The 56740-nt window shown below is 32.6% G+C and carries 65 protein-coding genes and 1 pseudogene (2 of these 66 cut by a window edge); 55 read left to right on the top strand and 11 right to left on the bottom strand.

Going from position 1 to position 56740, the window contains the following annotated elements:
* Together OJ995_RS06825 and OJ995_RS06820 are read right to left on the bottom strand one after the other, a co-directional pair.
* Nucleotides 1-1007 carry the 5' portion of a carboxypeptidase-like regulatory domain-containing protein gene (locus OJ995_RS06825; RefSeq protein WP_264368735.1) on the bottom strand. 160 nt of this gene lie to the left of the window's left edge, so only the first 1007 of its 1167 coding nucleotides appear in the window; the start codon lies at nt 1005-1007; its stop codon lies beyond the left edge, outside the window.
* 3 nt (nt 1008-1010) lie between these two features.
* Nucleotides 1011-7520 carry an alpha-2-macroglobulin family protein gene (locus OJ995_RS06820; protein ID WP_264368734.1) on the bottom strand — a complete coding sequence of 2170 codons (6510 nt, stop codon included), beginning with the start codon at nt 7518-7520 and terminating at the stop codon, nt 1011-1013.
* Between the two features lie 122 nt (nt 7521-7642).
* On the opposite strand from OJ995_RS06820, the gene OJ995_RS06815 reads away from it, so the two are divergent.
* From OJ995_RS06815 to OJ995_RS06805, 3 genes are all read left to right on the top strand, one after another.
* Nucleotides 7643-8332, top strand: coding sequence for a tetratricopeptide repeat protein (locus tag OJ995_RS06815; RefSeq protein ID WP_264368733.1), 690 nt, complete (start codon nt 7643-7645; stop codon nt 8330-8332).
* A 70-nt stretch (nt 8333-8402) separates the two neighbouring features.
* Nucleotides 8403-9758, top strand: coding sequence for a UDP-N-acetylmuramate--L-alanine ligase (locus tag OJ995_RS06810; RefSeq protein ID WP_264368732.1), 1356 nt, complete (start codon nt 8403-8405; stop codon nt 9756-9758).
* A gap of 14 nt (nt 9759-9772) precedes the next feature.
* Nucleotides 9773-10201: a hypothetical protein gene (locus OJ995_RS06805; RefSeq protein ID WP_264368731.1), complete on the top strand. Its 429-nt coding sequence runs from the start codon at nt 9773-9775 to the stop codon at nt 10199-10201.
* A 7-nt stretch (nt 10202-10208) separates the two neighbouring features.
* Here OJ995_RS06805 and OJ995_RS06800 read toward each other — a convergent pair whose 3' ends face one another.
* Nucleotides 10209-10850, bottom strand: coding sequence for a DUF1287 domain-containing protein (locus tag OJ995_RS06800; protein ID WP_264368730.1), 642 nt, complete (start codon nt 10848-10850; stop codon nt 10209-10211).
* Nucleotides 10851-10955: 105 nt separating this feature from the next.
* Here OJ995_RS06800 and radC point away from each other — a divergent pair, with 105 nt between their 5' ends.
* From radC to OJ995_RS06765, 7 genes and pseudogenes are all read left to right on the top strand, one after another.
* Nucleotides 10956-11639, top strand: a complete 684-nt coding sequence (gene radC / locus OJ995_RS06795) for a RadC family protein (RefSeq protein WP_264368729.1) — start codon at nt 10956-10958, stop codon at nt 11637-11639.
* Nucleotides 11640-11728: 89 nt separating this feature from the next.
* A pseudogene (locus OJ995_RS06790) lies at nt 11729-12388 on the top strand (superoxide dismutase); the annotation flags it as partial.
* A gap of 467 nt (nt 12389-12855) precedes the next feature.
* Nucleotides 12856-13485: an ABC transporter ATP-binding protein gene (locus tag OJ995_RS06785; RefSeq protein WP_264368728.1), complete on the top strand. Its 630-nt coding sequence runs from the start codon at nt 12856-12858 to the stop codon at nt 13483-13485.
* The gene (locus tag OJ995_RS06780; protein ID WP_264368727.1) at nt 13482-14741 is read left to right on the top strand and encodes an ABC transporter permease; all 1260 of its coding nucleotides are present in this window, start codon (nt 13482-13484) and stop codon (nt 14739-14741) included. Before OJ995_RS06785 ends, OJ995_RS06780 begins: the two co-directional genes overlap by 4 nt.
* Nucleotides 14734-15225, top strand: coding sequence for a hypothetical protein (locus OJ995_RS06775; protein WP_264368726.1), 492 nt, complete (start codon nt 14734-14736; stop codon nt 15223-15225). Before OJ995_RS06780 ends, OJ995_RS06775 begins: the two co-directional genes overlap by 8 nt.
* Nucleotides 15226-15275: 50 nt before the next feature.
* Nucleotides 15276-15968, top strand: a complete 693-nt coding sequence (locus OJ995_RS06770; RefSeq protein ID WP_264368725.1) for a YjjG family noncanonical pyrimidine nucleotidase — start codon at nt 15276-15278, stop codon at nt 15966-15968.
* Between the two features lie 134 nt (nt 15969-16102).
* Complete coding sequence (locus tag OJ995_RS06765; RefSeq protein WP_264368724.1) at nt 16103-16684, top strand: hypothetical protein; 582 nt, start codon at nt 16103-16105, stop codon at nt 16682-16684.
* Nucleotides 16685-16687: 3 nt separating this feature from the next.
* On the opposite strand, the gene OJ995_RS06760 is transcribed toward OJ995_RS06765, so the two are convergent.
* Entirely contained in the window at nt 16688-17965 is a 1278-nt protein-coding gene (locus OJ995_RS06760) for a replication-associated recombination protein A (RefSeq protein ID WP_264368723.1), read from the bottom strand.
* Between the two features lie 72 nt (nt 17966-18037).
* On the opposite strand from OJ995_RS06760, the gene OJ995_RS06755 reads away from it, so the two are divergent.
* Entirely contained in the window at nt 18038-18790 is a 753-nt protein-coding gene (locus tag OJ995_RS06755) for a rhomboid family intramembrane serine protease (RefSeq protein WP_264368722.1), read from the top strand.
* Between the two features lie 52 nt (nt 18791-18842).
* On the opposite strand, the gene rlmB is transcribed toward OJ995_RS06755, so the two are convergent.
* Nucleotides 18843-19577 carry a 23S rRNA (guanosine(2251)-2'-O)-methyltransferase RlmB gene (rlmB, locus tag OJ995_RS06750; protein WP_153200730.1) on the bottom strand — a complete coding sequence of 245 codons (735 nt, stop codon included), beginning with the start codon at nt 19575-19577 and terminating at the stop codon, nt 18843-18845.
* A 53-nt stretch (nt 19578-19630) separates the two neighbouring features.
* Nucleotides 19631-21292: a BamA/TamA family outer membrane protein gene (locus OJ995_RS06745; protein ID WP_264368721.1), complete on the bottom strand. Its 1662-nt coding sequence runs from the start codon at nt 21290-21292 to the stop codon at nt 19631-19633.
* Between the two features lie 214 nt (nt 21293-21506).
* On the opposite strand from OJ995_RS06745, the gene rpsL reads away from it, so the two are divergent.
* The 35 genes from rpsL to OJ995_RS06570 all read left to right on the top strand — a co-directional run bounded on the left by rpsL (nt 21507) and on the right by OJ995_RS06570 (nt 42834).
* Nucleotides 21507-21914 (top strand): 30S ribosomal protein S12, encoded by a 408-nt coding sequence (rpsL, locus tag OJ995_RS06740; RefSeq protein WP_026725646.1) that lies wholly within the window; start codon nt 21507-21509, stop codon nt 21912-21914.
* Between the two features lie 24 nt (nt 21915-21938).
* Nucleotides 21939-22415, top strand: coding sequence for a 30S ribosomal protein S7 (rpsG, locus tag OJ995_RS06735; protein WP_008254499.1), 477 nt, complete (start codon nt 21939-21941; stop codon nt 22413-22415).
* A gap of 11 nt (nt 22416-22426) precedes the next feature.
* A complete protein-coding gene (fusA, locus tag OJ995_RS06730) occupies nt 22427-24583 on the top strand; it encodes an elongation factor G (RefSeq protein WP_264368720.1) in 2157 nt (718 codons plus the stop codon).
* Nucleotides 24584-24594: 11 nt separating this feature from the next.
* A complete protein-coding gene (rpsJ, locus tag OJ995_RS06725) occupies nt 24595-24900 on the top strand; it encodes a 30S ribosomal protein S10 (RefSeq protein WP_009779180.1) in 306 nt (101 codons plus the stop codon).
* 234 nt (nt 24901-25134) lie between these two features.
* Nucleotides 25135-25752, top strand: coding sequence for a 50S ribosomal protein L3 (rplC, locus tag OJ995_RS06720; RefSeq protein ID WP_264368719.1), 618 nt, complete (start codon nt 25135-25137; stop codon nt 25750-25752).
* The gene (gene rplD, locus OJ995_RS06715; protein ID WP_264368718.1) at nt 25752-26381 is read left to right on the top strand and encodes a 50S ribosomal protein L4; all 630 of its coding nucleotides are present in this window, start codon (nt 25752-25754) and stop codon (nt 26379-26381) included. Before rplC ends, rplD begins: the two co-directional genes overlap by 1 nt.
* A 7-nt stretch (nt 26382-26388) precedes the next feature.
* Complete coding sequence (gene rplW / locus OJ995_RS06710; RefSeq protein WP_264368717.1) at nt 26389-26679, top strand: 50S ribosomal protein L23; 291 nt, start codon at nt 26389-26391, stop codon at nt 26677-26679.
* Nucleotides 26680-26685: 6 nt separating this feature from the next.
* Nucleotides 26686-27510 carry a 50S ribosomal protein L2 gene (gene rplB, locus OJ995_RS06705; RefSeq protein WP_264368716.1) on the top strand — a complete coding sequence of 275 codons (825 nt, stop codon included), beginning with the start codon at nt 26686-26688 and terminating at the stop codon, nt 27508-27510.
* 10 nt (nt 27511-27520) lie between these two features.
* Nucleotides 27521-27799 (top strand): 30S ribosomal protein S19, encoded by a 279-nt coding sequence (gene rpsS, locus OJ995_RS06700; protein ID WP_008254487.1) that lies wholly within the window; start codon nt 27521-27523, stop codon nt 27797-27799.
* A 9-nt stretch (nt 27800-27808) separates the two neighbouring features.
* Nucleotides 27809-28219: a 50S ribosomal protein L22 gene (gene rplV, locus OJ995_RS06695; RefSeq protein ID WP_111566957.1), complete on the top strand. Its 411-nt coding sequence runs from the start codon at nt 27809-27811 to the stop codon at nt 28217-28219.
* 8 nt (nt 28220-28227) lie between these two features.
* Complete coding sequence (rpsC, locus tag OJ995_RS06690) at nt 28228-28962, top strand: 30S ribosomal protein S3 (RefSeq protein ID WP_264368715.1); 735 nt, start codon at nt 28228-28230, stop codon at nt 28960-28962.
* A gap of 19 nt (nt 28963-28981) precedes the next feature.
* A complete protein-coding gene (gene rplP / locus OJ995_RS06685) occupies nt 28982-29401 on the top strand; it encodes a 50S ribosomal protein L16 (protein ID WP_008254483.1) in 420 nt (139 codons plus the stop codon).
* A gap of 12 nt (nt 29402-29413) precedes the next feature.
* Nucleotides 29414-29605 carry a 50S ribosomal protein L29 gene (rpmC, locus tag OJ995_RS06680; RefSeq protein ID WP_008254482.1) on the top strand — a complete coding sequence of 64 codons (192 nt, stop codon included), beginning with the start codon at nt 29414-29416 and terminating at the stop codon, nt 29603-29605.
* Nucleotides 29606-29623: 18 nt separating this feature from the next.
* On the top strand, nt 29624-29881 hold the full coding sequence (gene rpsQ, locus OJ995_RS06675) for a 30S ribosomal protein S17 (RefSeq protein ID WP_008254481.1): 258 nt from the start codon (nt 29624-29626) through the stop codon (nt 29879-29881).
* 2 nt (nt 29882-29883) lie between these two features.
* A complete protein-coding gene (gene rplN / locus OJ995_RS06670; RefSeq protein WP_007803649.1) occupies nt 29884-30252 on the top strand; it encodes a 50S ribosomal protein L14 in 369 nt (122 codons plus the stop codon).
* A gap of 11 nt (nt 30253-30263) precedes the next feature.
* Entirely contained in the window at nt 30264-30578 is a 315-nt protein-coding gene (gene rplX, locus OJ995_RS06665; RefSeq protein WP_133609602.1) for a 50S ribosomal protein L24, read from the top strand.
* Between the two features lie 2 nt (nt 30579-30580).
* Nucleotides 30581-31132, top strand: coding sequence for a 50S ribosomal protein L5 (gene rplE / locus OJ995_RS06660; protein ID WP_133609604.1), 552 nt, complete (start codon nt 30581-30583; stop codon nt 31130-31132).
* Between the two features lie 3 nt (nt 31133-31135).
* Complete coding sequence (rpsN, locus tag OJ995_RS06655; protein ID WP_133609606.1) at nt 31136-31405, top strand: 30S ribosomal protein S14; 270 nt, start codon at nt 31136-31138, stop codon at nt 31403-31405.
* Nucleotides 31406-31510: 105 nt separating this feature from the next.
* Nucleotides 31511-31909: a 30S ribosomal protein S8 gene (rpsH, locus tag OJ995_RS06650; protein ID WP_133609608.1), complete on the top strand. Its 399-nt coding sequence runs from the start codon at nt 31511-31513 to the stop codon at nt 31907-31909.
* A gap of 15 nt (nt 31910-31924) precedes the next feature.
* The gene (gene rplF, locus OJ995_RS06645; RefSeq protein WP_264368714.1) at nt 31925-32467 is read left to right on the top strand and encodes a 50S ribosomal protein L6; all 543 of its coding nucleotides are present in this window, start codon (nt 31925-31927) and stop codon (nt 32465-32467) included.
* 11 nt (nt 32468-32478) lie between these two features.
* Nucleotides 32479-32829: a 50S ribosomal protein L18 gene (rplR, locus tag OJ995_RS06640; protein WP_026725631.1), complete on the top strand. Its 351-nt coding sequence runs from the start codon at nt 32479-32481 to the stop codon at nt 32827-32829.
* Between the two features lie 6 nt (nt 32830-32835).
* Nucleotides 32836-33360: a 30S ribosomal protein S5 gene (gene rpsE / locus OJ995_RS06635; protein WP_133609610.1), complete on the top strand. Its 525-nt coding sequence runs from the start codon at nt 32836-32838 to the stop codon at nt 33358-33360.
* A 13-nt stretch (nt 33361-33373) separates the two neighbouring features.
* Nucleotides 33374-33556 (top strand): 50S ribosomal protein L30, encoded by a 183-nt coding sequence (gene rpmD / locus OJ995_RS06630; RefSeq protein ID WP_111566953.1) that lies wholly within the window; start codon nt 33374-33376, stop codon nt 33554-33556.
* Between the two features lie 12 nt (nt 33557-33568).
* Nucleotides 33569-34021, top strand: coding sequence for a 50S ribosomal protein L15 (gene rplO / locus OJ995_RS06625; protein WP_133609614.1), 453 nt, complete (start codon nt 33569-33571; stop codon nt 34019-34021).
* 12 nt (nt 34022-34033) lie between these two features.
* Nucleotides 34034-35377, top strand: a complete 1344-nt coding sequence (gene secY / locus OJ995_RS06620; protein WP_111566952.1) for a preprotein translocase subunit SecY — start codon at nt 34034-34036, stop codon at nt 35375-35377.
* A gap of 5 nt (nt 35378-35382) precedes the next feature.
* Complete coding sequence (gene infA, locus OJ995_RS06615) at nt 35383-35598, top strand: translation initiation factor IF-1 (RefSeq protein ID WP_026725626.1); 216 nt, start codon at nt 35383-35385, stop codon at nt 35596-35598.
* A 10-nt stretch (nt 35599-35608) separates the two neighbouring features.
* Entirely contained in the window at nt 35609-35725 is a 117-nt protein-coding gene (ykgO, locus tag OJ995_RS06610) for a type B 50S ribosomal protein L36 (protein ID WP_002987490.1), read from the top strand.
* 2 nt (nt 35726-35727) lie between these two features.
* Nucleotides 35728-36102, top strand: coding sequence for a 30S ribosomal protein S13 (gene rpsM, locus OJ995_RS06605; protein WP_264368713.1), 375 nt, complete (start codon nt 35728-35730; stop codon nt 36100-36102).
* Between the two features lie 11 nt (nt 36103-36113).
* Nucleotides 36114-36497 (top strand): 30S ribosomal protein S11, encoded by a 384-nt coding sequence (gene rpsK, locus OJ995_RS06600; protein WP_264368712.1) that lies wholly within the window; start codon nt 36114-36116, stop codon nt 36495-36497.
* An 84-nt stretch (nt 36498-36581) separates the two neighbouring features.
* The gene (gene rpsD / locus OJ995_RS06595) at nt 36582-37187 is read left to right on the top strand and encodes a 30S ribosomal protein S4 (RefSeq protein ID WP_008254444.1); all 606 of its coding nucleotides are present in this window, start codon (nt 36582-36584) and stop codon (nt 37185-37187) included.
* 21 nt (nt 37188-37208) lie between these two features.
* Nucleotides 37209-38201 (top strand): DNA-directed RNA polymerase subunit alpha, encoded by a 993-nt coding sequence (locus tag OJ995_RS06590; RefSeq protein WP_264368711.1) that lies wholly within the window; start codon nt 37209-37211, stop codon nt 38199-38201.
* A gap of 62 nt (nt 38202-38263) precedes the next feature.
* Complete coding sequence (gene rplQ, locus OJ995_RS06585; protein ID WP_133609620.1) at nt 38264-38746, top strand: 50S ribosomal protein L17; 483 nt, start codon at nt 38264-38266, stop codon at nt 38744-38746.
* Between the two features lie 133 nt (nt 38747-38879).
* Nucleotides 38880-39989 (top strand): glutamine-hydrolyzing carbamoyl-phosphate synthase small subunit, encoded by a 1110-nt coding sequence (gene carA / locus OJ995_RS06580; protein WP_264368710.1) that lies wholly within the window; start codon nt 38880-38882, stop codon nt 39987-39989.
* Between the two features lie 99 nt (nt 39990-40088).
* The gene (eno, locus tag OJ995_RS06575; protein ID WP_264368709.1) at nt 40089-41384 is read left to right on the top strand and encodes a phosphopyruvate hydratase; all 1296 of its coding nucleotides are present in this window, start codon (nt 40089-40091) and stop codon (nt 41382-41384) included.
* Between the two features lie 166 nt (nt 41385-41550).
* Nucleotides 41551-42834: a citrate synthase gene (locus tag OJ995_RS06570; RefSeq protein WP_264368708.1), complete on the top strand. Its 1284-nt coding sequence runs from the start codon at nt 41551-41553 to the stop codon at nt 42832-42834.
* Between the two features lie 53 nt (nt 42835-42887).
* Here the strand turns inward: OJ995_RS06570 and OJ995_RS06565 are convergent, their stop codons facing one another.
* Nucleotides 42888-43259, bottom strand: a complete 372-nt coding sequence (locus OJ995_RS06565) for a hypothetical protein (RefSeq protein WP_264368707.1) — start codon at nt 43257-43259, stop codon at nt 42888-42890.
* Between the two features lie 134 nt (nt 43260-43393).
* On the opposite strand from OJ995_RS06565, the gene OJ995_RS06560 reads away from it, so the two are divergent.
* Together OJ995_RS06560 and ctlX are read left to right on the top strand one after the other, a co-directional pair.
* A complete protein-coding gene (locus OJ995_RS06560; RefSeq protein WP_264368705.1) occupies nt 43394-44308 on the top strand; it encodes a dimethylarginine dimethylaminohydrolase family protein in 915 nt (304 codons plus the stop codon).
* 51 nt (nt 44309-44359) lie between these two features.
* The gene (ctlX, locus tag OJ995_RS06555; RefSeq protein ID WP_264368704.1) at nt 44360-45295 is read left to right on the top strand and encodes a citrulline utilization hydrolase CtlX; all 936 of its coding nucleotides are present in this window, start codon (nt 44360-44362) and stop codon (nt 45293-45295) included.
* 76 nt (nt 45296-45371) lie between these two features.
* Here the strand turns inward: ctlX and OJ995_RS06550 are convergent, their stop codons facing one another.
* The 3 genes from OJ995_RS06550 to OJ995_RS06540 all read right to left on the bottom strand — a co-directional run bounded on the left by OJ995_RS06550 (nt 45372) and on the right by OJ995_RS06540 (nt 47977).
* Entirely contained in the window at nt 45372-46793 is a 1422-nt protein-coding gene (locus OJ995_RS06550; RefSeq protein WP_264368703.1) for an SDR family oxidoreductase, read from the bottom strand.
* A gap of 28 nt (nt 46794-46821) precedes the next feature.
* Entirely contained in the window at nt 46822-47445 is a 624-nt protein-coding gene (locus tag OJ995_RS06545) for a MarC family NAAT transporter (protein WP_264368702.1), read from the bottom strand.
* A 100-nt stretch (nt 47446-47545) separates the two neighbouring features.
* Entirely contained in the window at nt 47546-47977 is a 432-nt protein-coding gene (locus tag OJ995_RS06540; protein WP_264368701.1) for a hypothetical protein, read from the bottom strand.
* A 102-nt stretch (nt 47978-48079) separates the two neighbouring features.
* Here OJ995_RS06540 and OJ995_RS06535 point away from each other — a divergent pair, with 102 nt between their 5' ends.
* Complete coding sequence (locus OJ995_RS06535; protein WP_264368700.1) at nt 48080-48436, top strand: CoA-binding protein; 357 nt, start codon at nt 48080-48082, stop codon at nt 48434-48436.
* On the opposite strand, the gene OJ995_RS06530 is transcribed toward OJ995_RS06535, so the two are convergent.
* Nucleotides 48433-49929 (bottom strand): sodium:solute symporter, encoded by a 1497-nt coding sequence (locus OJ995_RS06530; protein ID WP_264368699.1) that lies wholly within the window; start codon nt 49927-49929, stop codon nt 48433-48435. The two genes, OJ995_RS06535 and OJ995_RS06530, sit on opposite strands and share 4 nt — an antisense overlap.
* 140 nt (nt 49930-50069) lie before the next feature.
* On the opposite strand from OJ995_RS06530, the gene recR reads away from it, so the two are divergent.
* The 6 genes from recR to OJ995_RS06500 all read left to right on the top strand — a co-directional run.
* The gene (gene recR / locus OJ995_RS06525) at nt 50070-50690 is read left to right on the top strand and encodes a recombination mediator RecR (RefSeq protein WP_264368698.1); all 621 of its coding nucleotides are present in this window, start codon (nt 50070-50072) and stop codon (nt 50688-50690) included.
* A gap of 135 nt (nt 50691-50825) precedes the next feature.
* Nucleotides 50826-51620, top strand: coding sequence for a polysaccharide biosynthesis/export family protein (locus OJ995_RS06520; protein WP_264368697.1), 795 nt, complete (start codon nt 50826-50828; stop codon nt 51618-51620).
* A 5-nt stretch (nt 51621-51625) separates the two neighbouring features.
* Entirely contained in the window at nt 51626-54097 is a 2472-nt protein-coding gene (locus tag OJ995_RS06515) for an exopolysaccharide transport family protein (RefSeq protein WP_264368696.1), read from the top strand.
* A gap of 22 nt (nt 54098-54119) precedes the next feature.
* On the top strand, nt 54120-55103 hold the full coding sequence (locus OJ995_RS06510; RefSeq protein ID WP_264368695.1) for an SDR family oxidoreductase: 984 nt from the start codon (nt 54120-54122) through the stop codon (nt 55101-55103).
* Between the two features lie 8 nt (nt 55104-55111).
* On the top strand, nt 55112-56506 hold the full coding sequence (locus OJ995_RS06505; protein WP_264368765.1) for a UDP-glucose 6-dehydrogenase: 1395 nt from the start codon (nt 55112-55114) through the stop codon (nt 56504-56506).
* Nucleotides 56506-56740, top strand: the start of a protein-coding gene (locus OJ995_RS06500) for a nucleotide sugar dehydrogenase (RefSeq protein ID WP_264368694.1). Its footprint extends 1043 nt past the window's final position; the window shows 235 of its 1278 coding nt (coding positions 1-235); the start codon lies at nt 56506-56508; its stop codon lies beyond the right edge, outside the window. The genes OJ995_RS06505 and OJ995_RS06500 overlap by 1 nt, the downstream gene beginning before the upstream one ends.

Genomic DNA, 56740 nt, shown 5'->3' with positions numbered 1-56740 from the left:
TTTGTGCTAAAAATTAAAAACTTTTCATCAGGAGCTGCCTTAGTATAAGTTACATTAAGATAATTGTCAAATTTCATGAACTTCTTTTCGTTATCTTGAATTGTAAATTTTGTAATCGGCAAAAGAGTAGTTCCTAATTTATTGATTTCTTTTTCAGGTAATTTTCGAATTAATGAATAATCGTTTGTCAGTTTTACTTCCGCCAATATTTTTTCTAATTCTATTTCATTAGGATAATCTGGATTTGGTACTTTTATTAACTCTCTCACATTAAAACCTTCTTCTTGTAGCTTTTCATTATATAACGCTCTTATAAAATGCATTGATGAACCTAAATAAGCCTCCAATCTTTTTTTTTCAATTCTTTTTTGATTTAGTTTTTCCTCATTACTAATATCTTTAAAAAAAGGGTAACCCAAATAAAAAGTATAAATTTGATTATGTCCAATTACAATATGATTGAATTGAATTAACTCATAACTAATTATGTACCCCGTGATTTTGTTTTTAATTTGTAATGGCCTGTTGGCATTAGCCATTAGTTTATATTTTCCGGGTGTTTTTTCTTCGTTAAGAATTACATCTTCTGGATTTAAAATTTCCGCTTCTCTTGCTATCTCGCTATTTCCTATAAAATGCGTTTTGAAAACTTGAAACATTCTTTCCCAATTCTTATCCTGTTTTTGTTTGATGAAAACTACTTCATTTAACTCGTTTTTAATTTCTCTTAAATAAATGGTTTTGTTTACATTTTTCCCATCCGAAAGATCAATGTTGGTTTTAATAGTAGTATAACCCACAAAACTAATTACGATTTCTTTAGTAGTAATAGGAAGCTCTAAACTAAATTTTCCTTCAAAATCGCTATAACTTCCCCGAGTGGAATTTGGTACATAGATGGAAGCTCCTTGCAAAACTTCTTTTGTGGCAGCATCTTTTATGACGCCTTCAAATAGTACTTGCGAGAAGCTACTTAAAGAAAAAAAAATAAAAATAATATACTTCATAAACTAGTTAATTTTAATCTTGTCAGATTTAGAATGACTGGAAAATTCTGGAGCATACATACTTTGTAACGTTGCAATTCCATTATTAAAGCTCCCTGAATTCGTAACTCTTACTTCATAATCAATCACATAAGTTCCTCTTTTTATCGAATCGAAAAAGAAATGAGTTGCCACATCTTTCGTACTCATATAATAACTCACGCCCTCCCATTTGTATTCCGAAATAACATTTACAGGTTCAAAACACGAAGCTCTTAAATCTTTTAAATGCACATATTCTAAATCCACTTCTGTTTTAATGGTTAAGCGAATGGTTATCAAATCACCAACTTTTAAAGATTCTTTTTCAATTGGAGCTAATTCTGTACCATTTTTTGCCGTTACATTTTTAAATATCTCTTTTTGAATTTGAGTTTCTCCTTTAGTATCGCTTTTTATTTTCTCTAAATTTTCAAAATATTGCCAATACACACCACCATAACCCGGAACTTCCGATTTATTGTCAACAGAAATAGTAGCCATTTCTTTTGTTATTTCTGATGCGCTCCAGTTCATTTTTATATAACCTGTTTCAGCTTCTTTGTCTTTGTTGGAAAGTTTTTGACTTAAGATTTTTTCGTTTCCAATTTTAAACTTCGTATTATCTTTTACAGTAGTCCAATCAGTTCCTTGTAATAGTAACGCATAAACAGCTTCGGAAGTTGATTTGGTCGTACTCCAATTTTTACTTTGCTTGTTTCTAATCAACCACACTTTCATAGCGTCAATTGATTTGGTATCGTTTTCAATTTCAGCAAAAGCTTCAATGATTAAAGCTTGCGTTTCAATTTTAGATTCATACCAATAATAACCACTACGATTATCAATCCAATACATGCCATCATTTTCATTAGAAGCCGATGTTTCTTTTAAATGGTTAATGATTTTTTTAGCAAATTCTTTTTCGTTAAATCGATGCATTACTAAAGCCATCATTCCTTTTTCATATAACGAATAATCTAACCACTTTTTCTTCAAATTGGCTAAATCCAATTTTATGATGGAATCCACTTGTTTAGAAATTGGATTTTGTTTCAAATAAAAACTTCTAGTGTACAAATAATGCAAGTCAGTATTATTGTAAGTTATAGAATTCAATTTGTTAAACTTTGAGTTCTCAATAAATTTAGCATCAATATACGGAATTGCTTTTTTTATAATCCTACTAAAATCAGTGTCAGATTTTGGGAAAAGCTTATCTAAATGACCTAATCCTGCTAAAATGTGTTGGGTAATATAACGACTTTCATGTCCGCCACTAAACCATGGAAAACCGCCAGAAGGCATCATTTTATCTTCTAGTTTTTTCAATGTAGCTTCCGATGATTCTTTCAAAGTGTTCAAGTCGAAAAGCAAAGCTAAACGTTTGTTTTTAGCATCTTCATCTGCATCAAAAAACCAAGGTGTTTCTGCTAATAATATCGATTTGAGTTCTTCATTAATTTCTATTTTAGACTTGGTTTTTCCTTCTTTTTTCCAAGATTCAAATACGCTTTCTACTTTTGGATTGCTACTAATAATTTCTTTTGCAATAAAATTGGCATAATAACGTGAAAACGTTTGTTCTGCACATTCGTGTTCGTATTCCATCAAATAAGGAAGCGATTGAATGGCCATCCAAACTGGATTTGAAGTATATTCCAAAGTAAACAAATGGTTTCGCAACGTTTTGGAATCATTGTTTTTTAAATTTTCGAAAACTACTTCTTTCTTATTTTTCTCACGAACCCATAACGGAATGTTTTCGGTAACTAAAATGGAATTGCTCAAAACAGGTAAAATATTTTCTTCCCCATCAGAGAAATTACCTGATTTAGCGATGATTTTGTATTGCAATCCTTGAAGTCCTTCAGGAATACTTATGGTCCAACTCACTGCAACATTTTCTTTTGCTTTGCAATTAAAGTTTTTAGTGTTCTTACTGTTTAAAGTTTCAACATCGATAGATTTCCCTGTGGTAGCATCAAACAATTGAAGCAAAGCAATCCCCGATTTGGCTTCGTTGGTTAGGTTGGCTACTTTTGCAGTTACTGTTATGCTATCATTTTCTCTTACAAATCGAGGCATGTTTGGCATAATCATTAAATCTTTTTGCGAAATAATATCAGCTTCTAAATAACCTGTTTCTGCTTTTTTATTGTGCGCATACATGCGAAGTTTCCATTTGGTAAGCGATTCAGGCGTTGTAAATTTAAAATTGACTTTTCCTTCAGAATCTGTTGTTAGATGAGGATAAAAGAAAGCGGTTTCATTAAAATTAGTTCTCGTTTTTACTTGCGCCACTTGTTGTAAACCTTGTTTAGTAGTAACTATTATAACGCCATTTACTCCTTGTTCGCCATACAAAGCAGCGCCTTGTGCTCCTTTTAAAACAGATGTTTCGTGAATGTCTTCTGGTTTTAAATTTTGTAAAGTGTTTGCATCCGAAATTACACCATCAATAACTACTAAAGCTGCATTATTGCCTGAAATAGATCTATTGCCTCTTAAAACAATTCTTGTAGATGAATTAACACCATTGTTAGTAGTTTCAATAGTTAAACCTGAAACTTTTCCTGCTAAAGATTGAATTACATTTTGATCACTATCTTGGAAAAGTTCTTCTCCACTAATTATTTGATTTGATGAAGTTACAGCATCTTGTTTTCTTTTAATTCCTATGGCTCCTATAACTTCAATGTTTCTACCAGATACGACATCGTCTGTAAGAGCCGCATTAACAACATGAGCATTAATGACTTGTGTTAGGGTTTTTTTGCCAGTATAAGTAAAAACAAGCACTTCACCTTTTAAGGCAAATATTTCAAAATTACCATCAAAGTCGGTAGTTGTTCCTCTAGTCGTGCCTTGTACAACAACATTGACTCCTGCAATTGGTCCTAATTCATCTGATATGACACCTGTTATTAAATTTGCATTTTCTGGAATTTCTCCAACTGCTTCCAGAACTTTTTGATATTTTCTTTGTTCCCAATCATTGCTGATATATAAATATTCAAAGCCATACCAATTAATTTGAGGATTATCTATTCTTTGTATGGTGTAATTAGAGAAAACAGACGTAAATTTAAATTCGCAAACGATTTGATTTTCGAAAGAATTTAATTCATAAAGATTTGGAAAGTTAGGATATTGTGTTTGATTTCGGAAAAATGTATTTTCCCAATTCTTTTTTGCAAATAAATCTAAAGAAGAATCATACATACTAGCTAAAACTTCCGACTCTAACTTTTGATTTTTAATTTTAAAAGACCAATTTTCAATGCTACCTGGTTCAACTTTATTGCGAATGTTTACTATTTCTAGCTCAAGATTATTATCAACAATAAGATTATCTATTCTTTGCTGATCGTGATGCAAATAGTTTTCATAGAAAGTAACAAAATGATAGTAATATTCTTTCTCATGATTTCTAGTTTTATTTACTTTTAAAATTGCTTTCCCATTAATTAACTGAATGGTTTCAAAATAATATTTTTTATCATTTTCATAAGCTCTAGTGGTTATGTATAAATTTGGAATTTCAGATTGAAATTCAATGGTTACAAAATCTTTACTTTTAGAATCGATTTTATAAGTGAATAACTTTTCTTTAGATTTGATTTCAACTTTAGAATTAAGTTTAAATTCACTTTCATAGGCAACAGTGTCTTTTTTGATATCTAATGCACTTATTGTAAAGGTATAACTACCATTTTTCAAATCTTTTAAAAAGTTCAAATCAATTGAATTTCCATCTTTAGTATCAAATGAAATGGTTTTAACCAACTTTTTCTCTTTTGCAATGTCTCTTTCGTTATAAGGTTCATTAGGGAAGAGTGTTTCAAATTCTGTACGCGACATTGTTTGAGTTTCGGGAAATTGAAATTGTCTTTTAAATAAATACTCTTTATTTTTTATTTCGTAAAACGTTATTTCTCCTTTTGTAGGCACTTGATAACCATTTAAATTTTCAGCTTTTATGACCAAGCTGTTTTTTTCTTCCTTATATAAATAGTGTTTTATCGACGCAGATATCTCTAGCGTTTCTTGTCCAACTCGAACATATTTTTCAGCTTCTTTGGTTTCTCCATTTAAATCAGTAATAGCTACTTCAATTTCATAATTAATATTTCTGATTTCATCGTTTTTTAAAATACTATCGGTTGCAATTAAAGAAATAGAGAAATTGCCATTTTCATCTGTAATGTTTTCTATTGTTATAATTTCACTTTCTTGATTTGAATAATATTCCGTCATATAAACGTCTTTGTTAATATTCCAAACAACTTTTGCACCAGAAACATTACTTCCTGCTAAAGTTTTAACATTGCCCGAAATTTTTAAAGTATCACCAATAGTATAACATTCTTTAACTTCATCAAATTTGATTTCGAAAGTAGGTCGTTTATATTCTTCCACTCTAAATGGAAAACCCTCCCATTTTTCTTCAAAATCCACATTATCCCAAAAACGGTGTTCATCTTCTTTCTCATCATAATATTTCTTATCATTTTCAAAATTATCGGGCTCTTCAATATGTAAAGAAAATTCACCATTTAAGATGTTTTTTGGAATTTCAAATTCTCCAGAGAAAGAGCCAAATCCGTTAGTTTGCACTTCGTATTCATTAAGTGTATTGTTATTACTATCTTCAATTGTAACTTTTACAGTAACAAATGGGACTACACTTTTTTTACGATCTTTTTTTTGCAACATTACTCCTTTATAATGCACTTTTTGACCAGGACGATAAATTGCCCTATCAAAAAACACATTGGCTTTTGCATCAAAATATTCGTAATCATCTGAGTAATCATTGTCATCGAGTTCACTTTTAGTATAAAAACTACTAATTGTGTCCGTATCTTTTATGAAAAATAATTTAGATTCTTTGCTTTCATTTTTGTTATAGTTTCTTTTAGCAAAACTTGCTTTACCGTCTTTGTTGGATAGAATTGTCTGTTCATTATTTCGGACTATTATATTTTCATAGGGCTTACCTGTTTTTCTGTCATAAATAAAAAAGTCATCTGTTTTATCGCTATATTCTTTGTGAAAAATTATGTTTGTAACGAAAATATTTTCATAAGATAGTATTGGAGCTTCATCTTCGTTCATTTTTTCAGGAGTAAGAACAACTAAGTAATTTCCAGAATCTATTTTTTCTAATAAAATTTCAGTAGAATTTGCATAATAGTCTCCTTTATTAGGTAAAACTTTGAAATAGCTCTTAGTTGGTTTGTTTTTGGAAATAAAATTATTAATTAAACTATCTTTTACTTTCTTTGGTTTTCCTAACCAAAAATCATATTCCACTGGAAAACGATAATAACTAATTTTTATACTATCTATATTTTTAAAATATACTAATGCTCTTGCGTTTTGGTTTGGATACAAAACTTTATTCAAAGTAATACTTAACGATTTTCCTAGAATAGTGTTTTTTATACTAGTAGCATTAGACAAAGCATTGTTATTGTTATTATTACTAAGAACTTCTTCTGTTAATTCTAAAGCTTTAATAAAGTAGTCTTTATTAACTGTTTTATTCGCATTTATGTAATAAAAATAAGCTAATTTAACTCTAATATCTTGCTTTAAGTCTTCATTTGCATTTGACTTCAATAAAAAAGTTAAGCTATTAATATATGGTTTGTGGGAATTAAAATTATTATGAAAAAACTGAATTCGATTAAAAACATATATATCTGACAAATCTTTTTTCTGACTTAAAGCATAAAACTCTTTTTCTTGAAAAATTGTTACTAATTTCTCAAGACTTTTTTGATTAAATTCATTGCCTTTTAATTTTATAAAATCAGAAGTTGTTCCATAAAAAAGAGAAACTAATTCTTCATATTTTGCATTGCTTTTAATTTCCCAAAAATTAGTTTTTGAGCCAAAGTAACTTACATACTTGTCACTCAAAAAATCATATAATGAATAATTCGCTCCATCCAAATAAGGCGAAATCTCAAAAATTTCTTTATAATCTTTAACAGAAGTTTGACGTAATTCTGCTTTGTATTTTATAGATTCGTCATACGCTTTTTCAATTTCAGCATGAAATTCTGATAGCGACCAAGTTAAAAAATCTTGTGAGGTATTATCTTGAATAGGAGTTCGCTTGTAGATATTTGTAGCATTTTTGTTCAAATACTTGGTAAGTAATTGTGCATATATATAATTTAAAATCCCTTTACTAGGTTTTGAAGCCTTCTTGATTTCTTTTCTGATGTCCAACACTATTTTCTCACTAGCGTTTTCATCTAAGACTTGAAGAAATTTCGATTTGTAGAAAAAACATTTAATAATCTCGGGTTCGATGTTTTTTCGATTTGCTTTTTTGTAAATTTTAGTAACGATTTCGTCTGCTGATTTGGTTTTTCCATCCAATTCAAGCTGCATGACTTCTTTCCATTGTTCTTCAAAATTTTGCGAGAAAGAGAAAGTGCTAATAAGTAAACTAAAAAGGAGAATTTTGAACTTCATAAAGTGTATTTTCTATTTATAGAGTGTAATTTATTTGAAAAGGTTGGGACGATTTTTAAAAAATCTAATATAAATCATTTTGTAAGTAAAATTAACTAAAATCATTTCACTATTTTTGAAAAATGAAAATTATCCAATTGTTTTTTCTAATGCTTTCGTTTTCAGTCTTTTCACAATCAACGTTTGAAAAGGCCGAGAAATTGTATGCCCAAAAAAAATATAACGAAGCTGAAAAACTATTTTCAGAACATTTAAAATCGCAACCTAATCACGCCAAAACCATTGAATATCTTGGTGACATTGCTGGACATCAAAAAGATTGGGATGTAGCGATTACTAACTATAAAAAACTAAAAGTTAGTTATCCCAAAAACGCTAATTATTGGTACAAATATGGTGGCGCATTGGGAATGAAAGCTAAAGAATCTAATAAATTCAAAGCTTTAGGAATGATTGACGAAGTAGAAGAATCGTTTTTAACTGCAGCTAAATTAGATAGTAAACATATCGAAACACGTTGGGCATTAGTAATGTTGTATATCGAACTGCCAGGAATCATTGGCGGAAGTGAGAAAAAAGCACAAAAGTATGCCGATGAATTAATGATGCTTTCAAAAGTGGATGGCTATTTGGCAAAAGGATATATTGATGTTTATTTTAGTCGCTATTCTAAAGCTGAAAGTCATTATAAAAAAGCGCACGAAATTGGTAATTCAAAAACTACCTTCGAAAAATTATATGACTTATATTTGAACAAGTTGAAAGACAAAACAAAAGCAAATAAGTTAAAAAGAGAATTTGAAAACAAATAGTGTAATTGTTGAAATGAAGAATCGTTTAATCGATTTAACAAATTAACAGTTTAACAATTCAACATAAATAATGAGAACACATTTCATAGCAATCGGCGGAGCAGCCATGCACAATTTAGCATTAGCATTACACAACAAAGGATATCATGTAACTGGTAGCGATGACGCAATTTTTGAACCTTCAAAATCACGTTTAGAGAAAAAGGGATTGTTGCCAGCCGAGGAAGGTTGGTTTCCTGAAAAAATCACAACGGATATCGAAGCGATAATTTTAGGAATGCACGCTAAAGCGGATAATCCAGAATTGTTAAAAGCACAAGAATTAGGTTTGAAGATTTATTCGTATCCTGAATTTTTATACGAGCAATCGAAAAATAAAACCCGAGTGGTGATTGGTGGTTCACACGGAAAAACCACAATTACTTCGATGATTTTACACGTAATGCATTATCACAATATCGAAGTGGATTATATGGTGGGAGCACAACTAGAAGGTTTTGATACGATGGTGCATTTAACTGAAGATAATGATTTTATTGTGCTAGAAGGTGATGAATATTTGACTTCTCCAATCGATTTGCGACCAAAATTTCATTTGTACCAACCCAATATCGCCTTATTATCAGGAATTGCTTGGGATCATATCAATGTATTTCCAACATTTGATAATTATGTAGAACAATTTAGAATTTTCGCTAACCAAATCACGCGTGGCGGAATTTTAGTCTATAATGAAGAAGACGAAGCCGTAAAAGCAGTAGCCGAAGGAACCGAAAATCCAATCCGAAAAATTCCTTACCAAACACCAAGTTACACAGTAGAAAACGGAACCACGTTGTTAGATACTCCAGAAGGCCCAATGCCAATTGAAGTTTTCGGCGCACACAATTTAAGCAATTTAGCCGGCGCCAAATGGATTTGCCAATGCATGGGCGTTGACGAATCCGAATTTTACGAAGCCATCGCCAGTTTCAAAGGTGCTTCAAAACGTTTAGAAAAAATTGCAGAAAGTGTCAATAAAGTCGCTTACAAAGATTTTGCACATTCGCCAAGTAAAGTTTCAGCTACTACAAAAGCGGTAAAAGCTCAATATCCAGATAGAAAATTAGTTGCTTGTTTAGAATTGCACACCTACAGCAGTTTAAATGCTGAGTTCTTAAAAGAATACCAAGGCGCTTTAGATGCAGCCGATGTAGCTGTTGTTTTCTATTCGCCCGATGCAGTAAAAATCAAGCGTTTGGAAGAAGTAACCTACGACCAAATTGCACAATCGTTCCAAAGAGAAGATTTAATCATTTACACCAATCCAGCCGAATTCAAAGACTTTTTATTCAGCCAAAATTTAGAAAACTCCGCTTTACTATTAATGAGTTCAGGAAATTACGGCGGATTGAATTTTGATGAGGTGAAAGGGTTGATAAAGTAAAATCTCGTTGATTTATGATTTATAAAATTGAAATTGGATTTTTTGATTATTTAAGAACTTTATTTTTTTCTTTATCCTCTTGGATACCTTGGTTTTTTATCCCCGACTTAAAAGGGAAAATTATTCTGGTTTGTTTACCAATCATAATTACTCTTTACTTTGTTTTAAAATTAGAATCAATAGAGTTTTATGAAAAATCAATTATAATAAGAAAAAGTTTTTTAATGTTCAATTCTACTTTAGCAAAATTTGATATTGATGAATTAAAAAAAGTAAAAATTTATTATTCTAAATCACTGGCCGATTATGGATATATTATTAGTTTTAATTTTTGGAAGTTAAAAAAAGAAGATATTACTGTGAGATTATATTCGAGAGAAATAGATTTAGACTTTTTAGATAAATTTTTCAGTGGCGGTAGAAAAGATTTCGAAAAAGAATAAATTAGAATCATTTCCCATATCTAAAATGCCCAACAATTTTCCAACTGAACAGACAATCTTCCAAAACTTGTCCGCTTCCAACGTTGTGCACAATCATTGGGTTGCCATTGCTTGATTTAATGTGCGTTACAATACCAATATGCGGTAATTTGTCACCAATCATCCAAGTAACTAAATCACCCGTTTTATAATCTTTTGGATTTTGCGTAATAGGTAAAGTTTTTCCTTTTCGAGCAAAGAAAATTTCTAAATTAGGAACTCTTCTATGGTCGATGTTTTTATCAGTAGTTTTTAAACCCCATTTTTTTAAATTAGGATACAAAGTAAAGTTAGCTTTCATATCTTCATGCACTTCTTTTTGCAAATCAATTCCTAGTTTTCGATAGGCACGAATCACAACATCCGAACAAACACCAGTTTTCGCAGGAACATCACCATTTGGATATTTTATCCCAACATAATCCGGAGTATAAACCACTTCAGGATCAATTATCGAAATCGCTGCATTAGATAGTTTTTCATAGAAATCAGTTGGGTTTTCTATGAGTTGAGTTGCTGGTTTTGATTCAGATATGTTTTTAGTACTAGTTTCGGGTTTTTTACATCCAAAAGAAAAACATATTAAAAGAAGAGGAAGAATTAGCTTCATGTTTTATTAATTGTTGTTGATTTAAACGCAATTTTTAAGCCATTTATTTTGAGGTGTTTAAAAAATTAATTTACTTTGTTTTTATAAACGCCAAAATAAATTTTTATGTACACGCCAATCAATCAATGGGCTGAAGACGATCGCCCACGTGAAAAGTTTCTTCTTAAAGGTAAATCTACCTTATCTGATTCCGAATTACTTGCTATTTTAATTGGTTCCGGTTCTCGTAATGAGAGCGCCGTGCAATTGTGTCAACGCATTTTAGCTTCCTCCGAAAACAATCTGAATACTTTAGGAAAAATGTCGGTTTCCCAACTTATGCAATTCAAAGGAATTGGTGAAGCTAAAGCTATTTCTATTGCTGCAGCATTAGAATTAGGAAGAAGACGCAGGGCCGAAGACGTTATTGAACTCAAAAAAATCACTTCCAGTAAAGCAGTTTTCGATATCATGCAACCAATTATTGGCGAATTGCCTCACGAAGAATTTTGGGTATTGTATCTCAATAATTCCAATAAAGTCATCTACAAAGCCCAACTCTCAAAAGGCGGAATCACAGGTACAGTCGTGGATATTCGCATAATTTTCAAAATAGCTTTCGAGCAAAATGCAACGGGTTTAATTCTTTCTCATAATCATCCATCAGGAAAATTAATGGCAAGCGAAGCTGATTTAAAGATTACCAAAAGAATAAAAGAAGCAGGCCAAACTTTAGAAATCCAGGTTTTAGATCATCTTATTATTACTGAAAATGGTTATTTGAGTTTTCAGGATGAAGGGATTTTCTAAAATTTAAATTTCAGAATTATGGAAATTTTAAGATTTGGTAGTTTTTTATCTAACTGATAAGCTGTATTTTTATCAAAAATTAATACAACATGAAAAATATAAAACTTTTAGTTGCCACACTTTTAGTAACATTAACAGCATCGGCTCAATTTACACAAAAAGCTTTGCCTTATGCGTATAATGCTTTGGAGCCATTTGTAGATGCGCAAACTATGGAAATTCATTACAGTAAGCACCATGCGGCTTATGTTAAAAATCTAAATACGGCTTTAGCAGGAACAGCTGATGAAAAATTAAGTTTAAACGAAATTTTTGCAAAAGTTTCTACTATGCCAGCAGTTGTTCGTAACAATGCAGGTGGACATTACAATCATGAATTGTTTTGGTCGGTATTAACACCTGAGAAAAACACTAAGATGTCTGCCGAATTAGAAAAAGCAGTAATTGAAACTTTTGGAAGTTTTGATGTGTTGAAAGAAAAATTAAATGCTGCTGGAGCAAGTCGTTTTGGTTCAGGTTGGGCTTGGTTGGTTGTAACTAAAGAAGGGAAATTAGTAGTGAGTTCAACTCCAAATCAAGACAATCCATTAATGGATATTGCGGAAGTAAAAGGAACGCCAATCTTCGGAATTGATGTTTGGGAACATGCGTATTACTTAAAATACCAAAACAAAAGAGGCGATTATTTATCTGCTTTATGGAATGTAGTAAACTGGACAGAAGTAAGCAAAAGATACAAGGCAGCAATGCCAAAACCTGACACTTTTGCTTCTTGGCCAGAAATCAAAACGTTTCACAAAGTGATGTCGCAAACTTTCCATCCAAGTGAAGAAGGGAATTTGCAACCTATCAAAGAAAGAAGCGCTGAAATGGCTGAAAAAGCAAATGCTTTAAAAATGGCTAAAATTCCAGCAGAATTCAATAAAAAAGAAATTGTGGCTGCGGTAAATAAATTAGCTAAAGACAGTAAAGCGTTGGATAAATTAGTAAAATCGAAAGCAGCTGATGCAAAAATCACTAAAGCTTTAAATGGTTTACACGACACTTTTCATACTATTGTTGGATTGTGTACTCATGATGAAGAATAGTATTTAAAATTAAAATATAAATGCCTTGTGATGAAAGTAAATCACAAGGTTTTTTATTAGAAATTATTTAAGAAATTTTTCTAACCAATTTCTTATCTTGCAACACTAAAATTAATGTTCGTTGAACTATGATTAGCACCAAAAACATCACTTTTTCCTACTCAAAAGACCAAGTCTTTCACATGCCCGATTTGTATTGTGAAGCAGGAAGCACTTTGTTGATTACAGGTGATTCTGGGAAAGGAAAAACCACCTATTTACATATTTTAGCAGGCTTGTTAAAACCCAAAACAGGCGCAATTGAAATCGATAAAACCGATATTGTAACACTTTCTGAAAAAGCAACCGATAAATTTCGTGGAAAGCATATTGGAGTGGTTTTTCAAAAATCACATTTCATTGGCGCTTTATCGGTTTTGGAAAATTTAGAAATGGCTAGTTGGTTGGCAACGGGTAAAAAACATACTAAAAGAGCTAAGAAATTATTAGAACAATTGGGAATCGAAAACCAAGCGTCTAAATTACCATCGCAGCTAAGTATTGGACAACAACAACGTGTTTCAATTGCACGAGCGTTAATGAACGAACCAAAAGTGTTGTTAGCTGACGAACCCACATCAAGTTTAGATGATAAAAATGCAGAAAAAGTAATCGAATTGCTAACTTCTTTATCAAAAGAACACAAAGCAGCTTTGCTAATCGTTACGCATGATAACCGAATTAAAGAAAGATTTATCAATAAAATTACCTTGATATGATAGCAAAATTAGCATGGAAAAATATATGGTTTAAACCATTAAATACCATCTTGAGTGTTATTTTGCTAACCTCAAGTGTTGCGATTATTACGACTTTAGTTTTAGTCGAAAAACAATTTGAAGAAAAATTTTCAAGCAATATTGACGGAGTTGATTTGGTAATGGGCGCGCAAGGAAGTCCGTTGCAATTGATATTGTCTTCGGTGTATCAAGTAGATTCTCCTACAGGAAATATTAGTTACGATTCTGCAAAAGTTTGGATGCAACATCCGTTTGTTCAAAAAGCGATTCCGTTAGCATTTGGAGATAATTATCGCGGTTATAAAATCTTAGGAACAACGCCTGATTATTTAGAAAAATATGGAGCAAAAATTTCCGAAGGAAAACTTTTCGAAAAGAATTTCGAAGTCGTAATCGGAAGTGATATTGCTAAAAAATTAAGCTTAAAAATTGGAGATGAGTTCTTCGGTTCTCATGGTGATGCTGCTGAAGGAGAAGTTCATGACCATTATGCCTACAAAGTTGTCGGAATTGCAAAACCAACAGGGAAAGTAGTAGATAATTTGATTTTATGTACGATTCCAAGTGTTTGGCAAATGCACGGCGGACACGAAGAAGCAGAAAATCCAGCACATGGAGAAGAAGGTCACGTTCATGTAGAAGGAGAAGAACATCATGAAGAAGTCGACATGACTTTAGATGAACCTGGTATGGAAATCACAGCTGTTTTACTAAAATTCCGCAATAAAATGGGAATTGTAACTTGGCCAAGAATCATCGCACAAAATACTAAAATGCAAGTCGCTTCACCAGCAATTGAAGTCAATCGTTTGTTTTCTTTATTCGGAATTGGAATTTCAGCTTTACAATATTTAGCATACGGAATCATGTTGATTTCAGGAATTTCGATTTTCATCGCACTTTACAACACATTAAAAGAACGCGAGAATGAATTTGCCTTAATGCGTGTCAACGGAGCCAAAAGACTACAACTTTTAAAAGTGGTAATGATTGAAAGTTTGCTTTTATGTGTAGTTGGATTTATTTTTGGTACGATTTTGGGAAGAGTAGGATTAAGTATGTTATCCAACTCAGCTGAAGAAGATTTCAAAATGAGTTTCAATCCATACGAATTTATTTGGGAGAAAGAGGGAACTCTATTTTTACTAACTATATTTGTGGGCTTTATTGCTGCGTTAATTCCAGCCGTAAAAGCATACAATTTAAATATTTCAAAAACATTAGCCAATGCGTAATTATATTAAATTAAGTTTAGCTTTAGTCGTTTTTATTTCGATGATGAGCTTTTCAGATAGCACAACTTCAACTGTAAAAGCTACTACTAAAACATCAGTAGCAGCAGATACACTAACATGGAAAATGTTGGGCGATATCAAATACGTTCGCAAGAAACATGCAACTTATGGCGAAGTGGAATTTCCACAAGTGAACATGAAATTGAAAATGATGCAAAAGAAAACCGTTTTCATGAGCGGATTCATTGTGCCAATCGATAACAAAAATTATGCATTGAGTAAAAACGTTTTCGCCGCTTGTTTCTTCTGCGGAAAATCAGGACCAGAAACTATTGCGGGTATCAAATTTAAAGGTGGTGCTTTTCCAAAGTTAAAAACAGATACGTATGTAACTTTAAAAGGGACTTTTAGATACAACGAAACCGATGTGGAAGATTGGATTTACCATATCGAAGATGCTGTAATTATCTCTCAAAGTAAATAATTTAGAAGCCCATTCGTTTGGGCTTTTTTTAATCACTCAAACATATAGCATTGCAATCATTCCAACATAAAAAACATCTCTTTTTCGATTTAGATCACACGCTTTGGGATTTTGATAAAAATTCAGGATTTGCGTTTGACACGATTTTCAAACAACAAGGATTTGATATTGAATTATCGGATTTTTTGAATATTTACATTCCGAGAAACCAACATTATTGGAAATTGTACCAAGTGAATCAAATCTCGCATGATGATTTACGTTATTATCGTTTGAAAGACGTTTTTGATGCGTTACATTTTGAAGTTTCCGACGAAATGATTCATCATTTGTCCGAAGAATATATCAAATATTTACCCGAATACAATCATCTTTTTGATGGCGCTATTGAATTATTGGATTATCTAAAACCAAAATATCAATTGCATATTATTACCAACGGTTTTGCATCGGTTCAAACCAAAAAAATGAAAAATTCCAATATTGATCATTATTTTGAAACGATAACCAATTCAGAAATGGCTGGAGTTAAAAAACCACATAAAAACATATTCGATTTTGCCTTATCTTTGGCGAAAGCTTCAAAAGAGGAAAGTCTAATGATAGGTGATAGTTACGAAGCTGATATCGTTGGAGCACAAGAAGCCGGAATAGAAGCGGTGTTTTTCAATGAACAAAATATTGAAGTAGAAAATCCTGTATTTCAGGTTAAACATTTATTAGAATTAAAAAATATTTTATAGTTATGAAGAAGTTCGTTTTGTTATTTGTTTTGTTTGTTTACTCATTTTCTTTTTCTCAAGAAAATTATAAATATGTTATTGTACCTAAAAAGTTCAGTTTCTTTAAGGAGGAAAATAAATATAATTTGAATGCTATGACAAAATCTTTTTTTGAAAAAGAAGGGTTTGAAGTGTATTTTGATACAGATGAATTTCCTAAAGAATTGGCAGAAAATCGTTGTTTAGCTTTGCTTGTTAATGCTGGAGAAGATAGCAATATGTTTTCTACCAAAGTTTCAGTAGAGTTAAAAGACTGTTATAATAAAGTTTTATATACTAGTGATTTAGGTGTAAGTAAGGAAAAAGAATTTAAAAAAGCTTATACAGAAGCATTTAGGGAATCGTTAAGTTCAATGAAAGGGCAATTAAAAATAAAAGTTACCTCTGATAAATTAGCGGAAAAAACAAATGAAGTGGTTGAAACAGTGCCATCAAAAAAATCTAATACTATAATTAATACAAGTGAACTTCGTGCAGTTGCTACAGATGCAGGTTATAATTTAGTAAATTATTCAGATAATGTAGTTATGGTGCTTTATAGTACATCATTAGATACTGTTTTTCTTGCAGGTAAAGAAAGTTTTAAAGGAGTTCTTTTGAAGAAAAATAGCGGTTGGTTTTTCGAATATGATTTTGACGGAAAAGTGTATTCTGAAAAAATTGAGGTTAAGTTTTAAGACTTAATACCCATATTTATCCTTCCATCTGTTCTTCAAAAACTGACGTAATTCTTTTTCACGTGCATTTTCGCCGGGTTCAAAGAATTTAGTTTCTGAAATTTCGGTAGGTAAAAACTCTTGCTCGGCAAAGTTGTTAGGGAAATCGTGCGAGTATTTATATTCTTCTCCGTAACCTAACTCTTTCATTAATTTAGTTGGCGCATTTCTTAAATGAATTGGTACGGGTAAGTCGCCAGTTTGTTTTACCATTTGTTGTGCTTTTCCAATCGCCATATAACTTGCGTTACTTTTTGCTGAAGTCGCCAAGTAAATCGCACACTGGCTCAAAATAATGCGACTTTCAGGATAACCAATAGTTGCCACAGCTTGAAAAGCATTATTTGCCATGATAAAAGCTGTTGGATTGGCATTTCCGATATCTTCACTGGCTAAGATTAGCATTCTTCGAGCGATGAATTTAACATCTTCGCCACCTTCAATCATTCGAGCTAACCAATAAACAGCACCATTTGGGTCACTTCCTCGAATGGATTTGATAAAAGCCGAAACAATATCATAATGTTGTTCGCCTGTTTTGTCATACAACACTGTATTTTTTTGAACCAATTGCATGACTTTTTCATTCGTAATTTCAATGGTATCGCTTTCGGTTGCATTAATTACTAATTCGAAAATATTTAATAATTTTCTACCATCACCACCTGAAAGCCTTAATAATGCCTCGGTTTCTTTTAATTGGATATTTTTATTTTGTAGCTGAACATCAGTTTTCATAGCACGATGTAATAACGCTTCTAAATCGACTTTGGTAAATGCATTCAACACATATACCTGACATCTTGACAATAAAGCGGGAATGACCTCAAAACTCGGATTTTCAGTCGTTGCACCAATCAATGTTATCCAACCTTTTTCCACTGCTGCCAATAAAGAATCTTGTTGCGATTTGCTAAAGCGATGAATCTCATCGATAAATAAAATCGGATTTTTAGCTGTGAATAAACCACTGCTTTGTTTCGCTTTTTCAATTACCTCACGTATGTCTTTTACACCCGAATGTATGGCGCTCAGTTGGTAAAACGGACGTTTACTTTCTTGTGCCATAATTTGTGCCAATGTAGTTTTTCCAGTTCCAGGTGGTCCCCATAAAATCAAACTTGGAATTAATCCTTTGGCAATTTGTTGCGTTAACGAACCTTCAGGTCCAACTAAATGCAATTGGCTGATGTAATCCGATAATTGTTGTGGGCGTATGCGTTCGGCTAATGGTTGATTCATGACGTAAAATTACAATTTTATGACAAATGTGCATAGAAATATTTTTGGCTTTATCTTTGAGTTCGATTCAGTATGGAAAAACATCACGATAATCCTTTTCAGTTTACAAAAGCGGTCATTTTATTACCGCTATTTTTTGTATTGACTTTATGGTCGGTTTTTTGGTATGAATTGCAATTTCAAGATAATTTGTCGCATTTTGGAGTTTATCCAAGAGAAGTTTATGGATTAAAAGGAATTTTATTTAGTCCGTTTTTGCATGGCGATGTTGAACATTTGGCAAACAATTCTGTTGCTTTGTTAGTGTTGTTGCCAATATTGAGGTATTTCTACAAAGAGCAATCGTTTGTGGTGTTGTTTTTAGGAATTATATTCTCAGGATTAGGAACTTGGTTGTTGGGAAGACCAAGTTACCACATTGGTGCGAGCGGATTAATCTATGCTTTAGTGAGTTTTATTTTCTTCAAAGGTATTTTTACCAAATATTACCGATTGGTAGCTTTATCATTCACCATCGTAATTTTATATGGTGGAAGCGTTTGGTATATGTTTCCAAATGTAAAAGAAGGTATTTCTTGGGAAGGACATTTAGCAGGATTTCTTGTAGGATTAGCCTTAGCTTTAGTTCTAAAAACACCGCAATTTTCAAAACCGATTTTTTACGAATGGGAAAAACCCGATTTCAATTCAGAACTCGATCCATTTATGAAAAATTTCGACGAAAAAGGAAATTTCAATCCACCACCAAAACCAGAAGAAGTAATTCGAGAATACTTCAATTCTTCTATGAAAGTGGTGTATGAGTTTTTAGGAGGGAAGAAGTAAAAAAAGCCACCATTATTTGGAGGCTTTTATAAAAGTATATCAAGTATAATTATTACATTCTCTGTCTCAAAGCCTCATACAAAAATGCACCACAAGCCACTGAAACATTCAATGATTCGATTGTTCCAAACATAGGTAATTTTGCTTTTTCATCTACAATTTTTAATACTGAAGGGTTTACACCTCTGTCTTCGCTACCCATAATAATAGCAACGCCTTCGTTGAAGTTGATGTCGTAAATGTGTTGTTCTGTTTTTTCAGTTGCTGCAACGGTTTTAATTCCAGAACCTTGCAAATAGAAAATAGCATCTTTAATGTGATCTACTTTGCAAATCGGCACATTAAAAACCGCACCAGCCGAAGTTTTAACGGTATCACCATTCACAGGAGCCGAACCTTGTTTTTGAATTATGATTCCGTCAACACCAGTACATTCTGCTGTTCTGATGATAGCGCCAAAGTTACGCGCATCTGACAATTGATCTAAAATTAGGAATAAAGGTTTTTTACCACTTTCGATAACACCTTCTACTAAAGTTTCTAATGAAACAAAAGAAATTGGAGCAATGGTTGCCACCGCACCTTGGTGATTATTTGGAGTTAATCGGTTTAGTTTTTCAACAGGAACGTATGAAAAGTTGATGTTATTTCTTTTCATTGTTTTCATCAAATCTTGCATCAAGTCGCCTTGTGCATCTTTTTGAACGAATACTTTATCAATTTCCTTTTTAGCGTTAATTGCTTCAATTATTGCTCTAATCCCGAATATTTGGTTGTCTTTTTCCATGGCGCAAAGATAGGATTTTAGTTTGATTTTTTGATGGTTTCAAAATGTCCGAATTAAAAATTCGTTTTAAAACTAATATGCACAATTGAATTCGAAAGTTTTATCGCTTGTTCGCTAGTGCTTCCGTTAGCGTAAACCAAATTAAAAAGACCATTTTTGGTAAATAATCCAAATCCGAATCCCAAACCTAATAATCGGTCTTCTGTATTAGAAGTTTTGTCTTGAAAATAGCCAAAATCGGTTATGGAATGTAAGTATAAATTAGAAGCGACTAAATAACGATATTCCGCAATGATTCCGGTATAAGCATTAGCTTGTAAGTTATTTTCATTAAAACCTCGTATCGAATTGATGCCTCCAAATCGGAACAGCTCGTTAATTACATAATCGTCACTTTGTAAATAAAAAGTTTGATTTCTTAGATGAATACTATTTTTGGGATTCAAATTCACATTGTAACTCAAATCCAATTGAGTAAAAAACTGACTTGTTTTTTGAGATTCAATCGTTCTATTTCCTGTTCCAAATTTTACAAAAACTTTTGCTTTTTCAGGAAAAATAAAACTATCAGGATTTAATTCAAGATGTTCAAAACTCGAGGTTAAAAAGGTATTCGTAAAATCATTCAAACTAAATGAATTCGTATTTTGAATATCAACAGAAGTGGTTTTTTGGTAACCAATAAAAGCTTTAGTGTTGTAAGCAAAATAGTAACCCAAATTCAAATCGGTAACTGTATTCTGAAAAGTGGAATCTTGTTTAAAAATCCTCAAATTTGCTTTAATTCCAATTGGACTTTTAAAAATATACGGTAATTCGGTTCCGATGTTAAATGATGTTTGTCTGTTTCCGTCGTTTTTCCAATACAAATTAAATTTTTCACCCGAATTCAAAATGTTTTGTAATTGCAAGTCTAAATAACCATTAAAAGTTAATTTGCTTTGGTCGTCATTTGAAAATCCGATAAAACCATCAAATTTATTGGGTTTCGATTTTTCAACGTAAACAAAAATCTTGGTTGAATCTTGTGTGAATAAGATTTCAGGGTATTTTAGTTGGTTAACAAATTGTAATTTTTCAAAAGCATCATTAATCTGTTTTAAATTATCCTGATTAAAAGTTGCTTTTTTTGCTTTTTTCGTAATTGCTTTTTTTATTCCTGCAGGGAATTTATCGTAACCCACAATAACAATATCAGTAATATTTCTTTTTGAGTTTAATTTCAGTTGTAAATCGGATATCAAACTGTTTTCTATTTTTCGTTGATTCACTAATTGTAAATTCGCTAAAGAATAGCCTTTCTTTTCTAGTAATGCTATTTTGTTCTTCATGAAATTTTCAACTTCATTCGTGGCAATAGTAATAGTGTCTTTCTCTAATTGTAATAGCGATTTTTCTTCAGCGGAAAGTTTACCTATATATATGCTATTATTTTTTATCGAATTTCCTAAACTATATTTAAAGACAAAACTACTATCATTCATTTTTTTCTGTTCCAACAACAACCAATCAAAAAAACCTTGATTTGTTAATTTGCTTTCAAATCGTTTTTGCTCTTCCAAAATTAACGCCACTGAAGTGTGTTTAGATTCGTATTGCAAGCTGTCAATGGTGTTGTTTTCTTTTTCAGATGTTCCTGCTATTTTTAAATAGAAGTTTTGTCCCAATGAAAATTGGAAGCATAAACAAACGATAAAAAGAAAAATAGATTTCATAGCTGTAAAGAAACGAAAAAAAGCAAAATAAATTTTATTTGTAGTAGAGTGTTGTTGGTCTATTTTTGTAACTCAATACAAATCAAATTACTACTAAAATGTAATTGTATTGAAAATTAATAAATTATGATTTGGAAAGTAAAAAATAATTCCTACATTTGCAACCCCGTAAAAAGCGGGAATTTTAAACAGTAAAAATTTTTAGTATTTAATTATGCCAACAATTCAACAATTAGTAAGAACAGGGAGAACCCAAATAACTAAGAAGAGTAAATCGGCTGCTTTAGATTCTTGTCCTCAAAGAAGAGGTGTGTGTACTCGTGTTTACACAACAACTCCTAAAAAACCAAACTCAGCAATGAGAAAGGTAGCTAGGGTTCGTTTAACAAACGGTAACGAGGTGAATGCATACATTCCTGGAGAAGGTCACAATCTACAAGAGCACTCGATAGTATTAGTTAGAGGTGGAAGAGTAAAAGATTTACCAGGTGTACGTTACCACATCGTACGTGGAGCATTAGACACTGCGGGTGTTGCAGGAAGAACACAACGTAGATCTAAGTATGGAGCAAAACGTCCAAAACCAGGACAAGCACCTGCACCAACTGGAAAGAAAAAGTAATTTAAAATCTTTTAAAGAAAAGACATGAGAAAAAGAGCGGCCAAAAAAAGACCACTTTTACCAGATCCAAAATTTAACGATCAGTTAGTAACACGTTTTGTAAACAACTTAATGTGGGATGGTAAAAAATCAACAGCTTTTAAAGTTTTCTATGATGCATTAGATATCGTTGAAGCTAAAAAGCAAGATGCAGAAAAAACTGCTTTAGAAGTATGGAAAGATGCATTAACAAATGTTATGCCTCACGTAGAAGTTCGTTCACGAAGAGTGGGTGGAGCTACATTCCAAATTCCAATGCAAATTCGTCCAGATAGAAAAATTTCTTATTCTATGAAATGGATGATTCTTTATGCAAGAAGAAGAAATGAAAAATCAATGGCAGGTAAGTTAGCTTCTGAAATTTTAGCTGCGGCTAAAGAAGAAGGTGCTGCTGTTAAGAAAAGAATGGATACTCACAAAATGGCAGATGCTAATAAAGCATTCTCTCACTTTAGATTTTAATTCATACAGAAATGGCTAGAGATTTAAAATATACAAGAAATATTGGAATTGCTGCTCACATTGATGCTGGTAAAACAACAACAACTGAGCGTATCTTATTCTATACAGGAAAATCACACAAAATTGGTGAAGTACACGATGGTGCTGCAACAATGGACTGGATGGCACAAGAGCAAGAAAGAGGTATTACAATTACTTCAGCTGCTACAACTTGTGAATGGAATTTCCCAACAGAGCAAGGAAAAGTATTGCCAGAGTCAAAATCATACCACTTTAATATTATCGATACACCGGGACACGTTGACTTTACAGTTGAGGTAAACCGTTCGTTACGTGTATTAGATGGTTTAGTGTTTTTATTTAGTGCAGTTGATGGTGTTGAGCCTCAATCTGAAACTAACTGGAGATTAGCTGACCAATATAGAGTTCCGCGTATGGGATTCGTAAACAAAATGGACCGTCAAGGTTCTAACTTCTTAGCGGTTTGTCAACAAGTTAGAGAGATGTTAAAATCTAACGCTGTTGCAATTACTTTACCAATTGGTGAAGAAAATGACTTTAAAGGAGTTGTTGACTTAGTAAAAAACCAAGCTATTATTTGGCATGACGAAACTCAAGGGGCAACTTTTGATATCGTGCCTATTCCGGCTGATATGGTTGACGAAGTAAAAGAATATCGTTCAATTTTAATTGAAGAGATTGCTACTTACGACGAAAACTTGTTGGAAAAATACATGGAAGATGAAAACTCTATTACTGAGGATGAAATCAATTCAGCTTTAAGAGCTGCTACAATTGACATGGCTATCATTCCTATGATTGCTGGTTCTTCTTTCAAAAATAAAGGTGTTCAGTTCATGTTAGATGCGGTATGTAAGTACTTACCATCGCCAATGGATAAAGAAGGTATTGAAGGTATTCACCCTGATGATGCTGATTTATTAGAAGAAGATCAAAAGAAAATTTTACGTCGTCCTGATCCAAAAGAGCCGTTTGCAGCTTTAGCATTTAAAATTGCTACTGACCCTTATGTTGGTCGTTTAGCTTTCTTCCGTGCTTATTCAGGTCGTTTAGATGCGGGTTCTTATATCTTGAACACTCGTTCTGGAAACAAAGAGCGTATATCTCGTATTTACCAAATGCATGCTAACAAACAAAATCCAATCGAATATATTGAGGCTGGAGATATTGGAGCTGCTGTAGGATTTAAAGATATCAAGACTGGAGATACAATGTGTGATGAAAAACACCCAATTATTCTTGAGTCAATGAAATTCCCTGATCCTGTAATTGGTATCGCAATTGAGCCAAAAACAAAGGCTGACGTGGATAAAATGGGTATGGCTTTGGCTAAATTAGCTGAAGAAGATCCAACATTTACAGTTAGAACTGATGAGGCTTCAGGTCAAACGATTATTTCAGGTATGGGTGAGTTACACTTAGACATTCTTGTAGATCGTATGAAACGTGAGTTTAAAGTTGAGGTAAACCAAGGTGAGCCACAAGTAGAATATAAAGAAGCGTTCACTAAGGCAGCACAACACAGAGAGACTTATAAAAAGCAATCTGGAGGTCGTGGTAAATTTGGTGATATCGTATTCCGTTTAGAACCTGCTGATTTAGTAGACGGTAAAGCTCCTATGGGATTACAGTTTGTTAATGAAGTTAAAGGTGGTAACGTACCAAAAGAATATATTCCAGCTGTTGAAAAAGGTTTCAGAGAAGCTATGAAAGCAGGTCCTTTAGCGGGATATGCAGTAGATAGTTTAAAAGTAACTTTATTAGACGGATCTTTCCACCCTGTGGATTCTGATGCTCTTTCTTTCGAATTAGCTGCGAAAATGGGATATAAAGAAGTTGGTCGTGCTGCTGGTGCAGTTATTCTTGAGCCAATCATGAAAATCGAAGTTATTACTCCAGAAGAAAACATGGGTGATATCGTAGGTGACTTGAACCGTCGTAGAGGTCAAGTAAATGATATGGGTGATAGAAATGGTGCTAAAACTATCAAAGCTGATGTGCCTTTATCTGAAATGTTTGGTTATGTAACAACATTAAGAACATTATCATCTGGTAGAGCTACTTCAACAATGGAGTTTTCACATTATGCAGAAACACCTTCTAATATTTCAGAAGCTGTAATCAAAAAAGCAAAAGGTAACGCTTAATTTTTAAGAAAATGAGTCAAAAAATCAGAATAAAATTAAAATCTTACGATCACAATTTAGTAGACAAGTCTGCTGAGAAGATTGTAAAAACTGTAAAAAGTACAGGTGCAGTAGTAACGGGTCCAATTCCATTACCAACTCACAAAAAGATTTTTACTGTATTACGTTCTCCACACGTTAACAAAAAATCAAGAGAGCAGTTCGAATTAAGTTCATATAAGAGATTGTTAGATATCTACAGTTCTTCTTCAAAAACTATCGATGCTTTAATGAAATTAGAGTTACCAAGTGGTGTTGAAGTAGAAATCAAAGTATAATTGATTTAGATTGCAAATCGCAATAACCATAAAAAAACCGTCAATGTGAACAGCATTACGGTTTTTTTCTTATCATTTTTAGTGGGTGAAATTGCCTTTTTTGAAGGAAATTTCACTTAACTATTTATTTTTGCGATAATTAAAAAATAATTTATATATTTGCACCCTCAAAATGAGTAGTGTGCGAATACTATTTGTATTATAAATAAGAGTTTAATTAATAATTAGTTTAATATGTCTGGGTTAATCGGAAGAAAAATTGGCATGACTAGCATCTTTGATGAGAACGGGAAAAATATTCCTTGTACTGTAATCGAGTGTGGTCCATGCGTTGTTACCCAAGTCAGAACCAATGAAGTAGACGGATATTCTGCTATTCAGTTAGGTTTCGATGACAAAGCTGAAAAACGTTCTATTAAAGCTGAGTTAGGTCACTTTAAGAAAGCGGGAACAGCTGCAAAGAAAAAAGTCGTTGAATTCAAAGGTTTTGATCAGGAGTACAAATTAGGCGATGTAATCGCTGTTGACTTATTCGCTGAAGGTGAATTTGTTGATGTTGTAGGAGTTTCTAAAGGAAAAGGATTCCAAGGGGTTGTAAAACGTCATGGTTTTGGCGGTGTTGGACAAGCGACACACGGTCAACACAACCGTTTAAGAGCGCCTGGTTCTGTAGGAGCTTCATCTTATCCATCTAGAGTATTCAAAGGAATGCGTATGGCTGGAAGAATGGGAGGAGATAATGTAACAGTACAAAACCTTAGAGTTTTAAAAGTGGTAGGTGAGAAAAATCTTTTAGTTATAAAAGGTTGTGTTCCAGGTCACAAAAACTCTTATGTAATCATTCAGAAGTAATGGAAGTAAAAGTTTTAGATATCAACGGAAAAGAAACTGGAAGAAAAGTTCAACTTTCTGATTCAGTTTTCGCAATTGAGCCTAATAAACATGCTGTATATTTAGATGTAAAGCAATATTTGGCTAATCAAAGACAAGGTACTCACAAAGCTAAAGAAAGAGCTGAGGTTGCAGGAAGTACTCGTAAAATTAAAAAACAAAAAGGAACTGGTACTGCTCGTGCAGGATCTGCTAAAAATCCATTGTTTAAAGGAGGAGGTACAGTTTTTGGACCAAGACCAAGAAGCTATTCATTTAAATTGAACAAAAACTTAAAAAGATTAGCTCGTAAATCAGCTTTATCTTTAAAAGTAAATGAGTCAAATTTAGTGGTAGTTGAAGATTTTACATTTGACACACCAAACACTAAAAATTTCATTAACGTATTGAAGTCTTTAGGGTTAGAGAATAAAAAATCTTTGTTTGTGTTGGGCGATACAAATAAAAATGTATATTTGTCGTCACGCAATTTAAAAGCGTCTAGCGTTGTAACTACTTCGGAATTAAGCACTTATGCGATTTTAAACGCAAAAAGTTTAGTTCTTTTAGAAGGTGCTGTAGACGGAATTGAAGCTAATTTAAGTAAATAATAAGATTATGAGTATCATAATTAAGCCTATTATAACTGAGAAAATAACTAAAGATGGTGAAGTTTTTAACCGTTTTGGTTTTGTAGTTGCAAAAACTGCTAACAAAATTCAAATCAAAAATGCTGTTGAAGCAGCTTTTGGAGTGAATGTAGTAGCTGTTAATACATTAAACTACAGAGCTGATAGAAGTGTTAAATATACCAAAAGTGGTTTAATCAGTGGGAAAACAAATGCTTACAAAAAAGCAATTGTTCAAGTTCAAGAGGGAGAAACAATAGATTTTTATACTAATATCTAATAGAAAATGTCAGTTAGAAAATTAAAACCTATTACCCCAGGTCAGCGATTTAGAGTTGTTAATAGCTTTGACACTATTACAACTGATAAGCCGGAGCGTTCATTGATCGCACCGAAAAAAAACTCTGGAGGTAGAAATAGTCAAGGAAAAATGACCATGCGTTACACAGGCGGTGGTCACAAACAAAAGTATCGTATCATTGATTTCAAAAGAGCTAAAGTTGGAATTCCAGCAACAGTTAAAACAATCGAGTACGATCCAAATCGTTCAGCATTTATTTCATTATTGTATTATGCAGATGGAGCTAAAACTTACATCATTGCGCAAAATGGATTACAAGTTGGACAAACTGTAGTTTCTGGTGCAGAAGCGTCTCCAGAAATTGGAAATGCAATGCCTTTAAGTAAAATTCCTCTAGGAACTGTTATTTCGTGTATCGAATTAAGACCAGGTCAAGGAGCTGTAATCGCTCGTTCAGCAGGAACTTTCGCTCAGTTAATGGCAAGAGATGGAAAATATGCTACAATTAAAATGCCTTCTGGAGAAACAAGATTAATCTTGTTAACTTGTATGGCTACAATCGGAGCAGTTTCTAACTCAGACCACCAATTAATCGTATCAGGTAAAGCTGGTAGATCAAGATGGTTAGGTAGAAGACCAAGAACAAGACCAGTAGCAATGAACCCAGTTGATCACCCAATGGGAGGTGGTGAAGGACGTTCATCTGGAGGTCATCCACGTTCAAGAAAAGGTTTACCTGCTAAAGGTTATAGAACTCGTTCTAAAGTTAACCCGAGTAATAAGTATATTGTAGAACGTAGAAAGAAATAATTAGATAGACATGGCACGTTCATTAAAAAAAGGACCATTCGTTCACTTTAAATTAGAGAAGAAAGTTCAAGAAAATATTGCAGGTGGTAATAAAGGTGTTGTTAAGACTTGGTCTAGAGCATCAATGATTACTCCGGATTTCGTTGGGCAGACTATCGCAGTTCACAATGGTCGTCAATTTGTTCCAGTTTATGTAACTGAGAACATGGTAGGACACAAATTAGGAGAGTTTTCACCAACAAGATCTTTTAGAGGTCATGCTGGGGCTAAAAATAAAGGTAAAAAATAATAGGAAGCTATGGGAGTTCGTAAAAGAGAAAGAGCAGAGCAGACTAAAGAGGCAAAAACACAAGTTGCTTTTGCTAAATTAAATAACTGCCCTACTTCACCAAGAAAAATGCGCTTAGTTGCGGATTTAGTTAGAGGTCAGAAAGTAGAATTAGCTCTTAATATATTAAGATTTAGTCAAAAAGAAGCTTCAAGAAAATTAGAGAAATTGTTGTTATCAGCAATTAATAACTATCAGCAAAAAAATGCTGATGCTAATTTAGAAGAAGCTGGCTTATTTGTAAAAACGATTACTGTAGATGGTGGTATGATGTTGAAAAGACTTCGTCCAGCTCCACAAGGTCGTGCACACAGAATTAGAAAGCGTTCTAACCACGTAACAATCGTGTTAGGATCAAATAATAACACACAAAGCAATTAATAAACAGTATGGGACAAAAGACAAATCCAATAGGAAATAGACTTGGTATCATCAGAGGATGGGACTCAAACTGGTATGGAGGTAATGACTACGGTGATAAAATCGCTGAAGATTACAAAATCAGAAAGTATATCCATGCACGTTTATCTAAAGCTAGTGTATCAAAAATAATTATCGAAAGAACTTTAAAACTTGTAACCGTTACTATCACTACTGCTAGACCTGGTATCATTATCGGAAAAGGTGGTCAAGAGGTAGACAAGTTAAAAGAAGAACTTAAGAAAATTACTGACAAAGAGGTTCAAATCAACATCTTTGAAATTAAAAGACCTGAACTTGATGCTTACTTAGTAGGTACAAGTATCGCTCGTCAAATTGAAAGTAGAATTTCTTACAGACGTGCAATTAAAATGGCTATTGCTGCTGCAATGCGTATGAACGCAGAAGGTATCAAAGTTCAAATTTCTGGTCGTTTGAATGGTGCTGAAATGGCACGTTCAGAAAACTTCAAAGAAGGTAGAATTCCTTTGTCAACTTTCAGAGCTGATATTGATTATTCATTAGCTGAAGCACATACTACTTATGGTAGAATGGGTATCAAAGTATGGATAATGAAAGGTGAGGTTTATGGAAAAAGAGATCTTTCTCCGTTAGTAGGAATGGACAAACAAAAGTCTAAACCTTCAGGATCTTCTGCTCCAAAAAGAGATGGAAATAAGCCAAACGCACGCAAAAGAAAGTAATTATTTAAACTAAAGAAAAATGTTACAGCCTAAAAGAACAAAATACCGTAAGGTACAGAAAGGTAGAATGAAAGGCGTTTCTCAAAGAGGACACGAGCTTTCAAATGGAATGTTTGGTATCAAATCTTTAGATTCTTCATTTATTACTTCTCGTCAAATTGAAGCAGCTCGTATCGCAGCTACACGTTTCATGAAAAGAGAAGGTCAATTATGGATCAAAATATTTCCAGATAAACCTATTACAAAGAAACCATTAGAAGTACGTATGGGTAAAGGTAAAGGTGCAGTTGAGTATTGGGCTGCAGTTGTTAAACCTGGTAAAATTATGTTTGAAGTTGGAGGAGTTCCTCTATCAGTTGCAAAAGAAGCTTTACGCTTAGCAGCTCAAAAACTTCCTGTTAAAACTAAGTTTATCGTTGCTAGAGATTTCGAAGCATAATCAAAATTTATTATGAAACAATCAGAAATTAAAAATCTATCTGCAGCTGAGTTACAAGAACAACTTAGTCAGTTAAAGAAAACGTATACCGACCTAAAAAATGCTCATGCAATTTCGCCAATCCAAAATCCTCTTCAATTAAGAGGTTTAAGAAGATCAGTTGCGAGATTACATACAGAGTTAACTAAAAGAGAGTTACAATAATTGTAGACTAGCTGAAAGATGGAAAAAAGAAATTTAAGAAAAGAGAGAATAGGTGTGGTGACTTCAAACAAAATGGAGAAATCTATTGTTGTGTCACAAACTACAAAAGTGAAACACCCATTATACGGTAAGTTCGTGTTAAAAACTAAAAAATACGTTGCACACGACGAAACAAACGATTGTAACATTGGAGATACAGTAAAGATCATGGAAACAAGACCTTTATCTAAATCAAAATGTTGGAGATTAGTTGAAATCATTGAAAGAGCTAAGTAATTATGGTACAACAAGAGTCAAGATTAAAAGTAGCAGATAATACGGGAGCTAAAGAAGTTTTAACTATCCGTGTTTTAGGAGGAACGAAACGTCGTTATGCCTCTGTTGGTGACAAAATTGTAGTTTCAATTAAAGATGCAACTCCAAACGGAAACGTTAAAAAAGGAGCGGTATCAACTGCAGTGGTTGTACGTACCAAAAAAGAAGTGAGAAGAGCTGATGGATCTTACATCCGTTTTGACGATAACGCATGTGTATTGTTAAACGCTGCAGGAGAAATGAGAGGAACTCGTGTTTTTGGTCCAGTTGCCAGAGAACTTCGTGAAAAACAATTCATGAAAATTGTATCATTAGCACCAGAAGTGCTTTAATTCTTATACAAATGATAAAGCTAAAAATAAAATCAGGAGATATCGTAAGAGTTATTGCTGGAGACCACAAAGGTTCTGAAGGTAAAATTGTACGTGTTCTTCGTGAGAAAAACAAAGCGATTGTTGAAGGAGTTAACATGGTTTCGAAACATACAAAACCAAGTGCAAAAAACCCTCAAGGAGGAATCGTTAAGAAAGAAGCTCCTATCCATGTGTCTAACTTGTCTTTAATTGACCCAAAGTCAAAAGAAGCAACTAAAGTTGGTTTCAAACAAGAAGGAGACAAGAAAGTGAGATTTTCAAAAAAATCTAATCAAGTACTATAGTTATGGCATATATTCCTAGACTAAAAGAAGAATATAAGAGCAGAGTAATTGCTGCTCTTACAGAAGAATTCGGTTACAAAAACGTAATGCAAGTTCCTAAACTTGAAAAAATCGTTGTAAGCCGTGGAGTTGGTGCAGCAGTATCTGACAAAAAGTTAGTAGACTACGCTGTTGAAGAAATGACAAAAATTACTGGGCAAAAAGCAGTTGCTACTATCTCTAAAAAAGACGTTGCGTCTTTCAAATTGAGAAAAGGTATGCCAATTGGTGCTAAAGTAACTTTACGTGGAGAAAGAATGTATGAATTCTTAGATAGATTGATTACTTCATCTTTACCACGTGTTAGAGATTTCAGCGGAATTAAATCTACTGGATTTGACGGAAGAGGAAACTATAACTTAGGTGTACTTGAACAAATCATTTTCCCAGAAATTGATATTGATAAAGTAAATAAAATCTCAGGATTTGATATTACCTTCGTAACTTCTGCAGAAACAGATAAAGAAGCAAAAGCATTATTAGCGGAATTAGGATTACCTTTTAAAAAGAATTAAGACATGGCTAAAGAATCAATGAAAGCCCGTGAGGTGAAAAGAATTGCATTAGTAGAAAAGTATGCTGAGAAAAGAAAAGCTTTGAAAGAAGCTGGAGATTTCGAAGGATTACAAAAATTACCAAAAAATTCTTGTCCAGTTAGAGTACACAATCGTTGTAAATTAACAGGTAGACCAAGAGGGTATATGCGTCAGTTTGGTCTTTCACGTGTAACATTCCGTGAAATGGCTAATCAAGGATTAATTCCAGGTGTTAAAAAAGCATCTTGGTAATCTCGAAAAAAGTTATTACTTTTGCAATCCAATAAAAAAGTTTAATTGGTTAAAGGTTCAATCCGCTGAGGGCGGATTGAAAACCATAGCCGCAATTCTATACATATGTATACAGATCCAATTGCCGATTATCTTACGAGAGTTAGAAATGCAGTGAGAGCTAACCACAAAGTGGTTGAAATTCCAGCATCTAACATGAAAAAAGAAATCACAAAGATTTTATTCGATCAAGGATATATCTTAAGTTACAAATTCGAAGACAACTCTGTACAGGGTTCAATCAAAATTGCACTTAAATATGATAAAGACACGAAAGAGTCAGTTATCAAAGATATCCAAAGAATTAGTAAACCAGGTTTACGTAAATATGCAGGTTCATCTGACTTACCTAGAATCTTAAATGGTTTAGGTATTGCTATTGTTTCTACATCAAAAGGTTTGATGACAGGAAAACAAGCTAAGCAATTAAATGTTGGTGGCGAAGTTATTTGTTACGTATATTAATAAAAAGACGAGACAATGTCAAGAATAGGTAAAAATCCAATTGCAATTCCAGCAGGAGTAACTGTAGAAGTTAAAGAAGCTGTAGTTACAGTAAAAGGAAAATTAGGCGAGCTTACTCAAGAATTTTCTGATGTAACCGTTAAAATCGAAGATAACCAAGTTATCGTTGAGCGTTCATCAGATCATAAAGATGAGAGAGCGAAACACGGACTTTATCGTTCATTAATCAACAACATGATTGTTGGTGTTTCTGAAGGTTTTACAAAAGAATTAGAATTAGTTGGAGTTGGTTATAGAGCTTCTAATCAAGGTCAAAAACTTGATTTAGCTTTAGGATTCTCTCACAACATCGTTCTAGAAGTTGTAAAAGAAGTTACTGTTGAAACAGTATCAGAAAAAGGTAAAAATCCGATAGTGAAATTATCATCATTCGACAAACAATTATTAGGTCAAGTAGCTGCGAAGATCAGAGGTTTCCGCAAACCTGAGCCATATAAAGGAAAAGGAGTTAAGTTTGTAGGAGAAGAACTAAGAAGAAAAGCAGGTAAATCAGCTTAAAAATTAAGACTATGTCATTAACGAAATCTGAAAGAAGACAAAGAATTAAGTTCAGAATCAGAAAGATTGTAAGCGGAACTGCTGCTCAACCAAGACTTTCTGTATTCAGAAGTAATAAAGAAATCTATGCGCAAATCATAGATGACGTAAACGGTACAACTTTAGTTGCTGCTTCATCGAGAGATAAAGAAGTTGCTCAAGGAACTGCTGTTGAAACTGCAAAAGCAGTTGGTAAATTAGTTGCTGAAAAAGCACTTAAAGCAGGTATTTCAACAATCTCTTTTGATAGAGGTGGGTATTTATACCATGGACGTGTGAAATCATTAGCTGAAGGAGCTAGAGAAGCTGGACTTAAATTCTAAGAAATTATGTATCATAATTATAAAAACGTAGAGATTGTAAAACCAGGAGGTCTTGAATTAAAAGACCGTTTGGTGAGTGTAAATCGTGTTACTAAAGTTACTAAAGGAGGTAGAGCATTTGGTTTCTCTGCTATCGTAGTAGTAGGTGATGAAAACGGTGTAGTTGGTCATGGATTAGGAAAATCTAAAGATGTTTCTGAGGCAATCGCTAAAGCGGTGGAAGATGCTAAGAAAAACTTAGTTAGAATTCCTTTACAGGGACAATCTGTTCCTCATGAGCAAAAAGGTAAATTTGGTGGTGCTAGAGTATTTTTAATGCCTGCTTCACACGGTACTGGAGTTATTGCTGGTGGTGCTGTTCGTGCGGTATTAGAATCTGTAGGTGTTCACGATGTATTATCTAAATCACAAGGTTCTTCAAACCCTCATAACGTAGTTAAAGCAACTTTTGATGCTTTATTACAAATGAGAAGCGCTTTAACGGTAGCTAAACAAAGAGGAGTATCTTTAGAAAAAGTATTCAAAGGTTAATCAACAGGAAATCATGGCAAAATTAAAAGTAAAACAAGTAAGAAGTAAAATCAATTGTCCTCTTGATCAAAAGAGAACTTTGGAAGCTTTAGGTCTTCGTAAAATGGGACAGGTTGTTGAGCATGATGCAAATCCTGCTATCCTTGGAATGGTAAATAAAGTTAAACACTTAGTTTCTGTAGAAGAAACTAAATAACACTATACAGTTATGAATTTAAGTAACTTACAACCAGCTGAAGGTTCTACGCACAATCAAAATAAAAGAGTAGGTAGAGGAGAAGGTTCTGGAAAAGGTGGTACCGCTGCACGTGGACATAAAGGAGCAAAATCTCGTTCTGGTTATTCTAAGAAAATTGGTTTTGAAGGTGGTCAAATGCCACTTCAAAGACGTGTGCCTAAGTTTGGTTTCAAGAACATTAATAGAGTAGAATATCAAGGTATCAATCTTGATTCGTTACAATTATTAGTAGATAACGGTGTAGTTACCGATACAGTAGATTTTACTGTGTTTGTAGATACTCGTTTAGCTACAAAAAATAGCTTAGTAAAGATTTTAGGAAGAGGTGAGCTAAAAACAAAACTTAAAGTAAGTGCTCACAAATTTACTGCATCTGCAAAAGCGGCTATCGAGGCTGCTGGTGGAGAAGCTGTAACTTTATAATCCTTTAGTAAAATGAAGAAATTTATAGATTCATTCATCAACGTTTGGAAAATCGAAGAGTTAAAAAATCGTATTTTATTAACTCTTGGATTATTATTAGTGTACCGTTTCGGTGCTCAAGTAACCCTTCCGGGGATTGATGCTACTAAATTGACAAATCTTACAAACCAAACTGATGAAGGTATTGGATGGTTAATTAATGTATTTACAGGAGGTGCGTTTTCGCAAGCTTCTGTATTTGCATTGGGTATCATGCCATACATATCAGCTTCTATCGTAGTTCAATTAATGGGAATTGCGGTGCCATATTTACAAAAATTACAAAAAGACGGTGAAAGTGGTAGAAAGAAAATTAACCAAATTACAAGATGGTTAACAATCTTAATTACTTTAGTTCAAGGTCCTGGTTATATCTATAACTTGTACAGAACTTTACCAGGTGAAGCATTTATGTTAACTGGACCAACATTCATTTTCTCTTCAGTACTAATCTTAGTTACTGGGACTATTTTTGCAATGTGGTTAGGAGAAAAAATTACTGATAAAGGTATTGGTAATGGTATTTCTTTATTGATAATGGTAGGTATTATTGCAAGAATGCCACAAGCATTTATTCAAGAGTTTTCATCTAGAACTTCTCAAGCAAACGGAGGTGTTATGATGATTGTAATCGAATTAATACTTTGGTTCTTAGTAATAATTGCATGTATTTTATTAGTAATGGCTGTAAGAAAAATTCCAGTACAGTATGCAAGACGTACAGTTTCTGGGGATTTTGAAGAAGACATGATGGGTGGTAACAGACAGTTTATCCCATTAAAGTTAAATGCATCAGGTGTTATGCCGATCATTTTTGCGCAAGCTATTATGTTTATTCCTGCTGCTGTTTCTGGTTTGGCTAAAGAATCAGATACTGCACTTTCTATTGCAGGAATGTTCAACGATCCATTCGGTTTAGTATATAATATAGTTTTTGCTTTGTTAATCGTAATTTTTACGTACTTTTACACCGCAATTACTGTACCAACTAACAAGATGGCAGATGATTTAAAAAGAAGCGGAGGTTTTATACCAGGTGTTAAGCCAGGTGTTGAAACCGGAGATTACCTAGATAAAATTATGTCATTAATCACTTTTCCAGGATCATTATTTCTTGCTTTAGTGGCTGTGTTCCCAGCTGTTGCAGTAAGTTTACTTGGAGTACAAGGTGCTTGGGGTTATTTTTATGGTGGTACTTCTTTGCTAATCATGGTTGGAGTTGCAATAGACACTATTCAGCAAATAAATTCTTATTTATTGAATAAACACTATGATGGTTTGATGAAAAGTGGTAAAAATAGAAAAGCAGTAGCTTAATTTTTATGGCAAAACAATCAGCAATAGAACAAGACGGAACAATTATTGAAGCATTATCAAATGCGATGTTTCGTGTAGAGTTAGAAAACGGACATGTTGTAATTGCTCATATCTCTGGAAAAATGCGTATGCATTACATTAAATTGTTACCAGGTGACAAGGTAAAACTTGAAATGAGCCCTTATGATTTGTCTAAAGCAAGAATTACTTATAGATACTAAAGCTATTAAAATGAAAGTAAGAGCATCAGTTAAAAAGAGAAGTGCCGAGTGCATTATTGTACGTAGAAAAGGAAGATTATACGTTATTAACAAAAAGAATCCTAGATTTAAACAAAGACAAGGATAATTATGGCAAGAATTGCAGGGGTAGATATACCTAAACAAAAAAGAGGAATCATTGCTTTAACATACATATTTGGTATTGGTAGAAGCAGAGCTAAAGATATATTAGCTAAAGCTCAAGTGAGCGAAGACAAGAAAGTTCAAGATTGGAATGACGACGAGATCGGAGCAATCCGTGATGCTGTTTCTTATTTCAAAATTGAAGGTGAATTGCGTTCAGAAGTTCAATTAAACATCAAACGTTTAATGGATATCGGATGTCAAAGAGGAATTCGTCACAGAGCTGGACTTCCATTAAGAGGTCAAAGAACTAAAAACAACTCTAGAACTAGAAAAGGTAAGAGAAAAACTGTTGCTAACAAGAAAAAAGCAACTAAATAATAAGTAATAATATGGCTAAAGTAACAGCAAAAAAACGTAAAGTTATCGTTGAATCTTCAGGAGAAGCACATATTAATGCTACTTTTAACAACATCATTATTTCTTTGACTAATAAGAAAGGTGAAGTTATTTCTTGGTCTTCAGCTGGTAAAATGGGCTTTAGAGGTTCTAAAAAGAATACTCCTTATGCAGCTCAAATGGCAGCAGAAGATTGTAGTAAAGTAGCTCTTGAAGCTGGACTTAAAAAAGTGAAAGTTTATGTGAAAGGTCCAGGAAATGGTAGAGAATCTGCTATTAGATCTATTCATAATTCAGGAGTTGAAGTTACTGAAATCATTGATGTAACTCCAATGCCTCACAACGGATGTCGTCCTCCGAAAAGAAGAAGAGTATAATTTAAGTATAACACGGGTAGGTTTAAAATTATCGAAGGATATAAGACCTGAATTCATAATTCCTACCTTTTTTAATTTTTTAAAATGGCAAGATATACTGGTCCAAAAACTAAGATTGCTCGTAAATTTGGCGAAGCAATATTCGGAGAAGACAAAGCCTTCGAAAAAAGAAATTACCCTCCAGGGCAACATGGTTTAGCTAAAAAGAGAGGTAAAAAATCTGAATATGCTGTTCAGTTAATGGAAAAGCAAAAAGCTAAATATACTTACGGTATTTTAGAAAAACAATTCAGAAATTTATTCAAAAAAGCATCTGCTGCTTCTGGAGTAACAGGTGAAATCTTATTACAATTATGTGAAGCTCGTTTAGATAACGTAGTTTACAGAATGGGTGTTGCTCCTTCTCGTAGAGCAGCTCGTCAAATTGTATCTCACAGACATATCACTGTTAACGGTGAACTTGTTAATGTACCTTCTTACCACTTAAAAGCTGGTGACAAAGTTGCTGTACGTGAAAAATCAAAATCTCTTGAAGCTATCGAGCGTTCTTTAGCAAGTTCTTCTCAAGTTTATGAGTGGATTACATGGAATAATGATACTAAAGAAGGTACTTTTGTTTCTGTACCTCAAAGACTTCAGATTCCAGAAAATATTAAAGAACAACTAATCGTTGAGTTGTATAACAAATAATAATTGACTTTAGTCGAAAGTATGGCAATATTTAATTTTCAAAAGCCCGATAAAGTTATCATGATCGATTCTACGGATTTCGAAGGTAAATTTGAATTTAGACCTTTGGAACCTGGTTATGGATTGACTGTTGGTAATGCACTTAGAAGAGTTTTGCTTTCTTCTCTAGAAGGATATGCAATTACATCAGTAAGAATAGAAGGTGTAGAACATGAGTTCTCTACTATTTCTGGTGTAGTTGAAGATGTTACAGAAATTATCTTAAATCTTAAACAAGTACGTTTCAAACGTCAAATTGAAGATATCGATAACGAATCTGTTTCTATCGCTCTTTCCGGAAAAGATAAAATTACTGCAGGTGATTTTCAAAAATTCATCTCTGGTTTTCAAGTTTTAAATCCAGATTTAGTTATCTGTAATTTAGACAGCAAAACATCTATCAACATGGAACTTTCTATCGAAAAAGGTAGAGGATATGTTCCAGCTGAAGAGAACAAAAAATCAAATGCTCCAATAGGAACTATTTTTACAGATTCAATTTACACTCCAGTAAAGAATGTAAAATATGCTATTGAGAATTTCCGTGTGGAACAAAAAACAGATTATGAAAAATTAGTTTTTGAAATCATTACAGATGGTTCTATCCATCCTAAAGATGCATTAACTGAGGCAGCTAAGACGTTAATCCACCACTTTATGTTGTTCTCTGATGAAAGAATTACTCTTGAGGCAGATGAAATTGCTCAAACTGAGTCTTATGACGAAGAATCTCTTCACATGAGACAGTTATTGAAAACTAAATTAGTTGATATGGACTTATCTGTTAGAGCATTAAATTGTTTAAAAGCGGCTGAAGTTGATACATTAGGTGATTTAGTTTCTTTCAACAAGAACGACTTAATGAAGTTCCGTAATTTTGGTAAAAAATCATTAACTGAATTAGATGAGTTAGTGGCGAATAAAAACCTTACTTTCGGTATGGACTTAACTAAATACAAGTTAGATAAAGAATAATTGCTTCATATTTTGCGCTCCTATAAGGGATTGATGCAAGATGAAGATAAATAAAACACGTCATGAGACACGGAAAAAAATTCAATCATTTAAGTAGACAAAAAGGACATAGAAGAGCTATGTTAGCTAATATGGCTTGTTCTTTAATCGAACATAAGCGTATCAACACAACTGTTGCTAAAGCAAAAGCTTTAAAACAATTCGTTGAGCCGTTAGTAACAAAATCAAAAGAAGATACTACTCACAATCGTCGTACAGTTTTCGCTTATTTAAGAGATAAATATGCTGTTACTGAATTGTTCAGAGAAGTTGCTGCTAAAGTTGGTGACCGTCCAGGAGGATACACTCGTATCATCAAGTTAGGTAACCGTTTAGGAGATAACGCTGACATGGCAATGATCGAATTAGTAGATTTCAACACCTTGTATAACGGTGGTAAAAAAGAAGTTAAGAAAACGACTCGTCGTGGAAAAGCTAAAAAAGCAGAAGGTACTCCTGAAGCTCCAGCAGCTGAAACTTCTGAAAATACTGAAGCTACAGAATAATCATGAAACCATTCATGTAAAAATAATAAGGATAGACTTTTTTAAGTTTATCCTTTTTTTTTGGTTTTACGAATCAAACATTTTCTAAAAACAACTTTTATAACTAAATTTGCACCCACAACAACACAACACAATGAAATACAACAATCGTTCTAAAGCCGTTTTACTTCTTAAAGACGGTACTATTTTTCACGGAAAATCAATCGGAATTGAAGGTGTTACTTTTGGTGAAGTCGCTTTTAATACTGGAACTACAGGTTATCAAGAGATTTTCACAGATCCTTCTTACTTTGGACAAATCATGGTTACTACCAATGCACATATTGGTAATTATGGTGTAAATGACAAAGAAGTTGAATCTGATTCAGTTAAAATTTCTGGGTTAGTTTGTAAAAATTTCAGTTTTAATTATTCACGTGTAGATGCTTCAGAAAGTCTTTTCGATTATTTAAGTAAACAAAATCTTATCGTAATTTCGGATGTAGATACAAGAGCATTGGTAAGTTATATAAGAGATAACGGTGCTATGAATGCTGTTATTTGTACTGATGGAACTCCAATCGAAGAATTAAAAGAAAGATTAGCACAGGTTCCAGATATGAATGGTTTGGAATTGGCTTCAAAAGTTTCAACAACTGAACCTTATTTCTTTGGAGATGAATCAGCTAAATATAAAATTTCTGCTTTAGATTTAGGAATCAAAACCAATATTTTAAGAAACTTAGCGAAGAGAGATTGCTACATCAAAGTTTTCCCATACAACGCTTCTTATGAAGATTTAAAATCATTTAGTCCTGATGGATATTTCTTGTCAAACGGACCTGGTGATCCAGAACCTTTAGAATGTGCACAAGAAGTAGCAAAACAAATTTTAATCGAAAATAAACCGTTATTTGGAATCTGTTTAGGGCACCAAATCATTGGTTTAGCTAACGGAATTTCAACTTATAAAATGTTTAACGGTCACCGCGGAATTAATCACCCGGTAAAAAATATGATTACAGGAAAAGGTGAAATTACCTCCCAAAATCATGGTTTCGCTATTGTAAGAGAAGAACTTGATAAGCATCCAGATTTCGAATTAACACACGAACACTTAAATGATGGAACGGTTGCGGGAATGAGAATGAAATCTAAAAATTGTTTCTCAGTACAATATCACCCTGAGGCAAGTCCTGGACCACACGATTCAAGTTATTTATTTGATCAATTTATCGAAAACATAAAAACTTCAATCAACTAAAACGTTATCGTTTATAAGTTTTTTGAGTTTTTCAATATCATTATAGTTTAAATTATAAATTTGTTATTATTCATAAGGTAATAACTAAAAAAATATAAAATGAGTATAATTATCAAAGTTCACGCAAGACAAATTTTAGATTCGCGTGGAAATCCAACAATCGAAGTAGATGTAGTTACAGATAACGGAATTTTAGGAAGAGCAGCTGTGCCAAGTGGTGCTTCAACTGGCGAACATGAAGCTGTAGAGCTTCGTGATGGCGGAAAGGCTTTCATGGGAAAAGGTGTTTTAAAAGCTGCTGAAAATGTAAATACAAAAATTGCTGAAGCGATTGTAGGAATGTCGGTTTTTGAACAAAATTTAATCGACAAGATGATGATTGAATTAGACGGAACAGCAAATAAATCTAATTTAGGTGCTAATGCAATTTTAGGTGTTTCTTTAGCGGTTGCAAAAGCAGCAGCTAACGAATTAGGAATGCCTTTATATCGTTATGTTGGTGGCGTTTCTGCGAATACATTGCCAGTTCCAATGATGAACATCATCAATGGTGGTTCGCATTCTGATGCTCCAATTGCGTTTCAAGAATTCATGATTATGCCAGTTAAGGCAAAAGATTTCACGCACGCTATGCAAATGGGAACTGAAATTTTCCATAATCTTAAAAAAGTATTACACGATAGACATTTATCTACTGCAGTAGGTGATGAAGGTGGATTTGCTCCAAATTTAGCCGGCGGAACAGAAGATGCTTTAGATTCTATCAAATTAGCAGTTACAAATGCTGGTTACACTTTTGGTGATGATGTAATGATTGCTTTAGATTGTGCAGCTTCAGAATTTTATGTAAACGGAAAATACGATTACACTAAATTTGAAGGTGAAACAGGAAAAATCAGAACTTCTGAAGAACAAGCTTCTTATTTGGCAGAATTAACTGAAAAATATCCAATTATTTCTATAGAAGACGGAATGTACGAAGACGATTGGGAAGGTTGGAAATTGTTAACAGAGAAAATCGGAGATAAAGTACAATTAGTAGGTGACGATTTATTCGTAACGAATGTTGAAAGATTATCTCGTGGAATTAGTCAATCTATCGCGAATTCAATTTTGATTAAAGTAAACCAAATTGGTACTTTAACAGAAACGATTGCAGCTGTAAACATGGCACATAATGCAGGATATACTTCTGTAATGTCGCACCGTTCTGGAGAAACAGAAGATAATACAATTGCTGATTTAGCAGTTGCTTTAAATTGCGGACAAATCAAAACAGGTTCGGCTTCTCGTTCAGATCGTATGGCTAAATACAATCAATTATTAAGAATTGAAGAAGAATTAGCGGATGTAGCTTATTTTCCTGGAGTAAATGCTTTTAAAGTAAAAAAATAATTTCTTTGAAATACAAACTTTAAATCCTGTTGCAATCAATTTGTAACAGGATTTTTTCATGTATATTATTTAACCATAAATTATAGATAATTTCTTTATTGTTTGATTATTATTTGTTAAATTCGCAATTCACATTAATTTTATCATAAAATATCATATAAATAATATGTCAAAAACTGCAATATTAGAGCTTGATGGCAAAAAGTATGAGTTTCCAGTAATTGTGGGAACTGAGAATGAGGTTGCTATCGATATAGACAAGTTGCGTAGTGCATCTGGTGCTATTACAATTGATCCTGGTTATAAAAACTCAGGTTCATGTACAAGTGAAATTACTTTCTTAGATGGTGAAGAAGGGATTTTACGTTACAGAGGATATTCAATCGAAGATTTAGCTGATAAAGCTGATTTCTTAGAAGTTTCTTATTTGTTGATTTTTGGAGAACTTCCAACAGCAGCACAATTAGAAAAATTCGAAAACGATATTCGCAAATATACATTGGTTAATGAAGAAATGAAAAACATCATTGATGGCTTTCCAAAAACGGCTCATCCAATGGGTGTTTTAGCTTCATTAACAAGTGCTTTAACTGCCTTCAATCCTAAAGCTGTGAATCCTCACAACGAAAAAGAAATGTATGAAGCAGTTTGTAAAACTATGGGTAAATTCTTAGTAATTGCTACATGGACTTATAGAAAATCAATGGGATATCCATTAAATTATTACGATAATACAAAAGGATATGTTGATAATTTCATGCGTTTAATGTTTGAATTACCAACAGGACCTTACAAAGCAGATCCAAAAGTAGTAGCTGCTTTAGATAAATTATTCATCTTACATGCAGATCACGAACAAAACTGTTCTACTTCTACAGTAAGAATTGTGGGTTCTTCTCATGCTGGTTTATTTGCTTCAATTTCGGCTGGAGTTTCTGCACTTTGGGGACCACTTCACGGAGGGGCTAATCAAGCAGTATTAGAAATGTTACAAGAAATCCATGATAATGGTGGTGATGTAGCTAAATTCGTTTTAAAAGCAAAAGACAAAGACGATCCATTCCGTTTAATGGGATTCGGACATAGAGTTTATAAAAACTTTGATCCAAGAGCAACTATCATTAAAAAAGCAGCTGATGATGTATTAAATTCATTAGGAGTTGATGATCCATTATTAGATATTGCAAAACAATTAGAAAAAGTAGCTTTAGAAGACGAATATTTCAAATCAAGAAACTTATATCCAAACGTAGATTTCTATTCAGGAATTATCTACAGAGCTATGGGAATCCCAGTTGAAATGTTTACAGTTTTATTTGCTATTGGTCGTTTACCAGGTTGGATTGCTCAATGGAAAGAAATGAGAATTAACAAAGAACCAATTGGTCGTCCAAGACAAGTTTATACAGGTTATACATTACGTCCTTTTAAAGAAGTAAAAGACAGATAATCATAAAAAAATCCCACTGTAAGGTGGGATTTTTGCTTTTATTAGTTTAGTATTTATTCAGCAGGTTTTTGTTCTTTCTCTTCTGTACTTCCTGTTAAATCTTCTACTTTGTCTTCTACAGTTTCAGCTGCATTTTGTAATGATTCTTTTAAGTTGTGCGCTTTTTCTTCAACCCAACCCGCAGCCTCAGCGGTTTTTTCTTTTGCAGTCTCTATTACATCAGCTACTTTTTCATTCACTTTTAATTCTTCCAGTTTTTGAGCTGCTTTTTCGGCTACGTTTTCAACTGTTTCTTTTACGTCTTCAGCTACATCTGCAGCTTTTTCAGCAACATTTTCTGCTACTTCGCTTAAGTTTTCTTTCGCTATTTCCGCTTTCTCTTTTGCTTTTCCAAAAAGAGAACTAAAAAAATTCGATAATCCCATGATAAATTGTTTTTTATAGTTTTCTCAAATTTAATCATTTATACGCAAATACAATCAATTTGATATAAATTTATAACGATTGACTAATTAATAATCTCGTTTCCTTTTTCTATATTTGCCAAAAGCCATATGCTATGTTACAATTAAATGTAAAAAACGAAACTTCTCGATTAAGGGCAGTGGTGTTAGGAACTGCTGTTAGTAATGGTCCAACACCTACAATCGAAGAAGCTTATGATCCAAAATCATTAGAGCACATTAAAGCCGGTACCTATCCTGTTGAAGCCGATATGGTAAACGAAATGGAAGCTTTTAATAAAGTGTTCCAGAAATATGATGTAAAAGTCTTCAGACCTCAAATTATTGAAAATTACAACCAAATTTTCGCCAGAGATATCGGATTTGTAATCGATGATATCTTTATTAAAGCCAATATTTTACCAGACAGAGAGCGTGAATTAGACGCTATTCAATACGTAATCGATCAAATTGATCCTAAAAAAGTAGTACGTCCGCCAGATGAAGTGCATATTGAAGGTGGTGATGTAATGCCTTGGAACGAGTATATTTTTATCGGAACTTACAAAGGTTCGGATTATAAAGATTATATTACCGCAAGAACTAATACTCAAGGTGTAGATTATATTAAAGCATTGTTTCCAAATAAAATTGTGAAAGCATTTGACTTAGTAAAGTCGAAAATTGAACCTCGCGATAATGCTTTGCATTTGGATTGTTGTTTTCAACCTGTTGGAACAAACAAAGGAATCATCTATAAAAGTGGTTTTCGTGAAGAAGCTGATTATATGTTTTTGGTGAATTTATTCGGAAAAGAGAATTTATTCCATATCGAAAGAGAAGAAATGTATCACATGAATTCAAATGTGTTTTCCATTGCTCCCGATGTTGTAGTTTCTGAAAAGAATTTCACCAGATTAAACAACTGGTTACGTGAAAACGGATTTACAGTAGAAGAAATTCCGTATGCCGAAATTGCTAAACAAGAAGGTTTGTTACGATGTTCAACATTGCCTTTGATTCGAGATTAAGAATAAATAATGTACAGACATTGCATAGAATGTCTAAAAACAAAAATAAACATGAACCAAACAACTAATTCCATATTGATGATTCGTCCGGTAGCATTCCGAATGAATGAACAAACGGCTGTAAATAATTATTACCAAAAAGTATTAGATAATTTAACACCATCTTCTGTTAATGCAAAAGCACAAGAAGAATTTGATACTTTCGTTCAAAAATTAAGAATGATAGGATTAAATGTTGTAGTGGTGGAAGATACCTTAAGTCCTGATACACCTGACAGTATTTTTCCAAACAATTGGATTTCATTTCATGAAAATGGAGATGTAGTTTTATATCCTATGTTTGCCGAAAATCGCCGATTAGAAAGAAGAGAAGATGTTTTAGATCATTTGGAAGAAGAAGGTTTTGTAATCAATGAGATTATGGATTATACTTCAGCTGAAGATGATAATATTTTCTTAGAAGGAACAGGAAGTATTGTTTTGGATAGAGCTAATGGGAAAGCGTATTGTGCTTTATCACCAAGAGCTGACGAAGAATTATTTATTGAATTTTGTGAAGATTTCGAATTTACTCCTGTAATATTTGAAGCGTTTCAAACCGTAAACGGAGAAAGAAAACATATTTATCATACAAACGTAATTATGTGTGTTGGCGAAACTTTTGCAGTTATTTGTGCGGATTGTATTGACGATAAGAAAGAACGTAAAATGGTCTTAGATAGTTTAAAAGGCGACGAAAAAGAAGTAATCTTGATAACTGAAGATCAAGTGAATAATTTCGCTGGAAATATGTTAGAAGTAAAAGGAACCGATGATAGAAGGTATTTAATCATGAGTGCATCGGCACATCAAAGTTTAACTAAAAAGCAAATTGCACAATTAGAAGAACATGTAACAATAGTAAGTTCAAGTTTAGATACTATTGAAGCTTGTGGTGGTGGAAGTGCTCGTTGTATGATGGCAGAAATTTTCTTGCCAAGAGAATAACTTTAACGTCATTTCTAGTGTTTTTTAATAAAACAAAAATCCCAAATTCTAACTTTAATCAGAATTTGGGATTTTTTTATTTGGTAATATTTTTAATCATGCCTCCAAAAATAAAAAAATGAAAAGGAACTAAACTGTACCAATATAGTCGCCCTAATAATCCTTTAGGTCTAAAAGTTGCAATTTGATGGAGTTTGTTTTCGTTGTCTATTCTAAATTCTAGCCAAGCCTCTCCAGGTAATCGCATTTCGGCATAAAGAAGTAATCTTTTTTCTTCTTTGTTGGCTACTAAAACACGCCAAAAGTCAAGTGCGTCTCCATTGTCTAAATGAGTTGGATGTGTTCGGCCTCTTCTCAAACCTACACCGCCAAAAAGTTTATCTAAAATACCACGGATTTTCCACATCCAATTTCCGTAATACCAACCTTTATCACCACCTATAGACCAAATATTATCAAGCGTTTTTTCAACATTGGTTACCGATTTTATTTTATGATCTTTCAAACATCCATAAGTAGGAATTTGAATAAATTCAGAAAAATTTTCATTAAATCGGCTACTTACTAAACTATCTTTCCAGCTAGAAATAACGAGATTTTGTTCCATTTTTAAAAATGCCAATTTTATAGCTTCAACATAAGTAATGGGTTTTATTTCTAATGCTTTTTGAAGATTATTATTTTGGCAAACGACTTCCATTTTCATACTATCAACTAGGTTTACAGCTAATTTATAAGATGTTGAAGTTACAAAATACAACCAATAAGAAGAAAGCTTTGGCGACATTACAGGAAGTGTAAAAATCCAAAGTTTGATGCCTCTTGTTTTGGAATACAAAAGCATCATTTCTTTGTACGTAATCACATTAGGCCCGCCAATATCGTAGGATTTATTATAATGTTCTTCCTTAAGTAAAACTCCAGTTAAATAATGAATAACATCGCGAATTGCAATAGGTTGACATTTTGTTAAAACCCATTTTGGAGTAATCATTATAGGCAATTTTTCACACAAATCTCGAATAATTTCAAATGATGAACTTCCAGAACCTACAATAATTCCCGCACGAAGGACAGTGGTATTGAAATTACCTTCAAATAATATATCCTCAACGTTTTTTCTTGATTGTAAGTGTTTGGAAAGTTCGGAGTTGTTGACTATTCCACTCAAATAAATAACTTGCTTAACGCCAATTTCGTTCATGTACAAATTGAAATTGTGAGCTGATTTTCCTTCCATAACATCAAAATCGGAAGTAGAAGATGTCATGGAGTGGATTAAATAATAAGCTACATCAATCTTTTTAGGAAGATTGTTTAGGTTTATTGGGTGTAAGAAATCAACTTCCCAAATGGTAATTCTTTCTTGAGTGGTTTTGTCTAATCCAAGTCGGTTTTTATCACGAACACAACAAATTACCTCATGACCTTGAGATAGAAGTTCTGGGAGTAATCTTCGTCCCACATAACCGTTAGAACCTGTTAATAAAATTCGCATTTTTTATTAAAGGTACAAAAGGAAACTTTTAAATACCTCTAACAATAGTTAAAATAGCACTTATAATGTATTGAATACCAATTGCAATTGTTAAGAAACCAATGATTCTAGATATTGCTACGATTCCAGACGAACCTAACATTTTAGCTAAAAAATGTGCACTGCGGAGTACTAAATAAATTGTAGCAGCAACAACAGTAATTGAAATCGTTGAAATTATAATTTCAGATGTAGTATTGTGTTCTTGATAATAGGCAATAAGTAATGAAATTGAACCTGGTCCCGCTAACATAGGCATAGCTAGAGGTGTTAAGGCAATATGTGTTCTGTTTTGTACTTCTTTTTGCACTTTTTTGTTGATTCCTTTGTTTTTACTGAAGTTTCCATTTAATAATCCAAATCCAGAACTAGTAATAATGATTCCTCCTGCAATTCGTAAAGCTGTAATCGTGATCCCAAAAAAGCTTAATACGTATTGTCCTATAAAAAATGAAATCAGCAAGATGATTAGAACGTTAAGACTTGTAATTAATGAAACTTTAGCTCTTTCAGCACTCGTGTAGCCTTCGGTTAAAGCAACAAAAATAGGAACTGTTCCAATAGGATTTAATACTGAGAATAAAGCGGCGAATAAATAAATGAATAATTCCATCGTAAAATTTTTACAAATATAGTACAAGGTAATTATTTTATTTTTGATTCAAAAAAAAATCTAGATTACTTTTAAGTTTAGAAAACGTAAGCTAAAACAATTAGTAAACATCTAGAGGAGAATAGTAGGTGTTTTTCTCTTTTTCCAATTCAAGCTTATTTATGAATTTTTGAACTCCTTTGCTGTTTTTTGAACAATCAACACTAATATAATGTTGGTCTATATGAAAAGTAATCGAGTTTCCAGGTTTAAATAGTACTAACTTGTAATAAGGAATAACTAATGAATATACATCTAATCTTGATTGAAAACCAATTATAATTCCTTTTGGGCGCAATTCAATATTACAGAATTTTACAGTGTTATTTACATGTAATAAATCATAAATAGCAGCACTGCATCGAGTGATGAATAATTTTGGAGAGCCTATTCCGCCTTTTTTAAGGTTTTCAATTAAAGAATAAGATTTGCCTACTAATTCATTGATTTCTCTTTCAATTTTTGGGTCTTTGTATGAAATATTGTAAAGCATTTTTGTTTAAAATTACTTCAAATTTCTTTTCCAATTCAGACTTTAGCAAATTTTTATTATTTGTTTATTTATTCGTAACTTTAGCTTGTAAAATATATAATCATGAAAACATTAGTAATAGGAGCTTCCACAAATAAAGAACGTTATTCTTATAAAGCCATTCATAATTTAGTAGATAAAAGTCATCAAGTGGTGGCAATTGGAGCCAAAAAAGGAATGGCGTTTGATATTCCAATTGAAACAGAGAAACTAGATTTTCATGCGGTTGATACTGTGACTTTATATCTCAATCCAAAAGCACAACAAGACTATTACGACTATATTTTATCGTTAAAACCAAGACGCGTTATTTTTAATCCAGGAACTGAAAACCCTGAATTTTATAAAATATTGGAAACAAATAATATTCAGTATGAAGTAGCTTGTACTTTGGTATTATTGGCAACCAATCAATATTAAAATTTAGTTTGACTTGTAGCAGGTTTACTGATTAACAACAATCCAATAAACGTTATGATTCCGTTTACAATGATTAGTTCATTGTCAATTACGTAATCTCCAAAAAGAGCCGCTGAATTTTTTGCTAATAAAAAGCAAACTAATGGAGAAATTATACAGATAATTGGAACTAATTTATCGTGAACGGTTTTTGATTTCATAAACAATCCAAAAGCATATAATCCTAAAAGTGGACCATACGTGTAACTAGCAACTTTGAAAATCATGGTTACTACCGATTTGTCATTCAATGAATTAAAAATGATAATCACTAAAAACATCAATAATGAAAAGGCAACATGTACCAAGTGACGTGTTCTAACTACATTAGGCTTGTTTTGATTTTCTGCTTTATCCATTCCTAAGAAATCAACACAAAAAGAAGTAGTTAAAGCAGTTAAAGCCGAATCAGTTGTGGCAAAAGTGGCGGCGGTCAATCCTAATAAGAAAACAACTGCTGGAATAATATTCAAATGATTGAAAGCAATTTCAGGAAATAACAAATCCGTACGTTTTACACCATCTACCATAGGAACCGAAATGCCGTTTTTCTCGGCATATAAATAAAGTAAAGCACCAACACTTAAAAAGAAAATGTTGATAATTACAAAGATTCCGGTAAACGTAAACATGTTTTTTTGCGCTTCGCCAATGTTTTTGCAACTTAGATTCTTTTGCATTAAATCTTGGTCTAATCCTACCATGGCAATGGTTACAAAGATTCCGCCTAAAATTTGTTTCACAACATAGTTTCCTTTCAAATAATCCTCATAAAAGAAAACTTTAGAATAATTGCTGTTTTTTACGGCTTCAAAAGCTTCGGTAAAACTATAATCCAAGCTGTTACAAATAAAAATAATCGTCAAAAATACCGATGATACTAAGAAAAAGGTTTGTAAAGTATCGGTAATAATAATCGTTTTTAATCCGCCACGATAGGTGTAAGCAAATATTAAGGCTAATGAGATTAAAACCGTCACTGCAAACGGAATGTTGTATTCGTCAAAAACAAAACGTTGCAACACAATTACCACTAAATACAAGCGAAAAGCCGAACCAATAGTTCTACTAATCAAGAAAATAGTGGCTGCTGTTTTGTAACTTACAACACCTAATCGTTGCTCAATATAACTATAAATCGAAGTCAAATTCATTCGATAATAAAGTGGAAGTAAGACAGTTGCGATAATGATAAAACCTATCGCATTTCCTAATACAAATTGGAAATATTTAAACTGCAAATCAGGATTTCCGACTTCACCCGGAACAGATATAAAGGTAACACCAGAAAGTGCAGTTCCAATCATACCAAAAGCAACTAAATACCATTTTGCGTTTTTATTCGCCTTAAAAAAAGCATCGTTACTGCTGTCTTTTTTACTTACAAAATTGGATATAAGAATAAGAATTCCGAAATAAATAATAATGATAGCTAAAATAGTTCCTGAAGACATAGATTGGTTTTTATTTGCGCTAAAATAGGAAAAAGATAGAAGTTTGAAGCGAGAAGTCAAAAGAAAATTCTTTTGTAATTATTTTTGGGAAACTCCTAACTCCCAACTTCTATCTCCTAACTTTTTTTTACTTTTGTTAAATGGAATTGCCTTCAAAATTATTAGAAAATGCGGTTAACGAAATGTCTCAATTACCAGGAATTGGTAAAAGAACGGCATTACGATTGGTTTTGCATTTATTAAAACAACCTGCAGAACAGACAGAAATATTGTCTTCAGCTTTAACAGCCATGCGTAATGATATTCAATATTGTAAAGAATGCAACACCATTTCAGATGCAGATGTTTGCGGAATTTGTTCCAATTCTTCCCGTGATAAGACGATTATTTGTGTAGTGGAAGATGTTCGTGATGTTATGGCGTTAGAAAATACAGGAATGTTTAAAGGGGTTTATCATGTACTTGGTGGAAAAATTTCGCCTATTGAAGGTGTCGGTCCAAGTCAATTAAAAATTACGGCATTAGTTGACAAAGTAAAAGAAGGTAATGTTTCTGAAATTATTTTTGCATTAAGTTCCACTATGGAAGGAGATACTACTAATTTTTATATTTACAGACAGATTAAAGAATATCAAGTTAAAACATCAACTATTGCAAGAGGAATTGCTGTTGGTGATGAATTGGAGTATGCAGACGAGGTAACTTTAGGTAGAAGTTTGTTAAATAGAATTCCATTTGAAACTTCAATTAAGCCATATTGACAAAATTTTAATCAAAAATCAGGAATAACTTCTTTATTTTAATTGTAAAAACTATATTTGTTACCTAATTTAGTGTGGTTTGCTTTTTAAATACTTTTATTTATAAATTGCAAACAGTATCAGTATAGTTTACTCATGAAAAAAATAGTTTTTTTGGCCTTATTTACGGTTTTACTAACTTCTTGTATTTCTACTAAGGATTTAACGTATTTACAGCCTAATGCCACAACAAAATCGGATTCCATTAAAGTTTCTCAAGAGGTTTCAAAGCCTTACAGGATTCAAACAAATGATGTAATAAGTATTTCTATTAAAGCATTGGATCAAAAGTTGGTGGATATGTTTTCTACATCTTCTGGTGGCTCTGGTCAAACTCAAAAATCACCGCAAAGTTTATATTTCGATGGATATACTGTTGATGATCATGGAAACATTAGAGTGCCTATTTTAGGGGAATTAAATGTATTAGGTTATACAACAGATGAAGTAAGGCAAAAAGTTGAAAAACAATTGTTAGAAGATTACTTTAAAAAAGAAGCTAATATTTTTGTTACGGTTAAACTAGCAGGATTACGATATACTATCAATGGAGAAATTAATAGCCCAGGAATGGGAGTGTTGTATCAAGATCGTGCAACAATAATGGAAGCTATTGCTAATTCAGGTGATATTAATATCACTGGTAATCGTAAAGATGTGCAGATTATCAGAAAGTTTGCACACGGTTTTGAAACATATAGTATTGATTTAACGGATGCTAATGCGGTAAATTCACCATATTTTTATATTCAACCTAATGATTATATCATTATAAAACCTTTGAAGCAAAAATCTTGGGGAACTGGAGTTACCGGAATGCAATCAGTTGCAACAATAATGACAGCTATTTCTTTAATTACAACATTATTAGTGTTGTCTAAAACATTGTAATTGATATGCTAGATACTAAAGATTTTAATTTTTTCGAATCACAAAATTCGTTTGATTTCAAAGGATTTCTATTGAAAATTGTGGGATATTGGAAATGGTTTGTGTTGTCATTAATAATTTCTTTTACAATTGCTTATAATGTTAATATAAGAAAAGAAAGTGTTTATGGAATGGAGTCTTTAATTGTTGTAGAAGATGAAAATAATCCTTTCTTTACTTCTAATACTAGTTTGGTTTTTAATTGGGGAGGTACATCTGATAAAGTTCAAACTATTATTACAACTTTAAAGTCTAGATCACATAATGAAATAGTAGTAGATAAATTACAATATTATATTCAGTATTTGAAGCAAGGAGAGTATTATTTTCAAGATGCCTACGGAGAAGTTCCATTTTATGTAGATATTGATAAATCAAGAGGTCAATTATTTGGACAACTTATAAAAATTAAATTTCTTTCTCCTTCCCTTTATGAATTAAGTGTAGATTTTGGTCAAGCTACATCAGCTTCTTTGATTCAATATTCTGATTTAACAGTTAAGCCTGTAAATGTTTCTGGAGGGGAATATAAAAAGACATTTAAAATAAACGAATTAGTTGATTTGCCATTTTTATATTTTAAATTAAATATAAAACCGGAAGCATTTGATTATATTAATCAAGAATATTATTTGCGTTTTGACGACTTTAATGGTACAGTTGCTTCTTATAGAGGAATAGATGTAAGTGCAGACGCAAAAGCTTTATCTGTTGTGCGTTTGCAATTAGATGGAAATAATAAATATAGGTTAGTAGAGTATTTAAATACTACTGTTGATGTTTTGAGAAAAGTTCAGTTGGATAGTAAAAATCAGTTCGCTAATAATACAATAGTTTTTATTGATAGTACCTTGAAAGAAATGGAGGGTCAAATCAAAGAAGCAGAGAATGAATTGAAGGAATTTAGAAAAGGTAAAAACTTTTTTGAATTGGATGTGGAGAGCGGAGGAAGTATTTTAAGTACAAAATTATCTGAATTTGATATTCAAAAAGATGGAGTTAATAGAAAAATAGCATACTATAATCTTTTGAAAAACTATTTAGATAAAACTACTGATTATGCTAAATTACCTGCACCAGCAGTTGCTGGTATTGATGATCCAAATATTATTGGAAATGTATCAAAATTAATTCAACTTTCTACTGAACGTGCTAATATGTCATATTCAGTTAAAAATAAAAAATTATTTTCTGACTTTGATGTTGAGATGGAATCTATTAAAAAAGTATTGCTTGAAAATATTTCAAGTGCTAAAAGTGCTCTTTCTTTAGATTTATCAATGTTAAACAAAAATATTGCTAAAGCAGAAGGAGAAGCGAGTTTATTGCCAGAAAATAAGCAAGAACATATTAAAATTACCAGAAAGTACAATTTAAAGGATAAGATATACGGCACTTTTTTAGAAAAAAGAAGTGAAGCAGAAATCGTAAAAGCCGCAAATATTTCTGATATTAAATTTTTGGATCCTGCAAAAGATGTTGGTGGAGGATTAAGAGGTCCTAAAACAAGTATCAATTATATTTTAGCAGCAATGTTAGGTTTTTTATTACCTCTATTGGTAATATTTGTTATGGTATTGCTTGATAATAGTATAAATACAACCGAAGATATTAGAAAACTAACTGCGATACCAGTAATTGGAGTTATTGGTAAGAAAAACACTGAAAACAATCTATCTGTTTTTGAAAAGCCTAAATCTCCATTAGCCGAGTCATTTAGAGCTATACGTTCTTCGTTGCAGTTTATGTACAAAAAACAACAAAAAGAAGGGGCGAAAATTTTAATGTTAACATCTTCAGTAAGTGGTGAAGGAAAAACATTTTGTTCTATCAATTTAGCAACTGTTTTTGCGCTGAGCGATAAAAAAACCGTAATTGTAGGTTTGGATTTAAGAAAACCAAGAATTTTCGGAGATTTTAATATTGATAATATTACTGGAGTAGTAAATTACTTAATTGGGCAAAAAACAATTGATGAAGTAATTCAAAAAACACATATTCCTAATTTAGATGTTATTCCGTCAGGACCAATACCACCAAATCCTTCAGAATTATTGATGAGTGAAGCAATGGGTGAAATGATTCAAGACTTAAAAACAAAATACGATTATATTGTATTGGATACACCTCCAGTTGGATTAGTTTCTGATGCTCTAGAGTTGGCCCATTTTTGCGATGCTACATTGTATGTTACTAGACAAGGTTTTACTAAGAAAGGTATGTTAAATGTTGTTAATGATAAACACAAAAGAGGTGAATTAAATAACATTAGTATAGTGTTTAATGGTTTTGAAAACAAAGCTAAATACGGTTATGGATATGGTTATGGCTATGGTTATGGTTACGGATATGGAGCTTATGGAGAAGCTTATCATGATGAAGTAAAACCTAAATCGGGATGGAGAAAAGTTTTAGATAAGTTTCAGAAAAATAGTTAACAACTATTCTTAAGCGTTATAAATGACAAAAATTGTAAACAAAAAAATACTTATTACAGGTGGTGCAGGATTTATCGGTTCCAATCTTTGTTCGTATTTTTTAGAAAATAATGAGGTAGTTTGTTTGGATAATTTTTCCACAGGATATCGTCACAACATTGTGTCATTTTTATCAAATCCAAATTTTACTTTAATAGAGGGCGATATTAGAAATATTGAAACTTGTAAACAAGCGGTTTTTGGAGTAGATTATGTGTTACATCAAGCAGCTTTAGGAAGTGTTCCTCGTTCAATCAATGATCCTATTACTTCGAATGATGTTAATGTTTCGGGGTTTTTAAATATGTTAGTAGCTGCTCGAGAAGCTAATGTAAAAAGGTTTATTTATGCAGCTAGTTCTTCTACTTATGGAGATTCAGAATCATTGCCTAAAATGGAAGATATTATAGGAAAACCTCTTTCTCCTTATGCAGTAACTAAGTATGTCAATGAATTATATGCCGATGTATTTAGTAAAACCTACGGGATTGAAACTATCGGATTAAGATATTTTAATGTTTTTGGAAGAAATCAAGATCCAAATGGTGCTTATGCAGCAGTAATACCTAAATTTGTAGCCCAATTTCTGAATTATGAAAGTCCTATAATTAATGGTGACGGTAATTATTCTCGCGATTTTACTTATATTGATAATGTAATTCAAATGAATGAATTGGCAATGTTGACTGAAAATTCAAATGCTATTAATACAGTTTATAATACCGCTTTTGGAGAAAGAACAACTTTAAATGAATTAGTAAATTCGTTAAAAGAGTTTTTGTCAGCATATGATAAAGAAATAGCTAATGTTCCAATTATTTATGGACAAAATAGAATAGGTGATATACCTCATTCATTGGCAAGTATAGACAAAGCAAAAGAATTACTAAATTATAGTCCTAAATTTTCAATGAAAGAAGGCTTGAAAGAGGCGGTAAATTGGTATTGGAATAATTTAAAAAAATAAAAGATAATATAATGATTAAAAATATCTGTTGTATCGGTGCAGGATATGTTGGCGGACCAACGATGGCAGTTATTGCTCAAAAATGTCCTCATATAAAAGTCACTGTTGTTGATTTAAATGAAAAAAGAATTTCAGCGTGGAATGATAAAGATGTTAATAATATTCCTATATATGAGCCAGGATTAAGTAATGTAGTGGCTGAGGCTAGAGGAAGAAATTTATTCTTTTCAACTGAAGTTGATAAAGCAATTGATGAAGCAGATATGATTTTTATTTCGGTGAATACGCCAACTAAAACTTATGGTGTAGGAAAAGGAATGGCAGCCGATTTAAAATACATTGAGTTGTGTGCGCGACAAATAGCACGTGTTTCAAAAACAGATAAAATTGTAGTTGAAAAATCGACTTTGCCTGTGCGTACTGCGCAAGCTATTAAAGATATTTTAGAGCATACGGGTAATGGCGTAAATTTCCAAATTTTATCTAATCCTGAATTCTTAGCAGAAGGAACTGCTATTGAAGATTTGTTTGCTCCAGACCGAGTTTTAATTGGAGGAGATGTTACATTGGAAGGTCAAAAAGCAATTCAAGCTTTGGTTGATATTTATGCTAATTGGGTTCCAAAGGATAGAATTTTAACTACTAATGTTTGGTCATCGGAATTGTCTAAATTAACGGCAAATGCTTTCTTAGCGCAACGTGTTTCTTCTATTAATGCATTGAGTGAGTTGTGTGAAAAAACAGGTGCTGACGTTAACGAAGTAGCAAGAGCTATTGGTATGGATAGTCGTATTGGTTCAAAATTCTTGAAATCTTCTGTTGGTTTTGGTGGTTCTTGTTTTCAAAAAGATATTTTGAATTTAGTTTATATTGCCAAATCCTATGGATTAAATGAAGTGGCAGATTATTGGGAGCAAGTGATTATCATGAATGACCACCAAAAAAGACGTTTCGCAAAAAATATTATCAAAACGTTATACAATACGGTTTCGGGTAAAAAAATTGCTTTCTTAGGATGGGCATTCAAAAAAGATACTAACGACACAAGAGAATCTGCAGCTATTTATGTAGCAGATGATTTGTTAAGTGAGCAAGCTACAATAGCTGTTTTTGATCCAAAAGTAGAGGAAGATCAAATTCAATTCGATTTGAATTATTTAGAAACGCGTTCAGAAGAAGCTAATAATAAAGGAGTTCAAGTAGCTTCTAGTGCTTATGACGCTTGTAAAAATGCACATGCAATTGCAGTATTGACAGAATGGGACGAATTTAAAACTTACGATTGGCAAAAAATATATGATAATATGTTGAAGCCTGCCTTCGTTTTTGATGGAAGAAATATATTAGACAAACAAGCTTTAGAAAAAATTGGTTTTGTATACCAAGGAATAGGGTCGAGATAATGAGTGTAAAAATTGCAATAATAGGTTTAGGATATGTTGGTTTGCCATTGGCAAGGCTTTTTGCTACAAAATATGCTGTAGTTGGTTTCGATATCAATCAACAACGTATTTCTGAATTGAATCAGGGAATTGATTTAACATTGGAAGTAGAAGAAGCGTTGTTAAAATCGGTTTTGGTTGCTCAATCTTCTAGTGAAAATGGATTGTATTGTTCTAATCAATTAACGGATATTG

It is taken from the genome of Flavobacterium lacisediminis (assembly GCF_025909975.1).
Lineage (GTDB): Bacteria > Bacteroidota > Bacteroidia > Flavobacteriales > Flavobacteriaceae > Flavobacterium > Flavobacterium lacisediminis.
This window is presented reverse-complemented; position numbering and strand designations above follow the sequence as displayed.

Coding starts and splice junctions, on each gene's coding strand:
- rpsM (WP_264368713.1), top strand. CDS start 35,728: ATGGCAAGAATTGCAGGGGTAGATATACCTAAACAAAAAAGAGGAATC.
- OJ995_RS06760 (WP_264368723.1), bottom strand. CDS start 17,965: ATGAATCAACCATTAGCCGAACGCATACGCCCACAACAATTATCGGAT.
- OJ995_RS06805 (WP_264368731.1), top strand. CDS start 9,773: ATGATTTATAAAATTGAAATTGGATTTTTTGATTATTTAAGAACTTTA.
- rplF (WP_264368714.1), top strand. CDS start 31,925: ATGTCAAGAATAGGTAAAAATCCAATTGCAATTCCAGCAGGAGTAACT.
- OJ995_RS06565 (WP_264368707.1), bottom strand. CDS start 43,259: ATGGGATTATCGAATTTTTTTAGTTCTCTTTTTGGAAAAGCAAAAGAG.
- OJ995_RS06755 (WP_264368722.1), top strand. CDS start 18,038: ATGGAAAAACATCACGATAATCCTTTTCAGTTTACAAAAGCGGTCATT.
- rplV (WP_111566957.1), top strand. CDS start 27,809: ATGGGAGTTCGTAAAAGAGAAAGAGCAGAGCAGACTAAAGAGGCAAAA.
- OJ995_RS06815 (WP_264368733.1), top strand. CDS start 7,643: ATGAAAATTATCCAATTGTTTTTTCTAATGCTTTCGTTTTCAGTCTTT.
- rpsJ (WP_009779180.1), top strand. CDS start 24,595: ATGAGTCAAAAAATCAGAATAAAATTAAAATCTTACGATCACAATTTA.
- secY (WP_111566952.1), top strand. CDS start 34,034: ATGAAGAAATTTATAGATTCATTCATCAACGTTTGGAAAATCGAAGAG.
- OJ995_RS06780 (WP_264368727.1), top strand. CDS start 13,482: ATGATAGCAAAATTAGCATGGAAAAATATATGGTTTAAACCATTAAAT.
- OJ995_RS06510 (WP_264368695.1), top strand. CDS start 54,120: ATGACAAAAATTGTAAACAAAAAAATACTTATTACAGGTGGTGCAGGA.
- OJ995_RS06515 (WP_264368696.1), top strand. CDS start 51,626: ATGCTAGATACTAAAGATTTTAATTTTTTCGAATCACAAAATTCGTTT.
- rpsH (WP_133609608.1), top strand. CDS start 31,511: ATGTATACAGATCCAATTGCCGATTATCTTACGAGAGTTAGAAATGCA.
- fusA (WP_264368720.1), top strand. CDS start 22,427: ATGGCTAGAGATTTAAAATATACAAGAAATATTGGAATTGCTGCTCAC.
- rpsL (WP_026725646.1), top strand. CDS start 21,507: ATGCCAACAATTCAACAATTAGTAAGAACAGGGAGAACCCAAATAACT.
- rplP (WP_008254483.1), top strand. CDS start 28,982: ATGTTACAGCCTAAAAGAACAAAATACCGTAAGGTACAGAAAGGTAGA.
- rplX (WP_133609602.1), top strand. CDS start 30,264: ATGATAAAGCTAAAAATAAAATCAGGAGATATCGTAAGAGTTATTGCT.
- infA (WP_026725626.1), top strand. CDS start 35,383: ATGGCAAAACAATCAGCAATAGAACAAGACGGAACAATTATTGAAGCA.
- rplC (WP_264368719.1), top strand. CDS start 25,135: ATGTCTGGGTTAATCGGAAGAAAAATTGGCATGACTAGCATCTTTGAT.
- rpmD (WP_111566953.1), top strand. CDS start 33,374: ATGGCAAAATTAAAAGTAAAACAAGTAAGAAGTAAAATCAATTGTCCT.
- OJ995_RS06590 (WP_264368711.1), top strand. CDS start 37,209: ATGGCAATATTTAATTTTCAAAAGCCCGATAAAGTTATCATGATCGAT.
- rpsG (WP_008254499.1), top strand. CDS start 21,939: ATGAGAAAAAGAGCGGCCAAAAAAAGACCACTTTTACCAGATCCAAAA.
- rlmB (WP_153200730.1), bottom strand. CDS start 19,577: ATGGAAAAAGACAACCAAATATTCGGGATTAGAGCAATAATTGAAGCA.
- OJ995_RS06820 (WP_264368734.1), bottom strand. CDS start 7,520: ATGAAGTTCAAAATTCTCCTTTTTAGTTTACTTATTAGCACTTTCTCT.
- rpsC (WP_264368715.1), top strand. CDS start 28,228: ATGGGACAAAAGACAAATCCAATAGGAAATAGACTTGGTATCATCAGA.
- rplR (WP_026725631.1), top strand. CDS start 32,479: ATGTCATTAACGAAATCTGAAAGAAGACAAAGAATTAAGTTCAGAATC.
- OJ995_RS06775 (WP_264368726.1), top strand. CDS start 14,734: ATGCGTAATTATATTAAATTAAGTTTAGCTTTAGTCGTTTTTATTTCG.
- rpsN (WP_133609606.1), top strand. CDS start 31,136: ATGGCTAAAGAATCAATGAAAGCCCGTGAGGTGAAAAGAATTGCATTA.
- eno (WP_264368709.1), top strand. CDS start 40,089: ATGAGTATAATTATCAAAGTTCACGCAAGACAAATTTTAGATTCGCGT.
- rpsE (WP_133609610.1), top strand. CDS start 32,836: ATGTATCATAATTATAAAAACGTAGAGATTGTAAAACCAGGAGGTCTT.
- rpsS (WP_008254487.1), top strand. CDS start 27,521: ATGGCACGTTCATTAAAAAAAGGACCATTCGTTCACTTTAAATTAGAG.
- OJ995_RS06520 (WP_264368697.1), top strand. CDS start 50,826: ATGAAAAAAATAGTTTTTTTGGCCTTATTTACGGTTTTACTAACTTCT.
- rplD (WP_264368718.1), top strand. CDS start 25,752: ATGGAAGTAAAAGTTTTAGATATCAACGGAAAAGAAACTGGAAGAAAA.
- rplN (WP_007803649.1), top strand. CDS start 29,884: ATGGTACAACAAGAGTCAAGATTAAAAGTAGCAGATAATACGGGAGCT.
- rpmC (WP_008254482.1), top strand. CDS start 29,414: ATGAAACAATCAGAAATTAAAAATCTATCTGCAGCTGAGTTACAAGAA.
- ctlX (WP_264368704.1), top strand. CDS start 44,360: ATGAACCAAACAACTAATTCCATATTGATGATTCGTCCGGTAGCATTC.
- OJ995_RS06570 (WP_264368708.1), top strand. CDS start 41,551: ATGTCAAAAACTGCAATATTAGAGCTTGATGGCAAAAAGTATGAGTTT.
- ykgO (WP_002987490.1), top strand. CDS start 35,609: ATGAAAGTAAGAGCATCAGTTAAAAAGAGAAGTGCCGAGTGCATTATT.
- OJ995_RS06545 (WP_264368702.1), bottom strand. CDS start 47,445: ATGGAATTATTCATTTATTTATTCGCCGCTTTATTCTCAGTATTAAAT.
- rplE (WP_133609604.1), top strand. CDS start 30,581: ATGGCATATATTCCTAGACTAAAAGAAGAATATAAGAGCAGAGTAATT.
- OJ995_RS06530 (WP_264368699.1), bottom strand. CDS start 49,929: ATGTCTTCAGGAACTATTTTAGCTATCATTATTATTTATTTCGGAATT.
- rpsQ (WP_008254481.1), top strand. CDS start 29,624: ATGGAAAAAAGAAATTTAAGAAAAGAGAGAATAGGTGTGGTGACTTCA.
- OJ995_RS06560 (WP_264368705.1), top strand. CDS start 43,394: ATGTTACAATTAAATGTAAAAAACGAAACTTCTCGATTAAGGGCAGTG.
- OJ995_RS06550 (WP_264368703.1), bottom strand. CDS start 46,793: ATGCGAATTTTATTAACAGGTTCTAACGGTTATGTGGGACGAAGATTA.
- OJ995_RS06810 (WP_264368732.1), top strand. CDS start 8,403: ATGAGAACACATTTCATAGCAATCGGCGGAGCAGCCATGCACAATTTA.
- carA (WP_264368710.1), top strand. CDS start 38,880: ATGAAATACAACAATCGTTCTAAAGCCGTTTTACTTCTTAAAGACGGT.
- OJ995_RS06540 (WP_264368701.1), bottom strand. CDS start 47,977: ATGCTTTACAATATTTCATACAAAGACCCAAAAATTGAAAGAGAAATC.
- OJ995_RS06765 (WP_264368724.1), top strand. CDS start 16,103: ATGACAAAATCTTTTTTTGAAAAAGAAGGGTTTGAAGTGTATTTTGAT.
- OJ995_RS06785 (WP_264368728.1), top strand. CDS start 12,856: ATGATTAGCACCAAAAACATCACTTTTTCCTACTCAAAAGACCAAGTC.
- OJ995_RS06745 (WP_264368721.1), bottom strand. CDS start 21,292: ATGAAATCTATTTTTCTTTTTATCGTTTGTTTATGCTTCCAATTTTCA.
- rpsK (WP_264368712.1), top strand. CDS start 36,114: ATGGCTAAAGTAACAGCAAAAAAACGTAAAGTTATCGTTGAATCTTCA.
- OJ995_RS06535 (WP_264368700.1), top strand. CDS start 48,080: ATGAAAACATTAGTAATAGGAGCTTCCACAAATAAAGAACGTTATTCT.
- rpsD (WP_008254444.1), top strand. CDS start 36,582: ATGGCAAGATATACTGGTCCAAAAACTAAGATTGCTCGTAAATTTGGC.
- recR (WP_264368698.1), top strand. CDS start 50,070: ATGGAATTGCCTTCAAAATTATTAGAAAATGCGGTTAACGAAATGTCT.
- rplW (WP_264368717.1), top strand. CDS start 26,389: ATGAGTATCATAATTAAGCCTATTATAACTGAGAAAATAACTAAAGAT.
- rplB (WP_264368716.1), top strand. CDS start 26,686: ATGTCAGTTAGAAAATTAAAACCTATTACCCCAGGTCAGCGATTTAGA.
- radC (WP_264368729.1), top strand. CDS start 10,956: ATGTACACGCCAATCAATCAATGGGCTGAAGACGATCGCCCACGTGAA.
- OJ995_RS06800 (WP_264368730.1), bottom strand. CDS start 10,850: ATGAAGCTAATTCTTCCTCTTCTTTTAATATGTTTTTCTTTTGGATGT.
- rplQ (WP_133609620.1), top strand. CDS start 38,264: ATGAGACACGGAAAAAAATTCAATCATTTAAGTAGACAAAAAGGACAT.
- rplO (WP_133609614.1), top strand. CDS start 33,569: ATGAATTTAAGTAACTTACAACCAGCTGAAGGTTCTACGCACAATCAA.